The organism is Nioella nitratireducens (assembly GCF_001879715.1).
GTDB lineage: Bacteria > Pseudomonadota > Alphaproteobacteria > Rhodobacterales > Rhodobacteraceae > Nioella > Nioella nitratireducens.
The window spans coordinates 1-55,611 of the sequence record NZ_MNBW01000014.1; the positions used below are offsets into that span (position 1 = coordinate 1).

At 64.8% G+C, this 55,611-nt stretch carries 54 protein-coding genes and 1 tRNA gene (1 of these 55 only partly in view); 20 read left to right on the plus strand and 35 right to left on the minus strand.

From position 1 onward, the window contains the following. Positions 1-186: 186 nt before the first annotated feature. From BKY27_RS14280 to BKY27_RS14300, 5 genes are all read right to left on the minus strand, one after another. Entirely contained in the window at positions 187-1,464 is a 1,278-nt protein-coding gene (locus BKY27_RS14280) for a DEAD/DEAH box helicase (protein WP_071675178.1), read from the minus strand. Positions 1,465-1,739: 275 nt separating this feature from the next. Continuing rightward, a complete protein-coding gene (locus BKY27_RS14285) occupies positions 1,740-2,534 on the minus strand; it encodes a DUF502 domain-containing protein (protein WP_084667982.1) in 795 nt (264 codons plus the stop codon). Between the two features lie 74 nt (positions 2,535-2,608). Further along, positions 2,609-3,529, minus strand: coding sequence for a pseudouridine-5'-phosphate glycosidase (locus BKY27_RS14290; protein WP_071675179.1), 921 nt, complete (start codon positions 3,527-3,529; stop codon positions 2,609-2,611). A gap of 5 nt (positions 3,530-3,534) precedes the next feature. Continuing rightward, complete coding sequence (locus BKY27_RS14295; protein WP_071675180.1) at positions 3,535-4,416, minus strand: PfkB family carbohydrate kinase; 882 nt, start codon at positions 4,414-4,416, stop codon at positions 3,535-3,537. Positions 4,417-4,468: 52 nt separating this feature from the next. After that, a complete protein-coding gene (locus BKY27_RS14300; protein ID WP_071675181.1) occupies positions 4,469-5,635 on the minus strand; it encodes a cytochrome P450 in 1,167 nt (388 codons plus the stop codon). 150 nt (positions 5,636-5,785) lie between these two features. On the opposite strand from BKY27_RS14300, the gene BKY27_RS14305 reads away from it, so the two are divergent. Continuing rightward, positions 5,786-7,009: a DVUA0089 family protein gene (locus BKY27_RS14305; RefSeq protein ID WP_071675182.1), complete on the plus strand. Its 1,224-nt coding sequence runs from the start codon at positions 5,786-5,788 to the stop codon at positions 7,007-7,009. Between the two features lie 55 nt (positions 7,010-7,064). Here the strand turns inward: BKY27_RS14305 and BKY27_RS14310 are convergent, their stop codons facing one another. The 4 genes from BKY27_RS14310 to BKY27_RS14325 form a co-directional block, all read right to left on the minus strand. Further along, positions 7,065-9,533, minus strand: a complete 2,469-nt coding sequence (locus BKY27_RS14310; protein WP_071675183.1) for a penicillin acylase family protein — start codon at positions 9,531-9,533, stop codon at positions 7,065-7,067. Positions 9,534-9,658: 125 nt separating this feature from the next. Then, entirely contained in the window at positions 9,659-10,216 is a 558-nt protein-coding gene (locus tag BKY27_RS14315; protein ID WP_071675184.1) for a lipid-binding SYLF domain-containing protein, read from the minus strand. Between the two features lie 123 nt (positions 10,217-10,339). Then, complete coding sequence (locus BKY27_RS14320; protein ID WP_071675185.1) at positions 10,340-11,263, minus strand: lysophospholipid acyltransferase family protein; 924 nt, start codon at positions 11,261-11,263, stop codon at positions 10,340-10,342. Between the two features lie 96 nt (positions 11,264-11,359). Continuing rightward, complete coding sequence (locus BKY27_RS14325; protein WP_071675186.1) at positions 11,360-11,791, minus strand: TIGR01244 family sulfur transferase; 432 nt, start codon at positions 11,789-11,791, stop codon at positions 11,360-11,362. 189 nt (positions 11,792-11,980) lie between these two features. Between BKY27_RS14325 and BKY27_RS14330 the strand changes: the two genes are divergently transcribed. Both BKY27_RS14330 and BKY27_RS20150 read left to right on the plus strand, forming a co-directional pair. Then, positions 11,981-12,298 carry a TraR/DksA family transcriptional regulator gene (locus BKY27_RS14330; protein WP_071675187.1) on the plus strand — a complete coding sequence of 106 codons (318 nt, stop codon included), beginning with the start codon at positions 11,981-11,983 and terminating at the stop codon, positions 12,296-12,298. Positions 12,299-12,432: 134 nt separating this feature from the next. After that, positions 12,433-12,570, plus strand: a complete 138-nt coding sequence (locus tag BKY27_RS20150) for a hypothetical protein (protein WP_158514985.1) — start codon at positions 12,433-12,435, stop codon at positions 12,568-12,570. An 81-nt stretch (positions 12,571-12,651) separates the two neighbouring features. Here the strand turns inward: BKY27_RS20150 and hemB are convergent, their stop codons facing one another. Beyond that, positions 12,652-13,650: a porphobilinogen synthase gene (gene hemB / locus BKY27_RS14335; protein ID WP_071675188.1), complete on the minus strand. Its 999-nt coding sequence runs from the start codon at positions 13,648-13,650 to the stop codon at positions 12,652-12,654. 125 nt (positions 13,651-13,775) lie between these two features. Between hemB and BKY27_RS14340 the strand changes: the two genes are divergently transcribed. Then, on the plus strand, positions 13,776-14,297 hold the full coding sequence (locus BKY27_RS14340) for a component of SufBCD complex (protein ID WP_071675189.1): 522 nt from the start codon (positions 13,776-13,778) through the stop codon (positions 14,295-14,297). 20 nt (positions 14,298-14,317) lie between these two features. Next, entirely contained in the window at positions 14,318-17,761 is a 3,444-nt protein-coding gene (gene mfd / locus BKY27_RS14345; protein ID WP_071675190.1) for a transcription-repair coupling factor, read from the plus strand. 157 nt (positions 17,762-17,918) lie between these two features. Here mfd and BKY27_RS14350 read toward each other — a convergent pair whose 3' ends face one another. From BKY27_RS14350 to BKY27_RS14365, 4 genes are read right to left on the minus strand one after another with little or no spacing between them, the layout of a single operon-like run. Then, complete coding sequence (locus BKY27_RS14350; protein ID WP_071675191.1) at positions 17,919-19,142, minus strand: multidrug effflux MFS transporter; 1,224 nt, start codon at positions 19,140-19,142, stop codon at positions 17,919-17,921. After that, on the minus strand, positions 19,139-19,693 hold the full coding sequence (locus BKY27_RS14355; RefSeq protein WP_071675192.1) for a methyltransferase family protein: 555 nt from the start codon (positions 19,691-19,693) through the stop codon (positions 19,139-19,141). Before BKY27_RS14355 ends, BKY27_RS14350 begins: the two co-directional genes overlap by 4 nt. Next, the gene (locus tag BKY27_RS14360) at positions 19,690-20,334 is read right to left on the minus strand and encodes a DsbA family oxidoreductase (RefSeq protein ID WP_071675193.1); all 645 of its coding nucleotides are present in this window, start codon (positions 20,332-20,334) and stop codon (positions 19,690-19,692) included. Before BKY27_RS14360 ends, BKY27_RS14355 begins: the two co-directional genes overlap by 4 nt. Continuing rightward, positions 20,331-21,812: a class I adenylate-forming enzyme family protein gene (locus tag BKY27_RS14365; protein WP_233491849.1), complete on the minus strand. Its 1,482-nt coding sequence runs from the start codon at positions 21,810-21,812 to the stop codon at positions 20,331-20,333. Before BKY27_RS14365 ends, BKY27_RS14360 begins: the two co-directional genes overlap by 4 nt. A 64-nt stretch (positions 21,813-21,876) precedes the next feature. Here BKY27_RS14365 and BKY27_RS14370 point away from each other — a divergent pair, with 64 nt between their 5' ends. Next, positions 21,877-22,500 carry a helix-turn-helix domain-containing protein gene (locus BKY27_RS14370; protein ID WP_071675254.1) on the plus strand — a complete coding sequence of 208 codons (624 nt, stop codon included), beginning with the start codon at positions 21,877-21,879 and terminating at the stop codon, positions 22,498-22,500. 6 nt (positions 22,501-22,506) lie between these two features. On the opposite strand, the gene BKY27_RS14375 is transcribed toward BKY27_RS14370, so the two are convergent. The 3 genes from BKY27_RS14375 to BKY27_RS14385 all read right to left on the minus strand — a co-directional run bounded on the left by BKY27_RS14375 (position 22,507) and on the right by BKY27_RS14385 (position 24,742). After that, positions 22,507-22,719 (minus strand): hypothetical protein, encoded by a 213-nt coding sequence (locus BKY27_RS14375; protein ID WP_071675195.1) that lies wholly within the window; start codon positions 22,717-22,719, stop codon positions 22,507-22,509. 87 nt (positions 22,720-22,806) lie between these two features. Continuing rightward, positions 22,807-23,838, minus strand: coding sequence for a patatin-like phospholipase family protein (locus tag BKY27_RS14380; RefSeq protein WP_071675196.1), 1,032 nt, complete (start codon positions 23,836-23,838; stop codon positions 22,807-22,809). Between the two features lie 118 nt (positions 23,839-23,956). After that, positions 23,957-24,742, minus strand: coding sequence for a 3-hydroxybutyrate dehydrogenase (locus tag BKY27_RS14385; protein WP_071675197.1), 786 nt, complete (start codon positions 24,740-24,742; stop codon positions 23,957-23,959). Between the two features lie 272 nt (positions 24,743-25,014). Here BKY27_RS14385 and BKY27_RS14390 point away from each other — a divergent pair, with 272 nt between their 5' ends. Then, complete coding sequence (locus BKY27_RS14390) at positions 25,015-26,826, plus strand: extracellular solute-binding protein (protein WP_071675198.1); 1,812 nt, start codon at positions 25,015-25,017, stop codon at positions 26,824-26,826. 71 nt (positions 26,827-26,897) lie between these two features. Here BKY27_RS14390 and BKY27_RS14395 read toward each other — a convergent pair whose 3' ends face one another. Next, on the minus strand, positions 26,898-29,102 hold the full coding sequence (locus BKY27_RS14395; protein WP_071675199.1) for a fused MFS/spermidine synthase: 2,205 nt from the start codon (positions 29,100-29,102) through the stop codon (positions 26,898-26,900). 185 nt (positions 29,103-29,287) lie between these two features. Between BKY27_RS14395 and BKY27_RS14400 the strand changes: the two genes are divergently transcribed. From BKY27_RS14400 to BKY27_RS14415, 4 genes are all read left to right on the plus strand, one after another. Continuing rightward, entirely contained in the window at positions 29,288-30,247 is a 960-nt protein-coding gene (locus BKY27_RS14400; protein ID WP_071675200.1) for a pirin family protein, read from the plus strand. Positions 30,248-30,396: 149 nt separating this feature from the next. Then, positions 30,397-31,329, plus strand: coding sequence for a DMT family transporter (locus BKY27_RS14405; RefSeq protein WP_324610010.1), 933 nt, complete (start codon positions 30,397-30,399; stop codon positions 31,327-31,329). Between the two features lie 157 nt (positions 31,330-31,486). Continuing rightward, a tRNA-Asp gene (locus tag BKY27_RS14410) sits at positions 31,487-31,563 on the plus strand. A gap of 157 nt (positions 31,564-31,720) precedes the next feature. After that, positions 31,721-31,948 (plus strand): hypothetical protein, encoded by a 228-nt coding sequence (locus tag BKY27_RS14415; RefSeq protein WP_071675202.1) that lies wholly within the window; start codon positions 31,721-31,723, stop codon positions 31,946-31,948. A gap of 72 nt (positions 31,949-32,020) precedes the next feature. Here the strand turns inward: BKY27_RS14415 and BKY27_RS14420 are convergent, their stop codons facing one another. From BKY27_RS14420 to BKY27_RS14460, 9 genes are all read right to left on the minus strand, one after another. Beyond that, positions 32,021-32,638 carry a TetR/AcrR family transcriptional regulator gene (locus tag BKY27_RS14420; protein ID WP_071675203.1) on the minus strand — a complete coding sequence of 206 codons (618 nt, stop codon included), beginning with the start codon at positions 32,636-32,638 and terminating at the stop codon, positions 32,021-32,023. Then, entirely contained in the window at positions 32,631-33,518 is an 888-nt protein-coding gene (ppk2, locus tag BKY27_RS14425; protein WP_071675204.1) for a polyphosphate kinase 2, read from the minus strand. The genes BKY27_RS14420 and ppk2 overlap by 8 nt, the downstream gene beginning before the upstream one ends. Positions 33,519-33,573: 55 nt before the next feature. Continuing rightward, positions 33,574-34,524, minus strand: coding sequence for an alpha/beta fold hydrolase (locus BKY27_RS14430; protein WP_071675205.1), 951 nt, complete (start codon positions 34,522-34,524; stop codon positions 33,574-33,576). A 6-nt stretch (positions 34,525-34,530) separates the two neighbouring features. Next, positions 34,531-35,484, minus strand: coding sequence for a homoserine O-succinyltransferase (locus BKY27_RS14435; RefSeq protein ID WP_071675206.1), 954 nt, complete (start codon positions 35,482-35,484; stop codon positions 34,531-34,533). Positions 35,485-35,516: 32 nt separating this feature from the next. Then, positions 35,517-36,395, minus strand: coding sequence for an ATPase (locus BKY27_RS14440; RefSeq protein ID WP_071675207.1), 879 nt, complete (start codon positions 36,393-36,395; stop codon positions 35,517-35,519). Next, the gene (locus tag BKY27_RS14445; protein WP_084667983.1) at positions 36,379-37,359 is read right to left on the minus strand and encodes a DMT family transporter; all 981 of its coding nucleotides are present in this window, start codon (positions 37,357-37,359) and stop codon (positions 36,379-36,381) included. The genes BKY27_RS14440 and BKY27_RS14445 overlap by 17 nt, the downstream gene beginning before the upstream one ends. 110 nt (positions 37,360-37,469) lie before the next feature. Beyond that, positions 37,470-38,750, minus strand: a complete 1,281-nt coding sequence (locus tag BKY27_RS14450) for a hypothetical protein (protein WP_071675208.1) — start codon at positions 38,748-38,750, stop codon at positions 37,470-37,472. Positions 38,751-38,899: 149 nt separating this feature from the next. After that, positions 38,900-39,796, minus strand: coding sequence for a DMT family transporter (locus BKY27_RS14455; protein WP_071675209.1), 897 nt, complete (start codon positions 39,794-39,796; stop codon positions 38,900-38,902). An 88-nt stretch (positions 39,797-39,884) separates the two neighbouring features. Then, the gene (locus BKY27_RS14460) at positions 39,885-40,166 is read right to left on the minus strand and encodes a putative quinol monooxygenase (protein ID WP_071675210.1); all 282 of its coding nucleotides are present in this window, start codon (positions 40,164-40,166) and stop codon (positions 39,885-39,887) included. Positions 40,167-40,315: 149 nt separating this feature from the next. Between BKY27_RS14460 and msrB the strand changes: the two genes are divergently transcribed. Then, positions 40,316-40,768, plus strand: coding sequence for a peptide-methionine (R)-S-oxide reductase MsrB (gene msrB, locus BKY27_RS14465; RefSeq protein WP_071675211.1), 453 nt, complete (start codon positions 40,316-40,318; stop codon positions 40,766-40,768). Here msrB and BKY27_RS14470 read toward each other — a convergent pair. Further along, positions 40,741-41,574: a hypothetical protein gene (locus BKY27_RS14470; protein ID WP_071675212.1), complete on the minus strand. Its 834-nt coding sequence runs from the start codon at positions 41,572-41,574 to the stop codon at positions 40,741-40,743. The two genes, msrB and BKY27_RS14470, sit on opposite strands and share 28 nt — an antisense overlap. Positions 41,575-41,703: 129 nt before the next feature. On the opposite strand from BKY27_RS14470, the gene BKY27_RS14475 reads away from it, so the two are divergent. Then, on the plus strand, positions 41,704-42,168 hold the full coding sequence (locus BKY27_RS14475; RefSeq protein ID WP_071675213.1) for an MAPEG family protein: 465 nt from the start codon (positions 41,704-41,706) through the stop codon (positions 42,166-42,168). Positions 42,169-42,275: 107 nt separating this feature from the next. On the opposite strand, the gene guaA is transcribed toward BKY27_RS14475, so the two are convergent. Continuing rightward, positions 42,276-43,850, minus strand: a complete 1,575-nt coding sequence (guaA, locus tag BKY27_RS14480; RefSeq protein ID WP_071675214.1) for a glutamine-hydrolyzing GMP synthase — start codon at positions 43,848-43,850, stop codon at positions 42,276-42,278. A gap of 87 nt (positions 43,851-43,937) precedes the next feature. Beyond that, positions 43,938-44,477 carry an NUDIX hydrolase gene (locus tag BKY27_RS14485; protein WP_084667984.1) on the minus strand — a complete coding sequence of 180 codons (540 nt, stop codon included), beginning with the start codon at positions 44,475-44,477 and terminating at the stop codon, positions 43,938-43,940. 252 nt (positions 44,478-44,729) lie between these two features. Here BKY27_RS14485 and BKY27_RS14490 point away from each other — a divergent pair, with 252 nt between their 5' ends. Continuing rightward, the gene (locus BKY27_RS14490) at positions 44,730-46,277 is read left to right on the plus strand and encodes a trimethylamine methyltransferase family protein (RefSeq protein ID WP_071675215.1); all 1,548 of its coding nucleotides are present in this window, start codon (positions 44,730-44,732) and stop codon (positions 46,275-46,277) included. A gap of 93 nt (positions 46,278-46,370) precedes the next feature. On the opposite strand, the gene BKY27_RS20155 is transcribed toward BKY27_RS14490, so the two are convergent. Next, a complete protein-coding gene (locus BKY27_RS20155) occupies positions 46,371-46,535 on the minus strand; it encodes a hypothetical protein (protein WP_158514986.1) in 165 nt (54 codons plus the stop codon). A gap of 222 nt (positions 46,536-46,757) precedes the next feature. On the opposite strand from BKY27_RS20155, the gene BKY27_RS14495 reads away from it, so the two are divergent. Beyond that, positions 46,758-47,900, plus strand: a complete 1,143-nt coding sequence (locus tag BKY27_RS14495) for a DUF6456 domain-containing protein (protein ID WP_146636259.1) — start codon at positions 46,758-46,760, stop codon at positions 47,898-47,900. Positions 47,901-48,007: 107 nt separating this feature from the next. On the opposite strand, the gene BKY27_RS14500 is transcribed toward BKY27_RS14495, so the two are convergent. After that, complete coding sequence (locus BKY27_RS14500; protein ID WP_071675257.1) at positions 48,008-49,231, minus strand: MFS transporter; 1,224 nt, start codon at positions 49,229-49,231, stop codon at positions 48,008-48,010. A gap of 115 nt (positions 49,232-49,346) precedes the next feature. Between BKY27_RS14500 and BKY27_RS14505 the strand changes: the two genes are divergently transcribed. Both BKY27_RS14505 and BKY27_RS14510 read left to right on the plus strand, forming a co-directional pair. Next, positions 49,347-49,976 (plus strand): DNA-3-methyladenine glycosylase family protein, encoded by a 630-nt coding sequence (locus BKY27_RS14505; protein WP_071675216.1) that lies wholly within the window; start codon positions 49,347-49,349, stop codon positions 49,974-49,976. After that, complete coding sequence (locus BKY27_RS14510) at positions 49,973-50,644, plus strand: alpha/beta hydrolase (protein WP_071675217.1); 672 nt, start codon at positions 49,973-49,975, stop codon at positions 50,642-50,644. Before BKY27_RS14505 ends, BKY27_RS14510 begins: the two co-directional genes overlap by 4 nt. Positions 50,645-50,676: 32 nt before the next feature. On the opposite strand, the gene BKY27_RS14515 is transcribed toward BKY27_RS14510, so the two are convergent. Next, entirely contained in the window at positions 50,677-51,102 is a 426-nt protein-coding gene (locus tag BKY27_RS14515; RefSeq protein WP_071675218.1) for a VOC family protein, read from the minus strand. Between the two features lie 238 nt (positions 51,103-51,340). On the opposite strand from BKY27_RS14515, the gene BKY27_RS14520 reads away from it, so the two are divergent. Together BKY27_RS14520 and speB are read left to right on the plus strand one after the other, a co-directional pair. Then, the gene (locus tag BKY27_RS14520; RefSeq protein ID WP_071675219.1) at positions 51,341-51,937 is read left to right on the plus strand and encodes an HNH endonuclease; all 597 of its coding nucleotides are present in this window, start codon (positions 51,341-51,343) and stop codon (positions 51,935-51,937) included. 148 nt (positions 51,938-52,085) lie between these two features. After that, positions 52,086-53,033 (plus strand): agmatinase, encoded by a 948-nt coding sequence (gene speB, locus BKY27_RS14525; RefSeq protein WP_071675220.1) that lies wholly within the window; start codon positions 52,086-52,088, stop codon positions 53,031-53,033. Between the two features lie 38 nt (positions 53,034-53,071). Here speB and mazG read toward each other — a convergent pair whose 3' ends face one another. Beyond that, positions 53,072-53,881, minus strand: a complete 810-nt coding sequence (mazG, locus tag BKY27_RS14530) for a nucleoside triphosphate pyrophosphohydrolase (protein ID WP_071675221.1) — start codon at positions 53,879-53,881, stop codon at positions 53,072-53,074. Between the two features lie 91 nt (positions 53,882-53,972). Next, positions 53,973-54,611, minus strand: a complete 639-nt coding sequence (locus tag BKY27_RS14535; RefSeq protein ID WP_071675222.1) for an outer membrane protein — start codon at positions 54,609-54,611, stop codon at positions 53,973-53,975. A gap of 189 nt (positions 54,612-54,800) precedes the next feature. Here BKY27_RS14535 and BKY27_RS14540 point away from each other — a divergent pair, with 189 nt between their 5' ends. Beyond that, a protein-coding gene (locus tag BKY27_RS14540) for a M20 aminoacylase family protein (protein ID WP_071675223.1) crosses the window boundary here: on the plus strand, positions 54,801-55,611 show its 5' portion. 356 nt of this gene lie beyond the right edge of the window; the window shows 811 of its 1,167 coding nt (coding positions 1-811); it begins with the start codon at positions 54,801-54,803; the stop codon falls past the right edge of the window.

Consider the following 55,611-nt stretch of genomic DNA (forward strand, 5'->3'; position numbering starts at 1 on the left):
GCATAAGAGACGTCATTAGCGACGTCTCTTAGATCATCGCCCCAGCCTCAGGCAGGCGCTGCCAATGGAGCGGTTACGTTCCAACCAAGCGCCTGAGCGTCTTCTTCTTTGTCGAAATTTCCCAAGGGGGTGCGGGGGGGAAGATCCCCCGCCGGTCGCCGCCCGAAGGCGGCGACACGACCCGGATCAGGCAGCCGAGCGGCGACGCGGACGCCGACGCTTCGGTTTGCCGTCGGCACCGCCAGCCATATGCGGCTTCGGTGCCGGTTTCTGGCCCCGCCGACGCGGGCCGCCACGGGTCTTGGCACCCTTGGGAGCACCGGACCGGTCGCCTTCGGGCAGGGTGCCGCTGGCCACCGGAATGTCGATCTTCATGATCTTCTGGATCTGGCGCAGCAGGTCGGCTTCTTCCGGCGAGCAAAGTGCAATCGCCTCACCCTCGCGGCCCGCGCGGGCCGTGCGGCCGATGCGGTGGACGTAGTTGTCGGGTACATCCGGCAATTCGTAGTTCACCACGTAAGCCACGCCGGGAATGTCGATGCCACGGGCGGCCACGTCGGTGGCGACCAGCACGTTGATCTGGCCGTCGCGGAATGCCTTGATGGCGCGGTCGCGTTGGCCCTGGCTCTTGTTGCCGTGGATCGAGGCGGCGTTGAACCCGTCAGCGACCAGCCCCTTCATCAGCTTTTCCGCGCCATGTTTGGTGCGGGCAAAGACCAGCGTCAGAGCGCCCTTGTCGCGGGACAGGATTTCGCGCAGCTTGCCGGGTTTTTGCGGCTTTTCAAGGAAATGCACCGATTGGGTGATCTTGTCGGCAGCCTTGCCCGGAGGCGAGACCTGGACCCGGCGCGGGTTGGTCAGGTAGGCTGCGCTGATTTCTTCCATCTGCTTTGGCATGGTGGCGGAAAACAGCATGGTCTGGCGCGGGGTGCCAAGGCGCGGTGCGATCTTGCGCAGCGCATGGATGAAGCCGAGGTCCAGCATCTGGTCAGCCTCGTCCAGCACCAGATGGCGCACCTGGCCCAGATCCACGGCCCCGCGATCCATCAGGTCGATCAGGCGTCCGGGCGTGGCGACAAGGATGTCGGTGCCGCGCGCAAGGGTGCCGATCTGGCGGTTGATGGACTGGCCGCCCACGACGACGGCCGCTTTCAGATGGGTGCCACGGATCAGAACCCGCAGGCTTTCGGCGATCTGGTTCACCAGTTCGCGGGTCGGCGCAAGGATCAGCGCGCGGGCTGTTTTCGGCGCGGGCTTGCCTTGCACGGACAGCAAGTGGTTGATCAGCGGCAGGCCGAAAGCCAGCGTCTTGCCGGTGCCGGTCTGGGCCAGGCCCATCACGTCATGGCCTTCGAGCGCCAGCGGAATCGCCTGGTTCTGGATCGGGGTGGGCTCGGAGAACCCGGCGGCCTGAATGGCCTTGTTCAGCACCGGTGCGAGGCCGAGCATATCGAAATCGAACAAATCATGTCCTTTCTGCCCGCGCAGCCATTTCGGGCGCGGGGAGGTCGCCGCCGTGATCGGGCGGCACGAGGGTGCGGCGCGACCTCGGACCCGAACGGGCGCTTCCCGTTGGACTGGTCTTGCCGTGCGAACCCTGCGTGAGGGGGAACGGGGAGATTTTTGGCGCTGATGTGCCCCGGCAAGGGGCACGGCATGCTCACGCGGCAGCGCAGCGACAGGGGACACATGGGGCACGCGGCCCCATAAGTCAACGGTTTATCGGGGGCCTGCGGAAATCAGGCGTCTTCGCGGCGGTCGGGGGTGACGGTGTCGTCGTCGGTGCCTTCCACCGCGTGTTCGATCTGCTCGCGCGCGCCTTCGGGCAGGCTGTCCAGCAGGTCTTCGGCCTCTTGCTGTTGCACGCCGGGTGTTCCGGCAGGATAGACAAGACCCGCCGAGATGATCAGCTTGGCCGCGTCTTCCACTGACATGTCGAGGATCTGGACGTCTTCGCGCGGCAGGAACAGCAGAAAGCCCGAGGTGGGGTTCGGCGTCGTCGGAAGAAAGACCGACACCATGTGCTTTTCATGGCTGTCAGCGATTTCGCCCTTGGCATCGGTGGAAATGAAGGCGATGGCCCAGATGCCCTTGCGCGGGTATTCGACCAGACAGGCTTTCTCAAAGGAATTCTTGCCTTGGGCCAGCACCGTCTCGGTGATCTGCTTGAGCCCCGAATAGAGCGAGCGCACACCGGGGATCGACAACACGATGGTTTCCGAGGTGCGGATCAGTGACCGTCCGATCAGCCCTTTCGCCACCCAGCCCACGAGAATCGTGAACACGAGGAACATCACGACGCCGATGCCGCGGATGTTTACCTGAATGTTGAAATAGTGGTCGACCCAGAGCGCCGGATTATAGGCGTCGGGAATAAAGGGCAGGAACCAGGAGTCGATCCACCCGATCACCGACCAGATCAACCAGAGCGTCAGACTGATAGGCGCGATGACGATCAGGCCAGTCAGAAAACTGGCCTGAAGCGACGAAAGCCAGCCACGTTTCGGCGGCGGAGGCGGTTCAGGCAATTCCATGCTCGGATGCGTATCCCAGAGTGTCCGTTGACGTGTACCTATGGGAAGGACTCAGCCCAAACAAGATGTCCGAGTCAATCGCCGCGGGGCCTTTCGGCGCAGGCGATGGCGGCAGCAAGCCGGGCATTGTTCAGAACGAGGGCAATATTAGCGGTCAGAGACCGTCCCCCGGTCAGGTCGAAAATCCGTTGCAGCAGGAAGGGGGTCACGTCCTTGCCGCTGATTCCGCCCGCGTCCGCCTCGGACTGGGCCTGCGCGATGATGGGGGCGAGGGTTTCAGCCGGGATCTCGTCGGCCTCGGGGATCGGGTTCGCCACCAGCTGACCGCCGGACAGGCCAAGCCGCGCCCGCATGGCGGCCGAGGCGGCGATGTCGGCGGGATCGTCCAGCCGCAACGGCGCGCGCAGGTTCGACCCCCGTGACCAGAAGGCGGGGAAGGCGTCTTGTCCAACCGCGATCACCGGCACGCCTTGGGTTTCCAGCACTTCCAGCGTCTTGGGCACGTCGAGGATCGCCTTGGCCCCCGCCGCGACGACCGTGACCGGGGTTTGCGCCAGTTCCAACAGGTCGGCGGATATGTCAAAACTTTCTCCGGCCCCCTTGTGAACGCCGCCAATCCCGCCCGTGGCAAACACGCGGATACCCGCCAGATTCGCTGCAATCATGGTGGCAGCGACCGTGGTGGCCCCGGTGCGCCCGGTGGCCATCGCCACGGCCAGATCGGCGCGGCTGAGCTTCATCACATCGCGCGCTTGCGCCAGCTCTTCCAACTCGTCCGCCGTCAGACCAACGTGCAGCCGCCCTGCCAGAATGGCGATGGTGGCGGGGGTGGCTCCGGCGGCGCGCACCTCGTCCTCGACCTGCCGGGCGGTGTCGAGGTTCTGCGGGTAGGGCATCCCGTGGGTGATGATGGTGCTTTCCAGCGCCACGACGGGCGTGGCATTGGCGAGGGCCTCGGCCACTTCGGGCGAGAAGGTCAACAGGTCGGGGGTCATCTGGGTCATCCGGCTACGTAGGTGGCGGCGGTATCGAGCGCGTGGGACAGCGCCTCTTGGGCCGCAACGCCGCGGGTTTCAGCGGCAATATGTGCCGCCATGAAGGTATCGCCTGCCCCGGTCACCCGGCGCGGCGTGATGGCGGGGGGCGTGCTGCGCAGCAGGCGGTCGGGCGTGGCATCGACGGCACAGCGCCCGCCATCTGTGACCAGCACCCGCCGCGCGCCCTTGGCCAGCAGCGCATTGGCTCCGGTTTCGGCGCAAGCGGTCTCGACCCCGGCGATCAGCCCGGCTTCTTCGGCATTGACGTAAATCGTGGCGCCGGGATGGGTGAGGAAGGGGCGCAGCCGCTCGGCCTTGCCGGGCGAGGCGGGGGCCAGCCGCAGGTCGGCCTGCGCGAAAAGCGGGCTGTTCGCGATCCCCGCCAAAAGCCCATGGGTCAGGTTGCCGTCGATGGCCATCGGGCCAGACCATGGCGCGTCGTGGCTGGCCAATCGCCCATCGGCCAAGGGCGCGAGGATGCGGTCGCCCGCGCGTTCCAGCGAATGGGCATCGGCAATGGCGGCCAGCAAGTCGCCCTGCGATTCAATCGCCATGTATTGATCGGTCGGCAAGTCCGGGTCGACCAGCACATGCGCCGTCATGATTCCCATCTGCCCACACTCCGCCAGCAGCGCGGTTCCCGGCACGTCCTTGCCCACGACACTCAGCAGCGCGGGCCGCATCCCTTGCCCGACCAGCGTCATCGCGATGTTGAGAGCCACGCCGCCGGGCAGGCGGGTGATGCGGCCGGGCTTGTCGTTGCCCGCATTCATCGACAGGTCGGTACGGCCGATGATGTCCCACAGGACAGAGCCGATGCAGAGGATATCGGGGCGGTTCGTCATCGGGCCTCTCTAGGCAAGGGCAGGGGCGGCGTCCATGAGGAACGCGGCGGCATCAGCGGGCCACCATCAGACGATCAAGCCCATGGAAATGGTAGATATCGGCATAGCGCGGCGGTTCGGTCAGATGCAGGTCCGGGCAGCGCTCGAACAGGATCGGCAGGGCGATCTGCAATTCCATCCGTGCGAGCGGCGCGCCGACGCAGAAATGCAGGCCTGCCCCGAAGGCCAGATGCGTGGCCGCCGCGCGGGTTGGATCGAACGCTTCCGGCGTGTCGTTCACGCGCCCGTCATGGCCGACAGACCCAAGCAGCAGCCCCACCTCTTCGCCACGTTCGAAGGTGTGACCGAAGAGCTCGATCTCTTCGTAGGCATAGCGGGTGAACAGGTGCAGCGGCGGGTCATAGCGCATGATCTCTTCGACTACCGCGTCGGGATCATCGGGCCGCATACCGGTTTCCAGCAAGGCCTTCGCCCCGTTGCCAAGCGTGTGCACCGTCGCTTCGTGGCCCGCGTTCAACAGCAGGATGCAGGTGGTGATCAGCTCGTCCGTGGTGAGCCGCTCGCCGTCTTCTTCCGCCGCGATCAGGCTGGTGATCAGGTCATCGCGCGGCTCTTGGCGGCGTTTCTCGACATAGCCGCGCATGAACGCGACGAAGCTTTCCGTCGCCGCGACGGCCTTGTCCTCATCCGCACGGGTGCGGCCTGCCTGATACATCATCACCATCGCGTTGGACCACTCCAGCAGCTTTGGCCCCATCTCCTCGGGCACGCCCAGAAGCCGGGCAATGACGGTGACGGGCAGGGGCCGGGCATAGGCGTCGAGCAGGTCGAAGCCGCCGTCCGGGAAGGCGTCGATCAACTGGTGACAAAGCGACACGATCCCCTCGCGCAGGCCGGCGATCCGGCGCGTGGTAAAGGCGCGCAGCACCAACGAGCGCAAGCGCGGGTGGCGGGGTGGTTCCAGTTCCAGCATGGAATGGGCCTCGACCGCATAGAACGGCCGCAGGTGGTCGGGGACGGGGCGGCGAAATTCCTCGGGCTGTTCACGGCCAAAGCGGCGATCGCGCAGCAGCGCATTGACCGCGTCGTGCGTGGTGGCGCAAACCATCTGGTAGTCTTGCCAGTATACGAGCGGCCCGGCAGACCGGGCGCGGGCATAGAACGGGTAGGGATTTTGCACGAAATCCGGGTCGGTCGGCGATTGGCTGAGGCTCTGCAAGGGGCGCTCCGTCTGTCTTTGTCGCGCCACTTTGGCCGGAAAGCCGGGCCGCTGCAACACGGGGGCGATTTTGCGGGATGGCAAGATCGGCGGGCGCGTCTATGGTGTGCGCAAGGGGTCTGACATGCACCTATTTTTCGGAGGATTCTCATGAGATTTCACGCAACATCGGCCTTGGCCGGGGGGCTTTTTGCCCTGACCGTGATGCCCGCAGCGGCACAGGTTGCCGCCTGTGGGCCAGACGTGCCTGTCGGGCAATGGATCGGCGGGGCCGCGGACACATCCGACATTGCCACGCACGGCGCGGCCTTCGATCTGGCCGGGGCCTCGGTACCGCCGGGCGGTTACGCGGTGTCGAATTTCACCGTGTCCAGCCCCGCGACCGTGCGGGTCGAAGCGCGCGGCCAGTTCGGAGGCGATCCACTGATCCAGCTTTACGACCAGTCCGGCATCCTGATCGTGACCGATGACGATTCGGGCGGGAACTGGAATTCGCGGGCCGAAGTGCAGCTTGACCCCGGCACCTATTGCCTGGCCACCCGATCCTATGGCGGCGGGCCGATCGCGGCCGATATCCGGGTGGGACTGACCGAGCATCCAGCGCTGACGCAGGGCTCTGGCGGGTCCAATATCCTTGCCTGCACCGCCGACACCCCGGCCACGCCGCTTGGCCAAGGGCCGCTCGACCAGATCGCGGGGCAAGAGGCCGAGGCCACGAATTCTGTCAACGAGGCCCCCTATTACCGGTTCACCCTGTCCAGCCAGATGCCGGTCAGCATCCGGGCCGAGAACCCGAGCGCCGATCCCTATATCTACATCTACGACGCCGCCGGGCAGCTTCTGGGCGAAAACGACGACTACAACAGCCTCGATTCCCGCGTCGATTTTCCCGACGGGCTGGCGGCGGGCAGCTATTGCATCGGGATGCGCGCGCTCAACAATCCCGAATTGCCGGTCAGGGTTTCGGTTCAGTCCTATTCCGAGGCCGACATGATGCTGGACCTCTACGCCAATGGCGAGGCCAGCCCGCCGCCCGATGGCAGTGCCTACCCGGTGGTGCCGCTTGGCACCTTGCAGACGCAACTGGTCAACGATGGCGCCGTTGGCCCCGAGGCCCGGTGGCTGCGTTTCGATGTGGCCGAGGCGGGGTTGGTCGTGATCAACGCCGTGGGCATTGGCCAATCCGATCCGATGATCGCGCTGTTTGACACCGTGGGTCGTGAAGTGGCGTTCAACGACGATGCCAACAACTCGCTCGACTCGCAAATCTCGGCGCAGGTCAGCGCGGGTACATACATGCTGGGTGTGATGCAGTATCACGGCCAGAACGGGGCGATCCGGGTAACGTTGCAACGCTACATTCCGGCGCGGTAGCAGGATTGCACAACACAGCGGAAGCCGCCCGTAACGGGGCGGCTTTTTCCGCCGGTCAGGGCCGTGGTGTCAACACCGTTACGCCGATATTGCCGCCCGCCGCAAGCTCGTCGTCCAGCGACATCGGGATGTATTCGCCGCGGCGCCACAGCTCTCCGAGATTGTCATAGTAGCGGCTGAGGGGGTGGCCGGATTGCCCGGTCGAGGTGATGAAAACCGAACTGTCGGGATCGGCGAAATCGTAGACACCGCGATAGCCCGGACCGTGAACGTTCTGGAACGGGTTGGGCAACTCGGCCGAGGTCTGCGCGCGGTTCAGGGTGTTGTCGCCGCCCGAGGTGCTTTGGCGGATATTCACCGCCCATCCAAATAGCGGCGTGTCGCCCAGAACCTGATGCTCATGCACCGCCTCGTGCGCGTCGCCCCATCTCCAGGAGGAAATATTGTTGCCGTAGGTCTCGGTCAGGAATTGCAGCGCGTCATCCAGCGCCATGCGGGCAATGTCGGTGCAGGTCTCCACGATCGACGACGGCTGCACATCGCACCAGTCCGAGGCCCCGTCGATATCGCGGTAGACCCGTTCAATGAAGACCGGCTGCACGCGCTGGAATTCGCTGGCAAGCGGCCCCAGTTCATCGGCGATCAGACGTTGTTGCAAAAAGCGCATCCAGGCCGCGTAAATCAATGGCTCGGGCAAGTGTTCATTCATGTCGCCGTTCCACGCCGCCAGCAGGTCGAGCGCTTCGGCCCGGCGCGCCTCGACCGTGCCGGGGGCCGCGGCCTGACCGGTGAACCAAAGCTCGCGCCCGACCAGCGGCAGCAAGGCGCGCGCGGTCGGCGATACGGTGTCAAGCTGCGCCTCGACGAAACTGTCGCGGGTGTGGACCTGCCGCGACTGCATCAGATGTTCCCACCGGCGGATGCGCTGCGTGTCGCCCCAGCTATGGCTGACATGCAGCGGGAAGGGCCGGTCGATCATCCGGTTGTTGGTATTGCCCAGAATGCCGCCCTCGGGGTCGAGGAAGCGCGGGTTGGCGGAATACTGCGTCACACCCTGCCAGCGGTTCGCGGCCACCCAGCCGGGCGAGGGTACACGGCCCTGGGTTTCGCTTTCCAGCAACCGCCACGGCATATGGCCGATCACCTGCATTCCGATGCGGTCGCGGCTGGCCACCACGAGGTTTTGCGACGGGGCCACGAACCAGCGGCCCGCGTCCATCGCCTCGTCGACCGTGGTCGCGCGCATCAGTTCCAGCCCGGTGCGGAGCGAGGTGTTGTCGTCGGTCAGCGCGGTCCATGCCATCGACATGACATGGCCCGGCGGGGTGACTGTGCCGAAACTCCAATGGGTGCCGGGGATGACGGGGCCGTTTTCAGTGTCGCGCAGGGTAACGGTGACGGGCGGGCTGTCGGCAATCTCGATGATCGAGCGGCGTGTCTCGAACTCGGCCCAGCCATCGGGCGTGCGGTATTCCTCGGGGTTGTCGGGGTTCAGCTCTTCGACGAACAGGTCGATGTCATCCATGTAGGACGATGTCATGCCCCAGCCGACATGTTCGTTCCGGCCAAGCAGAACGATGGGCATGCCGGGGATGGTGGCGCCGATCACGCCGCCAGAGGACAGTTGCAACCGGGCCAGATACCAGATCGTGGGCGCGGTCAGGCCAAGATGCGGGTCATTGGCCAACAGCGCTGCGCCGGTGGCGGACCGAGAGGGCGCGGCGGCCCACGCGTTGGAGGCCCCTGCAAGGCTCGGTGCAGCGGGCCACGGCTGTAACGGGTCGCGGGGCATGTCGGCGCTGGCGATGTAGCGCGGCAAATCGGGGAAGAGTGCGGCATATTCCGGCAGGTCCGCCACAGCATCACCAGGCGGATCGGGCAGGATGTCGGCCAGCCGCGCGGGATCGTTCAGCATCAGTGACGTGCGTGCGCGCAGCACCTCTGTTTCCTGATGGCCCGCCAGTTGCAGCGCCATCATGTTGACGACCGCCAGCGAATCCGCAGGTCGCCACGGCGCGATCTCGGGCGAGAACAGCAACAGTTCCGGCGCCCCGCGTCCAAGCGCCTCGTCCGCGACCAGCCCCAGCCACGCGTTCACCCCATCGGAATAGGCTTGCAGCATCGCCAGTGTTTCGGGGTCTTGCGCCGTGACCGAGCGGCGGGCATGGCCGTAAAGGTCGAGCCGCCGCATCAGTTCATCAATCCGCAAGGTCCGTTGGCCGAACAGTTCCGACAGGCGGCCTTGGGCGGTGCGGCGCATCATCAGCATTTGCCAGAGCCGGTCCTGCGCATGGGCAAAGCCAAGCCCGTAGAACACATCGTGGTCGGTCTCGCCGTAGATATGCGGCACATCGGCATTGCTGCGCACGATATCGACCCGGTCATTCAGGCCCGAGACCTGCCAATCGGCGTCATAATCGGGCAGCGAGCGGGAAAAGACCCAATAGGCAATAGCAAGCCCCAGCACCCCCAACACGAGCGTTGCGGTGACGAGACGGATCATCCAGCGCAGGAAGACGGCCATTGCGGTCCTGTTGGTCGGGAAAGGTCTGTGAGCGCTCGCACCCTAGCGGCACATGACGGGAATTCAAAGCGAGAGACGGCCCGAATTCGGACCGTCCCGCCATGGCAGATCGCCGCGCCCGCCGCTCAGGGCAGGATGCGGGTGTAGCGCTGACCTTCCAGCGTGGCGCCCGCGATCAGGCCCGCCTGGCCGAAGACGATGGCGATCACCGGGCTAAGCAGGCTGTTGGTGTCGGTGCCGATGTTGCCGCCCTGGTTCGAAACGGCATAACGGACATCGCCGCCGACTGCCCACCCCGAGGAATAGCGGAAATCGCGCAACGACTCTTCGGTCATGAAAAACAGGGCATGGGCATATTGTTGCGCGCCGATTTGCAAGCCGAATGTGGCCGAGGCGGAAGAGTAGTAATCCACCGTCGCCCCGTTGATGCGCAACGCGCCGCGGCCATAGCCGCCGCCGATGCCAAAGCCCGCCTCGGTTATCAACGGCATGATCAGAACGCCGTCGGCATTTTGCATCAGGTTCTGCGTGCCGGGGATGTTGGCATACATGAAATCAATGGCGCTATCGACACGGGCGTCGATGCGCTGGCTTGCGTTGCTGGAAAGGCCGTTGCCGCAGGCCGAAACGAGGGGCAGGCTGACTGCCCCCATGATCATGGTTCGCCGGTCGAGAATACTCATGGTGTCAGGTCCGCCTGTCTCTGTCCTCTAGGTGTTGGGGCTTTTACCCCTTGGTGCCGCAAAATACGCATGTTTTGCGCGGAAGTCATCCTGTTTGCGCCTTGTCTTGCGGGATTTCGCCGATCAAGCATCCCTGGCGGCAATCCGCTCGGCCCGCGCTTTCTGGCGCTCGGGCTTCCAGCGGCGATGGACCCAGAACCATTGGCCGGGACGCTCGCGCACCTGCGCGCCAAGGCTGTCCATCAGCGCCTGAGTCATGGTTTCGGGGTCGGTGTGCGGCACGGGGGCCTCTAGCAGCACGTCGAAATCGAGACCGTTGTCCAGCCGTCGCGCATAGATTGGCACCACCAAGGCGTTGTATTTCAGCGCGATATCGCCAACGGATTGCGCCGTCGGGGCGGGCTTTCCCAGAAAATCCACGACCACACCGTCGCCGTAATACTGGTCGATCAACAGCGCACCGTGGCCGCCCTCCTTGACGTGACGCATGAAGCTGGCAAGGCCCCGCCGTCCACGGGCGAAGGCCGGGCCGCCAACGGCTTGAATCGTGCGCACGTAATGCTCGTTGAAATAGGCGTTGTTCATCGGGCGGTAGAGCCCGCCAAGGCTAAAGCCCCGCACGTTCATCGCCGCGCGCGCCGCTTGGTAGTTGCCGAAATGGCCTGACACGAACAGGATCGGCCGCCCTTCGGCCAAGGCCGCCTCTGCCGGGGACAGACCCGGCCCATGGGTGTGCCATGTCTTGGCGCGCGCGATCTGCTCGGCAGTGGCGTAGTTCTCGATCAGCACCCGGCCGACATTGTCCAGCACCGCATCGGCGATGCGCGCCCGCTCGGTCCGGTCCATTTCGGGCCAGACATAGGCAAGGTTTTCCCGTGCCCGGCGGCGATAGCCCGACAGCGGCCCCAGCACCCGCCGCCCCAGCCAGCCCATCACAGCCACCCGCCAGCGATGCGGCAGCCCCAACAGCGCCCCGATCACGGCGCGGCCAAGCCGGTCTGTCAGCCAGTCGGCCCAGGTGCGTGTCTGCTTGTCTTCAACGGCCATGCGCGGGCGCAAATCCTTGGCAAGGGGACCGCCCGATAAGGCGATTGGCCGCCAGACATAGAGGGGGTTTTCGCCAAGCTCAAGACTGCAGCAGGGTCAGCCCTGTGCCTTGGCCAGCGCGTCGATCTGGGGGCGAAGCCCCGCCGCCTGATAGCCTGCCTCTTCACAAGCTTCGATGATCTCGTCAGTAGGGATCTGCCCGGCAGACGCGAAGGCCCACATCACCGCCGACCGCATGCCAGAGGCGCAATAGGCCACCACGCCAGCCTCGGCGGTATCCATCGCGTCGGCCTGTTCCTCGACATTGTCCATGGTCATCGCCGCGCCGTTCACCGGGTTGAAAACGAAGGTCAGGCCCGCGGCCTCGGCGGCCTGTTGCATGGCAGCGGCCTGTTGCGCGGGCGGAACTTCCTGATCGGGGCGGTTACAAATCACGGTCGAGACGCCGATCGCGGCGAGGCGGGCCATGTCCTCGGGGTCGAGCTGGCCGGATACGGACATGGTTTCGGAAAGCGGGCGCAGATCCATTTGGGGCGGCTCCGGGTGTTGGGGTGGGACAGTCCGTCCAACCTGCCGCGCCGGGACATGGAAGAAAAGGCGAAAGCGAAAATTTGCATGAAAACGTAAAACCATCGGGTCGGTTGATCGAAGTCAAGGTCCAGGCGGCCCGCTGCCCCTAGGGTAACGGCACCGCGGACCGAGACAGGAGGCCATTTGATGATCGACATTACGCCGCTGCGCAGCCAGTTGATGCGCCGCCTCGAAACGCTCGATGGCAAGCTGCACGAAATCGAAGCCGAGCTTGAGAGCCATAACGACCCGGATTGGGAAGAAGCCGCGCAGGAACGCGAGGGCGACGAGGTGCTGGAATCGCTCGGCAAGACCGACCAAAGCGAAATTCGCATGATCAAGGCCGCGCTCGAACGCATGGATGCCGGGGAATACGGCTATTGCGCCACCTGCGGCGACAAGATTTCGGAAGACAGGCTGAACGTGCTGCCCTGCACGCCGTTCTGCCGCAAATGCGCCCCTTGACGGGGGTGCCCGTGGAACGGCCCCGGGTGGGGATTTGAGGCCGTTTCGCACGGGTCGGGCCAGCAACGGTCCGACCCCAGATTCCCTGACACGGTGCCAGGCGCCGTGTCCCGTCAGCGAAAGGAGGGCTGACCATGCCCGAGGAAAAGCAGAAAACCCCGGCCGACGAGGCCAAGGACAGCGAGGCGCTCAAGCGCCAGCAGCCGCATTTCCACAAACCCGATCCGAAAGACGATCAGGATGACGAGCTGTTCAACGATATGCCGGTCTGACAGGCCGCACGATCTCTTCCTGTTGGTCGACGCTGACCGACACTTGCGCCCCGCCAAGACTTTCGGCGGGGCCTTTTTTCGTCAGCCGTTCAGGATGCGCGCCACGCGGGGGGCGAAATAGGTCAGCACCCCGTCACATCCGGCGCGGCGGAAACTCATCAGGCTTTCCAGCATCACCTTTTCCCCGTCGATCCAGCCATTGGCGGCCGCGGCCTCGATCATCGCGTATTCGCCCGACACCTGGTAGGCAAAGGTCGGCGCGCCGAACGCATCTTTCACGTCGCGACAGAGGTCCAGATAGGGCAGGCCCGGCTTGACCATCACCATATCGGCGCCCTCAGACAGGTCGCGTTCCACGCAACGAAGCGCCTCCAGCCGGTTGGCCGGGTCGATCTGGTAGGTCTTCTTGTCGCCCTTCAGCGCGCTCGACGCCCCCACGGCATCGCGGAACGGGCCGTAATAGGCGCTGGCGAACTTGGCGGCATAGGACATGATGGTGACATCGGTGAACCCGTCCGATTCCAAGGCCGCCCGCATCGCGCCGATGCGACCGTCCATCATGTCAGAGGGGCCCAGAATATCGGCCCCCGCACGGGCCTGTTCCAAAGCCATTTTCACAAGTGCTTCAACGGTTTCGTCATTGACGATAATGCCGTCCCGCACGATCCCGTCATGGCCGTTTGCATTATAAGGGTCAAGCGCGATATCGGTCATGACCGCCAGTTCCGGCACCGCGTCCTTGACCGCGCGGATGGCCCGGTTGGCGATGTTGTCGGGGTCCCAAGCAATCTCGCAGGTTTCGGTCTTGAGCGAGGGATCGGTATAGGGAAACAGGCAGATCGCCGGAATGCCGAGCGCGTGGGCCTCGCGCGCGGCCTTGACGAGGCAATCGACGGAAAACCGGAAAACGCCGGGCATCGACGCCACGGGTTCCTCCACGCCGGTGCCTTCACGCACGAAAACGGGCCAGATCAGATCATCGACCGAAAGTCGGTTTTCCCGCACAAGCGCCCTGAGCGCCGCGCTTGACCGCGGGCGGCGGAAGCGGGTCCGGGGGAAAGGGGCCTGTGAATTGCGCATGGGTCTGTCCTCACCTTGGGTGTTGCAAAATGGGGTGGCATGTTCGGCCACGTTTCTCAAGGGCTGGAAACCCGCGCGGCACGCGACTAATGTGCCGACAAAATTGATAGCGGGGGCGGGCAGCCTTGAATTTTCTGAACCTTGCGACGGAAGTGATCGACCTCAGGTCTTTCTCGAACCTTTGGTACTGGATCGCGCTGGCCGCGCTGTGGTCGCGTGCCAGCCACTGGGTGGTGGGCGTGCCCTTCGACATGGTGACGCGCGCCGGTCGCGGGCACGAACGTTCGCTGCACGACATGCGGGTTCTGGCCGAAGTCAATGTGAACCGTATCCTGACCCTCGTGGAATTGTCGGGGCCGCTGATGGCGGGGATCGCAGCCTTTGTGCTCACCGGGCTCGTGGTGCTTGGCTGGGGGTACGCAGTCGAGTTCTGTCAGGCGGTTTTTCTGCTGATGGGGCCGATGACGGCGGTCGGCCTGCTGAACATCCACACCGCGCGCAAGCTGCGGCAAACCGGCTATGAAGACCTGCCGCGCAAGTTGCGCAACCACCGGCTCGGGGTGCAAATGCTTGGGGTTGTGTCGATCTTCTGCACCGCTTTCTGGGGCATGTGGACGAACCTGCATCACGGCGCATTGGGACTTTAACCTCGCAAGGCAAAGCATTGATGAAACAGAAAACCCACCTACTGATGGGCGGGGTGCCCGAGGGATTCGACGCCACCCGCGTTCTGGCCGAGCTGGACCGCGACGTTGGTCCCGTGCTGCACATTGCGCGCGATGACAAACGCTTGGCCGCAATGGCCACGGCGTTGGCCTTTTTCGACCCGACGGTGCCGGTGCTGACCTTTCCCGGTTGGGACTGCCTGCCGTTCGACCGGGTGTCGCCCAATGCCGACATCTCGGCCACGCGCATGGCGACGCTGGCGGCGCTTGCCGCCGGGATCGAGGGGCGATTCATTTTGCTGACCACGCTCAACGCAGCGACCCAGTACGTGCCGCCGCGCGATCTGTTGCGCTCCTCGGCCTTCGTGGCCCGCGTGGGGTATCAGATCAATGAAGGCGAATTGCGCAACTTTTTGATTCGCATGGGATATTCACAATCCCCCACGGTTATGGAACCAGGCGATCATGCCATTCGCGGCGGCATCATCGACGTCTGGCCGCCGGGTGAAGAGATGCCCGTGCGGCTGGATTTGTTCGGCGACGTTCTGGACGGCGCGCGGCGGTTCGATCCGGCGACGCAGCGCACCACCGAGAAACTGACGCGGATCGAACTGGCGCCGGTATCCGAGGTCATTCTGGATGACGCCGCGATCACACGGTTCCGGCAGAATTACCGGATCGAATTCGGCGCGGGCGGCACCGATGATCCGCTGTACGAGGCGGTCAGTGCAGGGCGAAAGCATCAGGGGGTGGAACATTGGCTGCCCTTCTTCCACGAGCGGCTGGAAACCCTGTTCGACTACTTGCCGCAGGCCACGATCACGTTGGACGATCAAAGCATGCCGCAGCGGATTTCCCGCTGGGAAACCATTGAAGATCAATATGATACGCGTAAGACTGCAATGACGCAAAAGGGCCGGATGGACACGGTTTACAAGCCTTGTCCGCCGGGTCTGCTCTACCTCGACGAGGCCGCTTGGGATGGGGCTGTTTCGGGGCATCGGGTGGTGCAGTTTTCGCCTTTGCCGCAGGCGTCGGGGCCCGGCGTGGTGGATGCAGGCGGGCGGATCGGGCGCAGTTTCGCGCCGGAACGCCAACAGGAAAATATCAGCCTTTTCGAGGCTTTGGCCGATCATGTTCGTGCAGAACTGAACCAGCGTGCGGTGGTTATCGCCTCTTGGTCCGAGGGCGCACGCGAGCGGCTGAAGGGCCTGTTGGAAGATCAGGATCTGACACAGGTGTCGGAAATTTCCGACGGTCGTGTCGGGTTACAGAAAGGAAGCCTTAACCTTGCGGTCTGGCCGCTGGAGCAGGGCTTTACCGGCAATGGCCTGACGGTGATCTCGGAACAGGACGTGTTGGGCGACCGTCTGATCCGGCCCAAGCGCAAGACCAAGCGGGCCGAGAACTACCTGACCGAAGCCCAAAGCCTGTCCCCCGGCGATCTGGTGGTGCATGTCGATCACGGCGTGGGCCGCTACAAGGGGCTTGAGACGGTCACCGCCATGGGCGCGCCGCATGAGTGCATCGCGCTGGAATATGCGGGCGGCGACCGGTTGTTCCTGCCTGTGGAAAACATCGAACTGCTCAGCCGCTATGGCCATGAGGAAGGGCTGCTAGACAAGCTGGGCGGCGGCGCGTGGCAGGCGAAGAAGGCGAGGCTCAAGGAGCGTATCCGCCAGATCGCCGACAAGCTCATTCGCATCGCTGCCGAGCGCGAATTGCGGCGCGCGCCGGTTCTGGAACCGCCGGGCGACATGTGGGAGGCGTTCTGCGCGCGGTTTCCCTACGAGGAAACCGACGACCAGTTGTCGGCCATTGCCGATGTGATGGACGATCTCGAACGCGGGCGGCCGATGGATCGGCTGGTGGTGGGCGATGTGGGCTTTGGCAAGACCGAGGTCGCCATGCGCGCGGCCTTTGTTGCGGCGGCCAGCGGGCAACAGGTGGCTGTGATCGCGCCGACCACGCTGCTGGCACGTCAGCACGCCCAGACCTTTGCCGAGCGGTTTCGGGGATTTCCAATATCTGTCAGGCAGTTGTCCCGCTTCGTTCCGGCAAAACAGGCCAGCGACACCCGCAAGGGCCTGTCTGACGGCAGCGTCGATATCTGCATCGGCACCCATGCGTTGTTGGCAAAAAACATCCGGTTTCACAACCTTGGCCTGCTGGTGATCGACGAGGAACAGCGCTTTGGTGTCAGCCACAAGGAACGGCTGAAGGAAATGCGCAGCGATGTGCATGTGCTGACGCTGTCGGCCACGCCGATTCCGCGCACGCTGCAAATGTCCTTGTCGGGGGTGCGTGATCTGTCGATGATCGGCACGCCGCCGGTCGACCGGTTGGCCATTCGCACCTATGTGTCGGAATTCGACGCGGTGACGATCCGCGAGGCGTTGCTGCGGGAACATTATCGGGGCGGGCAGAGTTTTTACGTTGTGCCGCGCATCGAACATCTGCCGGAAATCGAAGCCTTCCTGCGCGAACAAGTGCCGGAAGTGACCTTCGTCATCGCCCATGGCCAGATGGCGGCAGGCGAGTTGGATGACCGGATGAACGCCTTTTACGACGGAAAATACGATGTTCTGCTGGCCACCACGATCATTGAATCCGGCATCGACATTCCGACAGCGAACACCATGGTGATTCACCGGGCCGATATGTATGGGCTGGCGCAGCTTTACCAGATTCGGGGCCGCGTGGGCCGGGCCAAGACCCGTGCCTATGCTTATCTGACCACCAAACCGCGTTTGAAACTGACACCGGCGGCGGAAAAGCGGCTGCGGGTTCTGGGCAGTCTCGACAGCCTTGGGGCCGGGTTCACCATTGCGTCTCAGGATCTCGATATTCGCGGCGCGGGCAACATCGTCGGCGAGGAACAGTCGGGCCATGTGCGCGAGGTGGGGTTCGAGCTGTATCAATCCATGCTGGAAGAGGCGATTTCCAAGATACGCTCGGGGCAGATGGAGGGGTTGAGCGACGACGACGGCCAATGGGCGCCGCAGATCAACCTTGGCGTGCCGGTCCTGATTCCGGCCGATTACGTGCCCGATCTGGATGTGCGGCTGGGGCTGTATCGGCGGCTGAGCCAGTTGACCACCAAGGTCGAGCTGGAAGGGTTTGCCGCCGAGTTGATCGACCGGTTCGGCAAGTTGCCCAAGGAGGTCAACACGCTGCTTCTGGTCGTGCGCATCAAGGCGATGTGCAAGCGGGCGGGGATTGCAAAGCTGGATGGCGGGCCCAAGGGGGCGACGATCCAGTTCCACAACGACAAGTTCGCCAATCCCGCGGGGCTGGTAGAGTTCGTGCAGGCACAGAACGGCCTGGCCAAGGTGCGCGATACCAAGATCGTGGTGCGCCGCGATTGGGCCAAGGACAGCGACAAGATCAAGGGCGCCTTCGCGATTGCCCGCGATCTGGCCGAAAAGGTGAAGGCGGCAAGATAGGGATCGGCGCATGCCGGGATCGCCGCCGTTGGCGTCGACCCGGGGGCGGTCCGCCTCCCCCCCCCCTTGAAGGGGGGGCTCGCCGGACCGCTTGGGGCCAGCCCCAAACCCCGGAGTATTTTTACAAAGAAGAAGGCAGGGGTGCGGTCCTCGGGGGCTATTTGCCTTCCCGCGGGAGTCGGGTTGCGATGGCAAAGCCAATCGCCGCGCAGACCAGCACCGACAGCACAAGCGGCACCGGCGTGCCGTTGTAGAACTGGCCGATGATGGCCCCCAGGACCGCGCCGCCAAGCGTCGCCACCGCCCCCATCACCGATGCCGTCATGCCCGCAAGGTGGCCCATCGGTTCCAGCGCCAGCGCGTTGAGGTTGCCGATCGTGAAGCCGGTGGCGGCGAATTGCCCGGCGGTCCAGATCAGGAAGACCCAGAACATCGCCGGGGCGTCGCTGCCGAGGCTGAGGAAGATCACGCCCGCCGTGGCCGAGACCGCAAGCTGGGCCAGCAGCGCGGTGCGGATCAGTGGGCGCATCCCCAGCCTGACGACCAGGCTGGCGTTGACCAGCGGCGGCAAGGCCGAGCACACGGCGATGCCTGCGAACCAGAGGGGAAAGCCTTGGCCCCGGCCATAGGTCAGGTCGAAGACCTGTTGCACCGAGCTGATGGTGCCGAAGAGCACGCCGAAGATCAGGATCTGGGTGATGGTCGACAGGAAGACCTGCGGGTGGCGCAGCACCTCTTTCAGACCGGCCCAGAGGCTGGCCACCTGCATCGGGCGGCGGCGCGCGGCAGGCAGGGTTTCGGACTGGCGCAGGCCGAGCCAGCCGATGGAGATGGCCGAGAACAGCACGAAGGCGAGGAAGATCGCGCGCCAGCCGAAGAGGTGGATGATGCCCGCGCCGATCAGTGGCGCGATGGCGGGGAAGATCATGAAGACCAGCATGGCGAAGGAGACGATCCGCGCCATCTGGCGGCCGGAATAGAGATCGCGCACCATCGCCATCGAGGCGATGCGCGGCCCGGCTGCGCCCAGACCTTGCAGCACGCGGGCAGCGAGGATCAGCTCCAATGACGGGGCGAGATAGGCCAGCAGCGCCCCGGTGACATAGAGCGTCGCGCCGCCGAAGATGATGGTGCGCCGTCCGAACGCATCGGACAGCGGCCCGGTGAAGAGGGTGCCGACGCCCATGCCGACCACGAACGAGGTCAGCACAAGCTGCGCAAGGTTTGGGGCGTCCGGTGTCAGCGCGCCTGCGATCTGGGGCAGGGCGGGCAGCATCGAGTCGATGGAAAAGGCGATGGTGGCGAACATCATGCCCATCAGCGCGATGAATTCGCCCTGGCTCAGGCGGCGGTCTGCGGGGGCGGTGGAAACATGGGTCATGGGCGGCTCGGAATCGGCAAGAGAAAGGGGATATGCGCGGAAATGGCGGCAAACCGGGCAGGGTGGCGCGCTGCGAGCGCGCGATCCTCGACCCGGGCGGCGTATAGCAGGGCGATGGTGGCGGCAAGGCCGATGGCAAGCGCAGGGCCGGTGGCTATGATCAGGACGAGGCCCCAGAGGCTGACGATCTGGCCCAGGTATTGCGGATGCCGGCTCAGGCCATAGGGGCCGCTGATGACCACCCCGAAATCCCAACCGCTGGTGGCCTTGAGGCCGAGCGCGGCGGTGGCCCATCCATGCAGCACGCTGCCCAGAACGGCGAGGGGCAGGCCGAGACCAAGGCGGACCGCGTCGGGCAGAAGGGGCGGGCCGATCCAAATGCGCAGCAGTCCGACATAGATCAGCGCCGTCAGGCCCCAGGCCCAGATCGCGGTGAGGAGGTTGCCCTGGCGCGGCGGCCACGGGCCATGGCCCGGCTGACGGTCGGACATGGCCAGTATTCCCACCCACAGGGCCGGGGCCCCGAGGCCGAGGATCAGGCCAAGGGTCACTCGGCCTCTCGCAGCTTGGCAGTGACGTCGTCGATCACCTGCGCCCACAGCTCGGGCGGTTGCGCGCCGGTCAGGACGTGCTGGTTGGCGAGGATGAAGGTCGGCACACCGGTCACGCCACGCTCGCGGGCATGGGCGTCGCGGGCGCGAATGTCGTCGGTGTCGGATGTGCCCTTGAGCAGCTCCGCCGTCATCGCGGCATCAAGCCCGACCTCTCCGGCGATGGTGGCCAGCGTTTCGGGGTCGCCGATGTCGCGGCCATCGACGAAATACGCCTTGAAGAGCGCCGAGACCATTGGTGTCTGGCGCTGCTCGATCCCGGCCCAGTGGATCAACCGATGCGCGTCGAGCGTGTTGGGCGTCCTTTGGATGCCCTCGAAATTGATCTTGAGGCCCGCCTGTTCGGCGTGCTCCACCACGGGGGCATAGGCCTGCACCGCGCCCTCCTTGCCGCCGAACTTGGCCTCGAGATAGGCGCGGCGATCCATGCCCTCGGCGGGCATGTCGGGGTTCAATTGGAAGGGGTGCCATTCGATCAGGAAGGGGTGATCGCCCGCCGCGGCGAGGGCGCGGTCGAGATAGGATTTGCCGATATAGCACCACGGGCAGATCGGGTCGGAGAGGATGTCGAGCTTGATCATGAGGCGGTCCTTATGATGTCAGGCAGCGCCTTGCGGTTCAGCTTGCCGTTCGCGCCACGAGGCAGCGCGTCGATCCGGGCATAAAGCCTTGGCTGCTTGTACCGCGCAAGGCAGGTTTCTGCGTGCTCACGCAGGGTTGTCTCTGCAACATCGCTGGAATGGGCGAGGGCGATGACATGGGTGTCCCGCCTGACCTCGACCGAGACGGCGGCGCAATCGCCCACCAGTGCCGCGAAGGCGCGTTCGATTTCCTGCGGCGACACCCGAAAGCCGCCCGCGTTCAGCATGTCGTCCGAGCGGCCATGATAGACCAGCGATCCATCGGCTTGTGCGTGAACCATGTCGCCGGTCACGAACCACTCGCCCCGCAGGGGCAGGGCAAAGCCGGTTTTGGTCAGGTAGCCCAGCATCAGCCCCGGATCGTTGCGCTGGATGGCGAGCGCGCCGGTCTCGGCCACTGGCACCGGTTGGCCTGCGTCATCAAGGATGGCGATGCGTCGGCCCGGTTGCGGGAAGCCGAGCGTGTGGTGCGGGGCGGGGCGGGCAGGACTGCCGGAGATGAAGGTAGAGCATTCGGACATGCCAAGCGCCTCGTGAATGGGGGTTCCGGTCGCCTGCTGCCAATGCTCGCGCAGAGGTTCGGGCAGTTTTTCCCCGGCAGACAGGCCGTGGCGCAGGTGCGGCATTGCCGGAAGGGCGGTGCGCAGAATCTGGCGGTAGACGCCAGGAGCGGCGGCAAAGATCGACGCGTCATGGCGTTTGAGCAGGAGCGGCAAGGTCTTGGGATCGAGCCCGTCTGCGGGGATGAGCGCAGTCGCCCCGACCGACCATGGATCGAGCAGGCCGGTGCCGAGGGTGAAGGTCCAGTTGAAGGCGCCTGCGTGTAGCAGCCGGTCGGCAGAGGTCAGGCCATACCAGCCCTGATGCATCATCCGCCGCGCCCAGATCGCCCGGTGGGCATGGGCCACGGCGCGGGGGTGGCCCGAGGTGCCGGAGGTAAAGACAAGATAGGCCAGGTCGTCGGGGTCGCCCATACGGTATGGGGCGGGCGGGTGATCGGCCAGCGTGTCGAAATCGGTCAGAACCGGGCAGGGGGCCGGATCGGGCAGGGCAATGCCATCATGGGCAAGGATCAGCCGGGGCGCGATCTGTGGTATCAGGCGGCTGATTTCCGGCGTGGTCAGTTGGGCCGAGGTCGGTACCGGCACCAGCCCCACGGCAATCGCGGCCAGATACGCCACCGGGAAATCGGGGGTGTTGCCAAGCCTGAGCAGCACCCGGTCGCCGGGCTGCCCCCCTTGCGCCAGAAGGCCCGAGGCAGTAGCGCGCACGCGGGCCTCAAGGCGGGCATAGCTCCACCGGTCGGACCGGGTGGGCGACAGCACCGCCAGCGCGATCTTGTCGGGGTGGCGCGCGGCCCCGGCCAGCACATGGGCGGCGAGGTTGAACGGCGTGGGGCAGGGGCGATCGGCGGGCATGGCCATGGGGTAGGGCCTGCGCCGAACGCTTGCAAGACCCCCCGCCCGCCGTTACATGCTGTCCATGGATTTCTCTGACGAGCCAAGCCTGATCCGCCTCGCCCGCGAGAGTGGCAATCAAGACCGTCCCCGTCCGGTCGATCTGGCCATTCGTGTGCGCGAGTTGCGCAAACAGCGCGACTGGACGCTGGAACAGGCCGCGCAAAAGGCCGGGCTGGCCCGGTCGACCCTGTCCAAGATCGAGAACGGGCAAATGTCGCCCACCTATGATGCCCTGAAGAAACTGGCCGACGGGCTGGATATCTCGGTGCCGCAGCTGTTCACGCCGACCAGCAACCCCAAGGTCAACGGGCGTCTCGCGGTGACCAAGACGGGCGATGGCGAACCGCATCCGACCGCCACCTACGAGCATGAGATGCTGGCGCCGCAACTGACGCAAAAAGCGATGCTGCCCTACCGGGCCCGCATTCGCGCGCGCAGTTTTGACGAGTTCGATGGCTGGGTACGCCACGCGGGCGAGGAATTTCTTTACGTTTTGACCGGGGAAATCCAGTTGATCACCGAATTCTATGCCCCCGTCGATATGCGCCGGGGCGACAGCGCCTATTACGACGCCACGATGGGCCATAACGTGATTTCGACCAGCCCCGAGGATGCGACGATCCTGTGGGTCACCTGTCTGGCGTGATCGGGTTCAGGCCGTGTTTCGGTCGACATGTCGGGCCAGACCGTTCAGCCAATGGGCGATTTCTTCCTGCGCTTCGCGCAAGGTAAGATCGTGCGCCCGCGCCAAATTCTGCGCGAAGAGGCCGATATCCGGCGGAAGCGGATCGGTCATCAGCCGAAACCTGTCGCGTACCAGATGATGCGCCGTCTCTCCCTGTGCGAGCAGTTTTTCCCATGTCATGAATAAATCCTCCTCCCTGATTTATTTTGGTAGCACAGGGAAACCGATTTTTCGACGATTTATTGCGGACGCGCGCGAGCGCTCGGGTCAGGAGAACATGGCGACAAGATCGGCGCTGCTTTCACGGCCGAGCTTGTCGCCGTGGTCGTCGAGGAAATCCTTGCAGCTTTGCGCTCCGGCCTCGTAAAGCTGGTGCAGCACCTGCGGCACCGGCACGACCTTGGTGGCGACGGACAACTGCTGCATCAGATCGTCGTCTGAAATCATGTGGACCAGCACGTTTTTCATGCTGCCCGGTTCCAGCTGTCCCTCGCTCAGAAGCCGCTGGACAAAGGAAATCGCCCGCAGATCGCGCAGCAGCGACGCGTTGAAGCTGATCTCGTTGACGCGGTTCTGGATCTCGCGCGCGGTGTTGGGCACGTCTTCGCGGTGCAGCGGGTTGATGTTCACGATCACCACATCGTCGGGCAGGGACCGGTCATAAAGCGGGAACAGCGCGGGGTTGCCGGTATAGCCGCCGTCCCAATAGGCCTCGGCGCGGCCGGTCTTGGGGTCGTCGATCTCGACCGCCTGAAACAGTGTCGGCAGGCAGGCCGAGGCGAGGATCGCCTTGACGCTGATGTCATCGCGGCCAAAGACCCGGACCTTGCCGGTGCGCACGTTGGTGGCGCAGATGAAGAAGGCCGGGCCATCGGCGCAACAGATGTTTTCGAACTGGAATTCTTCAAGCACCGGTTTCAGCGGATTGGCGTAGAACGACCCGAATATATAGGGGCTGACCATGCGGTTGATCGCGTCGGACATGGCGAAGGGCAGCGAGCGTTCGATCATGTGGCTGATGGCATGGGGCGAGACAGCGCCAAGCCAGGCCGAGAACCGGTCATCCGTGATCGCGCCCATCCGTTCCCAGAGCCATGCGAGGTTTTCGCGGGCCAGCTCGCGGCTGCCGCGGCTGAGCCCCGATTTGAGCGCCGCCCCGTTCAGGGCCCCGGCGGAGGTGCCGGAAATGCCCGCGATCTCGATCTCGGGGTGTTGCAGCAGGTGGTCGAGCACGCCCCAAGTGTAGGCCCCGTGGGCGCCGCCGCCTTGCAGCGCGATGTTGATGCGGGTGGGCGTCATGGTCGACCGATCCTTTTGTGCCCGTGCGGCGGATGCCTCCGGCGGGGGGGAATTGAGCAAAGGAGAAGGGCAGGGCGCGCGTTAACGTCAACGGCGGGTGAACGCGGCCCCGGTCCTGTTACATTGCGGTCCAGCCGCCATCGACGCTGATGGTGGTGCCGGTGATCTGTGTGGCGGCGTCGGAACACAGGAAGACGGTGGTGCCACCGATCTGCTCGACCGTGGCAAACTCGCGCGAGGGTTGGCGGTCCAGCATCACTTCGCGCACCACTGTGTCGCGGTCCATGTCATGGGCTTTCATCTGGTCGGGGATCTGCGCCTCGACCAGCGGGGTCAGAACGTAGCCCGGACAGATCGCGTTGGCGGTGATGTCTTCCTCGGCGGTTTCCAGCGCAGTGGTCTTGGTCAGGCCGACGATGCCGTGCTTGGCGGCGATATAGGCCGATTTGAAGGGGCTGGCGGTCAGGCCATGCGCCGAGGCGATGTTGACGATCCGGCCCCAGCCGGCGGCACGCATTTTCGGCAGCGCGGCGGCGGTGGTGTGGAAGCTGGACGACAGGTTGATGGCGATGATTGCATCCCACTTCTCGACCGGGAACTTGTCGATCGCCTCGACATACTGGATGCCCGCGTTGTTCACGAGAATGTCGCAGGCCCCGGCCTGTTCGATCAGCGCGCGGCATTCTTCGCCCTTGGACATGTCGGCCTTGATATAGCGCGCCTCTACCCCGTGTTCCTTGGCAATCTCGGCGGCCAGCGCGTGATCTTCCTCGCGGTCGGTAAAGGAATTGAGCACCACGTTGGCCCCGGCGCGGGCCATTTCATGGGCGATTCCGAGGCCGATGCCGGAGGTCGATCCAGTGATGACGGCGGTCTTGCCTTCGAGCGAGGTGATGATGGGCATGGGGGGCCTCCTGCAGCATTGCTATCGAAATCAAGGTAATGCTGCACGTGCACGATAAACAGGGGATAGCCTGCCGCAGCCCAAAAAAAACGCCGGCACAAGGCCGGCGTTCAGTTATTGAGGCAGGTTTCATACAGGCAAGAAACCTATCGAGCAGTAACAATGTTATAAGCAATTCAGCGCTCTGAGTCCAACCGAAAAGTTTGAAACCCGGGCGGGCAGGGTTTAGCCTTGCTGACAAGGATACAAGGGATTCAGAGGATTGTGCACAGATGGGCAGGAATTGTTTCAGGCAGGCGTTGGCGGCTTTCGGGGTGCTGGCGATTCTCTCGGGCGGGGCGGTGGCAGAGCCTTCATATGGTATTGCGATGTACGGCGCGCCCGCCTTGCCCCCAGATTTTGCGCATCTGCCCTATGCCAATCCGGACGCGCCGACAGGCGGGCGGATCGTCACCGGAGAGGTCGGCAGCTTTGACAGCCTGAACCCCCATATCCGGCAGGGCAGCACCCCTTGGCAGTTGCGGTTCCTGGCCTATGAAAGCCTGATGGGGCGGAGTTGGGATGAGCCGTTCACGTTGTATGGGCTGCTCGCCGAATCGGTCGAGGTGGGCGACGGCGGGGCCTGGGTCGAGTTTCACCTGCGCCCCGAGGCGCGTTTCTCGGATGGCAGCCCGGTCACGGTCGAGGATGTGATCTGGTCCTACGAGACCTTGGGGACCGAGGGCCACCCGCGCTACCTCAACGCGTGGAACCGGGTCGAATCGATCACGGCCGTGGGCGACGATGGCGTGCGCATCACTTTTTCCGAACCGGACCGCGAACTGGCGCTGATCATGGGGCTACGCCCGATCCTGAAGGCCGGCCAGTGGCAGGATCACGACTTTACCGAAAGCGGGCTGGACGTGATCCCGATTTCCAGCGCGCCCTACGTGATCGACGATTTCGACGCTGGGCGGTTCGTTTCGCTGCGGCGCAACCCCGATTACTGGGGCCGCGATCTGCCGTTCCGGCGCGGGACCAACAATATCGACGAGATCCGGCTGGAATTCTTCGGCGATGGCACCGCCATGTGGGAAGCCTTCGTGGCGGGCGAGATCACCACGCTGCGCGAGACCAACGCCAACGACTGGGCCACCCAATACGATTTCCCGCGCGTGCAGTCGGGCGAGGTGGTGCTGTCGGAAATCCCGCATCAGCGGCCGACGGGCATGTTCGGCTTCGTCATGAACAGCCGCTCGCCGCAGTTCGCCGACTGGCGGGTGCGCGAGGCGATGATTCAGGCCTTCAACTATGAATTCATCAACCAGACCCAGAATGGCGGGCTGGCGCCGCGAATCACTTCGTATTTCTCGAACTCGATCCTTGGGATGAGCCACGATCCTGCCGCGGGCCGGGTGCGCGAGTTGTTGGCCCCCTTTGCAGAGGATCTGTTGCCCGGCACGCTGGAAGGCTACAGCTTTCCGGTGTCGGATGGGCGCGAGGCGAACCGGGCGGGCATTCGCGCGGCGATGGGGCTGATGGAAGAGGCGGGCTACACCGTGCAGGACGGGGTGATGACGGGGCCGGATGGCGCGCCCTTCACCTTCGACATCGTGTTGCAACAGGGCTCGGCCGAGAACCAGGCAATCATCAACATCTATACCGAGGCCCTGGCGCGGCTGGGAATCACGCCCATGGTCACGACCATCGACAGCGCGCAGTATCGGGAGCGGACAGATGCGTTCGATTTCGACATGACCTATTTCGAGCGCGGCGTGTCGCTGAGCCCGGGCAATGAGCAGTATCTCTACTGGGGCTGCGACATGGCCGAGACGCCGGGCAGCCGCAACCTGATGGGGGTCTGCAATCCGGCGATCGAGGAGATGATCCACGTGATGCTGAATTCCGAGAGCCAGGATGATTATCGCGCGGCGGTGCATGCGCTGGACCGGGTGCTGACGGCGGGGCGTTATGTGATCCCGGTCTGGTATTCGCCGATCAGCCGGATCGCCCATGACCGGGCGTTGCACTACCCCGAGACGCTGCCGATCTATGGCGACTGGCTGGGGTTCCAGCCCGATGTCTGGTGGTACGAAGAAGACTGAGCGGCCCCGCCGCCTGCGGATAGCGCGCCCAGGTTGATCGGGCTTGGCCCCCGCTTCGGCGGGGCGGGCGTTTACCGGTGCAGGATGGCCAGCGGATTGGCGTAGTCATCGGTCCAGAGCGGCCCCAGATCGGGGCTGAGCGCTTGCCAGGGGGGGGCGGTGCCAAGGGCGGTATCCAGGGTGGCCGCGTCTTCGGCCATGATCACGACGAGGGACGGCGTGTCGCCGGGGGCGAGCGCCCGGTGCTGGCCGTAGGTCTGTATCCGGGCGGCAAGGCCAAGCGCACCGGCGGCGCGGCCAAGCGGGCGGTCGATGGCATAATAGCGGTTCGAGATGTGAAACAGCAGCAGCCCGCCGGGGGCAAGCCGGTCGCGGTAGAGCTGCAATGCCTCGACCGTCGTCAGGTGCACGGGCACGGCGTCAGAGGAATAGGCATCGATCACAAGGATATCGAAACGCGCGTCGGTCTGGGCGTCCAGCACCACCCGCGCATCGCCCAGATGTGTGGGCGCGTCCGGCGCGCAGGTGCTGAGGAAGGTAAAGAGCGACGGGTCGCGCGCGATGCGGTCGACCATGGCGTCAATCTCGTAGAACTGCCAGTCTTGACCCGGTCGGCGATAGCAGGCGAGCGAGCCGACCCCGAGACCGACGATGCCGACCGAGCGCGCGCGCCGGCCGTAGGGCGCCGTCAGAACCTGCGCCATCGGCCCATCAGGGTAGTAGTAGTACAGAGGGGTCGGGCGTTGGCCGGGGCCGAAATCCGACAGGCGTTGCGCCCCGTGGACAGTGGTGCCGTTGGCATACAGGCGCAGCCCGTCTTCCTCGGCCACCCGGTGGGTGCCGAAAAAGCTGCGGTCGCGGAAAAGGGTCGGCCCCTTGGCAATATGCGCCCCGGCCAGCACCACGATGCCGGTAACGATCATGGCCGACAATGCGCTGCGCCGGGCGAGGATCAGCGCGACAAGGAAGAGTGCGGCGGTGGCGGCCAGCATCACGGAAAGCGGCAGCAGGCCCGGACGTTGGGCGGCGAGAATCACCGGCGAGAGCGCGAAAAGACCGAGAATCATGCCCTTGAAGCCGTCCTTGGGCTGCGGGGGCCTGCCGGTCACGAAGACGAGCCCCGCCGCGAGGATGACGGCCAGCCGCCCTTCGACAAGATCGTTGAACAGAGCCGGGGCCAACACGGAATTGACCAGCCCGCCTAGCGCGCCGCCGACCGACAGGGTGATATAGAACAGGGTCAGATGCTCGGCCCCCGGACGGGTGTCGTAAAGCATCTGGTGCGCCTTGAGCGCCACGCAGAAGAACCCCGCCACAAGCGCGGCCATCATCGGCAGGGTCAGGGTGGTCAGCGGCAGGTCCGACAGGATCAGGCCGAGGGTAAAGACCCCCGCGATCAGCAGCCCCCCTTGCACGGCGCGCGGAAAGCGCGGGCGGCGCGAAAAGGTCAGCACGAAGCTGAGCAGGTAGAGCGCCAAGGGCCCCACCCAGACCAGCGGCACCGCGCCGACATCGGTCGAAATCTTGGTGGTCACCGACAGCATCAGAGACGACGGCAGGAACGCGAGGCCGAGCCAGAGCGCGATCCGGCCCGGTGGGGGCAGGGCGGTGCGGCGCGGCATGGCGCGGGCGGGTGGCCCACGCCCTGCGATCAGGCCAGTGGCCAGCAGGCCCGCGCCGAGCAGGGTGAATCCGGCAGCCCAGCCAATGCCGATGGCGTGGGCTCCGAAAAGAGGCGCGGCCACCAGCGGGAAGGCGAGCAGCGCAAGGAGCGACCCGAGATTGGAAGCGCCATAAAGGAAATAGGGGTCTGCCGCACGCGGGCCACTGGCGCGGGCATACCAGCTTTGGATCAAGGGGGCGTTGGCCGAGAGGACGGCGAAGGGCAGCCCCACGCCGCGCGCGAACAGGCCAAGGGTTTGCAGTACGGTCGCGCCTTCGGGGTCATAACGCCAGAGCGGCGGGATCGACAGGGGTAGCATCAGCAGCGCCGCCGCCCAGAGCGCCATGTGCAGGCCGACCTGCGCGCGGACCGGCAGGAAGCGGGTAGACAGGTGGGCATAAAGATAGCCCGCGATCAGCACGCTTTGAAAGAACAGCATCGCCGTGGTCCAGACCGCCGCCGCACCGCCAATCTGCGGCAGCACGATGCGGGTAAAGAGCGGCTGCACGAAAAAGAGCAGCCCCGCCGACAGAAAAATGGTCACGGTGAAGAGGACCGCCACCCATCGGGGGGCCGTGCCACGCGGGGCCTGTGCAATGCTGATCATGGCCATGGGGCATCCTGTCTTGCGCCGCCTTTGTGGCACGCCAAGCGTTAAGAAACTGTGGTTGATCCGCGGCGATTGCCGGGCAGGGCAGGAAGATATGTGCATTCACGCGCGATGCCTGTGATCTGGGCGGCGTTTATGTGCGCGTATGGGTGGTTATGTTGCGGTTACCATCACACAGGAGACAGGCCATGAGCTGGAACCCCGCCATCGCCCCGCAATGCCCGACCGGCGACGCCGTTGACGCCATCGACACGCTGATCATTCCCCGTGCCCGCGACCTTGGCGGGTTCGAAGTGCGCCGCGCGCTGCCCGCCCCAAAGCGGCAGATGGTGGGGCCGTTCATCTTCTTCGACCAGATGGGCCCGGCCGAATTGCTGCCGACCAAGGGGCTGGATGTGCGCCCGCATCCGCATATCGGGCTGGCGACGATTTCCTACCTGCATCGCGGGCGTATGCATCACCGCGACAGTCTGGGCACCGATGCCTGGATCGAGCCGGGCGAAGTCAACCTGATGATCGCGGGGCGCGGGATCACCCATTCCGAACGCACCGACGATGCCACGCAGACCTTGCCGATGCCGTTTTTCGGCCTGCAAACATGGATCGCCCTGCCCGAAGAGCTGGAGGACAGTGCCCCCGATTTCCGCCATGCCGGGGCGGCGGCGCTGCCGCTGCTCAAGGCCGAGGGCAAGGAGGTGCGGCTGATCCTTGGGCAAGCTTATGGCGAAACCGCGCCGGTGCCTGTGCCGTCCGAGATGTTCTACGCCGACGCGGTGTTGCAGGCCGGGGCCGTGCTGCCCCTGCCTGACAATCACGAGGATCGGGCGGTCTATGTCACCGATGGGGCGCTGGAGATGGCGGGCGAGACCTATGGCGCGGGCCAGATGCTGGTGTTCCGGCCCGGCGACCACCTGAGCGTGACGGCGGGCCCGGCCGGGGCCCGGCTGGTGTTGCTGGGCGGTGCCACGCTGAGTGGGCCGCGCCATATCTGGTGGAATTTCGTGGCCTCCAGCCGCGAGCGGATCGACGCGGCCAAGGAGGCATGGCGCAAGGCCGATTGGGCCTCGGGGCCGTTCCACCTGCCGCCGCACGACGATGCCGAGTTCATTCCCCTGCCGGGGCAGCCGAACGGTTCCGGACGGGGGTGACAAGACAGGCTTCCCCACTCGGGCATTCCGCGCTAGGGATTTGGGGTCCGGGTCGGCCTCGTGTGGCCTTCGGTCCCCCTTTCGCAGGAATTTTCCCGATGTCCGGCCCGCCGAGACCAACAGAGGAGACGCCCCCGCGCGCGATTGGATTGATCGTGCTGGGAATGGTCTTCATCACCGTGAACGACTCGCTGATCAAGGCGCTTGGCGGCGACTATCCCTTGCACCAGATGGTTTTTATTCGCTCGGCAATCGGGATCTGCTTTTCGCTGGTGATCCTGCAATTCGAGGGCGGGTTCGGTGCATTGCGCACGGCCACGCCGGGGCTGCACCTGTTGCGGGGGCTGTTGGTGGTGATCTCGAACATGCTCTATTTCGCGGCGCTTGCAGTGATGCCGCTGGCCGATGCGGTGGCGACGTTCTTCGTCGCACCGCTGATCATCACGGTGTTTTCCGTGGTGCTGCTGGGGGAAAGGGTCGGGCTGCACCGCGTCGGCGCCATCGTGGTGGGGTTTCTCGGGGTGCTGGTCATGACCCGGCCCGGCACCGGCGGCGACGCTGTGGCGCGTGGCACAATCCTGCTGCCGATCCTCGCGGCCACGGCCTATGCCGGGATGCAGGTGATGACCCGCAAGCTGGGGGTCTACTCCAAGGCCTCGGCGCTGGCCGTCTATATTCAGGCGGTGTTTTTATGCGTGAGCGTCGGTTTCTTCCTGGTGGCGGGCGACGGGCGCTATGCCGAAGGGGTGGAGTCCGACAGCCTTGTCTTTCTGTTGCGCGCATGGGTCTGGCCCGCGCCCGAGGACTGGCCGCTGTTCATCGCGCTCGGAGTGGTGTCGGGGGCGGTCGGGTACCTGCTGTCGGCCTCTTACAAGATGGGCAATGCCGCCACCGTATCCTCGTTTGAATATACCGCGCTGCCGATGGCGATCCTGTCGGGCTGGCTGGTGTTCGGCGAGGTGCCGGACCTGTGGGTCTTGGCGGGCACGACCCTGATCGCGGGTGCGGGCATTCATGTTTTCATGCGCGAACGCCGCCGTCGCTCGCCGGTGGCGCCGCGCCGTCCGCTCAGGCGGGTATAGGCCTGCGCGTGGGGCGCTTTCCGGGGCGGTCGAAGCGCCGTCGGAAAAAAACGCGAGCAGGGACATTTATGGTCGAAACCCCGCTTGACGGGGGGCGAGAGGGGGCCTAGAACGCCCCTCACGCCACGGGGGCCACGCCCCTGCGGCTACGCAGCGGGCGGTTGTAGCTCAGTTGGTTAGAGTGCCGGCCTGTCACGCCGGAGGTCGCGGGTTCGAGCCCCGTCAACCGCGCCACTTTCCCCTCGATGAACATCGGTTTTCAAGGCCCGCGGGCCCGCCCCTGCGCGGGGTGCGGCGTTCTGGCCTGTCACAAGCCTGTGAAGCCCTCTTCACCGGGCCTGTCGGCGTCCCACATCGGCAGCACCGGACAATCGAGAGGGAGTTCCTTGCCATGAAATCAACCATCCTTTCCGCTGTTCTTCTGCTTGCCGCAGCCCCTTTGGCGTCTGCGGCCACGATAGCCGGGGCACCGGATGCCGGTGCGCCGACCAAGCTGGCGGCGGCGGGAGAGACGGTCGAGACCGGGGTCAAGCCGCTGGTCGAGACCGGAGCGTCGGCCCGGATGCTGGTGGACGATTCCGCCACCGGCGACCTGCTGCCGTCGTCGAGCAAGAAGTAACCCTGACGCACACGCGCGGAAGAGCGGGCCGTCCCTTTGCGGGGGCGGCCTTTTTGCTTGTTGCTTGCCGGGTCACTCGTCCGGGGCGATCAGCCCAAGGCCGCGCAGGTAGATGCCGATCCCGGCCTCAAGCAGATCCTCGGGCGGGAAGGGCGCGTTGCCACCGGGTTTGCCGCGCGCGAACAGCTCCACCACGCCGTGGCTCATCGCCCAGATATGGGCCGAGAACATGCTGGCGGGCGGGCGCTTTTCCGGCGGGATATGGTCGGACAGAACCTCTGCCGCATGTTCCAGGACCTGCCGCGATTTTGCAGATGCCGCAGCAAGGCCGGGGGTGGCATTGGCGGGAATGCCGCTTTCGAACATCGCCATGTAATGGCCGGGATATTTGCGGGCAAAGGCCAGATAGGCGCGGCCCGTCGCCTCGAAGGCGGCCAAGGCTGAGGGGCCGCCGGTCTTGAACGCATAGTCCATCACGTCGGCGAAAATCTCGTGCCCCTGCCGCGCGCCTTCGGCGATCAACGCCTCGCGCCCCTCGAAATGGCGGTAGACGGCAGCGGGCGTGACCCCGGCCAGCTTGGCCGCTTCGGAGAGGGTAAAGCCGGTCGGCCCCTTTTCCTCGATCAGGCGCAACGCGGCATCGACAAGGGCTTGCCTGAGATTGCCGTGATGATAGCCGCGTTTAGCCATGGTTGGCGTTGTCCGTCCACATGTCCGGCCCGCCGCAGATGCGCGGGTCGGGCGTTCCTACCAGATCGTGGTTCTTGGCGTCATAGTCCAGACCCGACAGGATCTGGCGGATCACCGCGATGCGCGCGCGGCGCTTGTCATCGGCGCGGATCACCGTCCATGGCGCGGCAAAGCTGTGGCCGATCGACAGGGTTTCCCCGATGGCATCGGAATAGGCGTCCCATTTCTTGAGCCCTTCCACGTCGATGGTCGAAAGTTTCCATTGCTTGAGGGGGTCGCCCTCGCGGTCGAGGAAGCGGCGCAATTGTTCCGCCCGCCCGACATTGAGCCAGAGCTTCACCAGATGAATGCCATCCTCGACCAGCATATGCTCGAACTCGGGCAGTTGCCGGAAAAAGCAATTGCGCTGTTCGGGGGTGCAAAAGCCAAAGACATGCTCGACCACGCCCCGGTTATACCAGCTGCGGTCAAAGAGCTTGATCTCACCACCTGCGGGCAGATGCTGGATATAGCGCTGAAAATACCATTGCCGGGCCTCGTGGTCGGTCGGAGTCGAGAGCGCCACGACCGAGGCGGCGCGGGGGTTGAGGTTTTCCCGCACCCGCTTGATCGAGCCGCCTTTGCCCGCCGCATCGCGGCCTTCGAAGACCACGGCCACCCGCTGTCCGGTCTGGCGCACCCATGACAGGCATTTGACCAGTTCGATCTGCAACGCCTCCAGCGTGTCCTTGTAGTCGTCCTTGTCCATGCGATGGCGATAGGGATAGGAGGGGTCGAGCACGCTGTCTTTCTTGGCGGATTTGATCGCCTTGCGGACAGGCTCTGGCGCCTCGTCCTCGAAAAACCGGGTGATCGCACCGTCGAAGGGCAGGTCGCTCATACAGGGCCTCGTCTTTTCTTGGTCTGCTCGACTCCACTATGGGGCGCGGGCTGGATCAGCGCAATCCGGCGCGGCCTGCTGCGCGGTCGATCGCGGCGATGACCGCGTCAGGGTCGGTGTGATGCGGCATGTGGCTGGAACCGGGCAGGGTGGTCAGAACCGCGCCGGGGATCGTGTCGGCCAGCGGCACCGAGTGAATGTCATGGCTGACGGTGCGGTCGGCCTCGGCATGGAGGATCTCGGTCGGCACGGCGATCTCGGGGTAATGCGGCACCAGTTCCTCGACCCAGCCCAACAGGTGGCGGCGTTGCAGCGCGTTGGCGCGCATCGCGGCGCGGCGCAGGGTCAGGCGCGGGCCGATATGGTCGGCATAGCCGTCCGGCGCATCCGCGGGGGCAAAAACGCTGTCGATCTGCTGCCCGATCCGTGCATCCGTGACGAAAGCGGTGAGCAGCGGGATCACCAGCCACCGGCCCAATCGGCTGGACAGCACGGAATAGTACGTGCCAAGCCCGGTGTCCCACGGGTGCGACACGCCCGAGACCGTGACAAGGGCCGACAGGCGGTCAGGGTGGTAGACGGCCCATGCCAGCGCCACCGCTCCGCCAAGGCTTTGACCCAGAACGATGGGGTGTTCGGCCCCAAGCTGGCGCGCGGCCTCGACAAGGATATCGGCCTGCGCCCGCAACGGGGTGCCGTCCGGGGACAGCGGTTGCGAATAGCCCAGACCGGGCCGGTCGAGGGCGATCACGCGATAATCGGTGGCCAGCCGGTCGGCGAGGTGAAAGGTGAAATCGCGCAAGTTTCCGGACGAGCCGTGGATCAGCACCAGATCGGGGCCTTCGCCGGTGACATAGGCGTGCACGTCGACCCCGTTCACGGTCAGGATGCGGCCAATCGGGGGATACTCGGCCTCGGCCCGCGCCTCGTTCCGGGCGGCGCGCCACTGGGTCCAGAGCGTCAGCGCCACGACCGCCAGGGCAAGGAAAAACAGCAGACGGAGCATCGCGGCTCAGCCCCTCAGGTCGGTGCGGTCAAAGCCGATGCGGCCCATGTCGTAAGGCGTGGTCTGGTAGATCTCGGAGATCCAGTTGCCGTAGAGAAGATGCGCATGGCTGCGCCAGCGGTTCTGCGGTTTCCTGGACGGGTCATCGTCGGGGAAATAGTTGACCGGCATCTGGATTTCGGCACCCGCGATCTGCACGTTGTCCAGATCGCGGCGGTATTCCTCGTTCAGGGTGCCGCTGTCATATTCGAGATGGTTGAAGATATAGAGGGCGCGATGCGCAGGGTCTTCCACCAGCGCCGGGCCGACCTCGGTCGAGTCCAGCAGGATCGGCAGGCCGGCGGCCTCGATCTCGTCGCGGCGCATTTCCGTCCAACGGCTGACGGGCATCACCAGATCGTCGGAATAGCCCCGCAGGAAGGGGCTTTCGGGGTGCAGGTTGGCGTGCCGGTAGCAGCCGAACAACTTGCGACCCAGAACGTGTTTCGTGACGCCGTGAAAATGGTTGATCATCGCCATCCCGCCCCAGCAGACGCCGAAGGTGGAATGCACGTTGGTCTGGGTCCATTCGAAGATGCGCGACAGCTCGTCCCAGTAGGTGACATCGGAAAATTCCAGATGTTCGATAGGCGCGCCGGTGATGATCAGCCCGTCGAATTTCTCGCCCGTCTCCGCGACCTCGCTGAATGGGCGATAGAATTCTTCCATATGCGCGGGCGCAGCGTTTCGGGCCTGATGTTCGCTCATGCGGATGAGACTTAGCTCGATTTGCAACGGTGTCGCGCCGATCAGCCGGGCGAACTGGTTTTCGGTCTGGATTTTCTTGGGCATCAGGTTGAGCAGCCCGATGCGCAGGGGCCGGATATCCTGCCGCGCTGCCATGTCCTCTGGCATGACCATCACGCCCTCTTTCGAGAGAACGTCATAGGCAGGCAGGGTGGAGGGCAGCTTGATCGGCATATCCGGGGTCCCAAATGGTTGAAATTGAGGAATTAGGCGCTTTCCCGACGCCCCTCAAGGGCCGCTGCGACAAGCGCGATCACGTCCTTTGCATCGCGCACCGTGGCCACATCCTCGGCCTTGACAGTGACGCCCCAGTTGCGGGCCATCGCGGCATAGAGCGGCACCCGGTGCCGGATCGCGCGGGCATAGGCGAAGCGGATGAAATCGTCGGGCACCACGTCGGTGGCGGCAACCCCGCGCTCTCGTTTGAAGTCGTCCCAGAGCTGGCGCATGATGCGCGGCTGGTAATACATCGGCTTGGGCGCGCGGTCGAAGCGGCGGATCAGGTTCTCGGTGTGATCCTCGCTGCCCTCGATCCACACCATCAGGGTCTGGGTGTTCAGCGTCTTCAGCACCTCGTCGCGCGGATCGTCGGGGGTCACCACCTCGCAGATCGAGCCACCGGTGTCGCAGACGAAATTGGAATAACCATAAAGGTCATGCGCGCGGGTGATGAATTGCGGCGTGTCCAGCAGCGCGTTGATTTCGGCGCGGCGGTGCAGATCCTGCCGACGCATGTATTCGGCAAAGCTGAGCCCGCCCAGGTCGGGGTTGCCGGGCTTGCCCAGATAGGTCGAGAGCGGCGCCAGATTGTCAAAGGTGATGTTCGAGCCGATATAGATCGAGTCCGACAGCAGCAGCTTTGCCAGAAACGGCACCTGCATGGCCTGCCGCTTCAGGTTGTCGGCAATATGCTCGCCCATATAGGCGGTGCCGATGCGGTAGTCGACAGAGTAGTGAAACCAACTGCCCTCGTCGCGCAGCAGGTTGGCGAGATGGGTTTTTCCCAGCCCGGACATGCCGAAAAACGTCAGGCGCTTGTCCTGCGCGGCGGTCAGTGCCCGTGCGTTTTCATAGAGGAGGCTCATGGGGCCGCTCGTCCTTCCCTTGCGACAGCCCGTGAGGGATAGCGCGCGGCGCGGGCCGGGTCCACACCGAAAGGGCGCGAAACAGTCGGCCGTCGAGGATCAGCAAGCCAAGTGCCAGCAGGGCAAAGCCAAGGAACGCGGTGGGGGCCAGCCGTTCGCCAAGAACCAGAGCGCCAAGGCCGATGGCCACCGGCGGGATCGTCAGCGTCACCAGCATCGCGTTGGCGCTGCCCGCCGCCTGCACGATCCGGTAGTAAAGCAGATAGGCCAGCGCCGTGCCGATCACCGCGAAATAACCGATGGCGGCATAGGTCTGCGGCAGGTGGGGCAGGGAGGGCGTGCCCTCCAGCCACAGGGCGAGCGGCAGCATGATCAGGGTCGAGCCGGTCAGCATCCCGGCAGCCGCCACCTGCGGCGGCAAGTGCGACAGCTTTGCCCGCGCCCACGCGGCGGCACAGGCGTAGGACAGCGTCCCCGTCAGCACCGCCAATTGCGCCAGCGAACGGATGTCGAATTGCTGCAACGCATCCAGCCCGATCGCCACCGCCACGCCGACAAAGGCCACGGACACGCCCGCCACACGGCGCAGCGTCATACGTTCATCCGCGAAACAGGCGGCGGCGACCGGAACCGCAAAGACGGCAGTCGCGGCATTGAAGATCGAGGTCAGACCGGTTTCGATATGCAACTGCCCCCACGCCATCAGAGAAAACGGGATGACATTGTTCAACAGCCCCATGATCAGGAACGCCCCCCAGACCTTGGGCGCACGCGGCAGGGGCAGACGGCGCAGGGCGACATAAACCCAGAGGATCAGCATCGCCCACCCGACCCGGTGCGCGACAAGGGTGAATACCCCAACCTCGTCCAGCGCCACCCGGATCGACAGAAAGGACGCGCCCCAGATGAGGCCAAGCAGGGCGATGTCGCCCCATGCGCGGGAAGAAATGGTTTTGCCGGTCATGCCTGCCCTTTAGCCCGCGCGCGGGTCTGGGCGCGACCCGGAACCTGCGCAAAGAAAACGCCCCGGGGCCGGGTGGCCGCGGGGCGTTTGCCGTTAGCGATGGCGCTTGCTCAGAACGTGAACTGCGCCTGGAACCCGACCCCAACGGCGGAGTTGCCGGTGAAGTTTGCGGCGGCAACGCCCCCCACTTCCGGCAGGGCATCGCCGAGCCACGAGTAGTTGATCCCACCCGACAGGTTCATGTTGCCTTCGGTGTATCGCATCCCGAGCGTCACCCCGAACATCCCGTTGGTCGGCCCCAGCGGCGACACCAGCGGGTCGCCTTCGGGTTCGTAGATCAGCGTCAGCGACCCGGACAGCGCATCGCTGAAGCGACGACCGACGCCGAGCGTGTAGCGTTCGCTGTCATCAAGGTTCACGAGGTCGGAACCAAGCAGCAAAGGCACCACGTCCACGGACGAGAATTCGGTCCAGCGGTAGCTGGCGGTCAGCAAGGTGTCTTCGGCAATCCCGGTCTGGAAGTCGATGTTCAGCGAGCGCGGGGTCACGTAATTGACGGTTCCCGCTTGGGTCAGGCCGAACATGTTTTCCGTGGTGCTGGCGCTGTGGTCCGTCTCGAAACGGTAGGTGACGGCCAGACGCAGGGCGATATCGGGAATCTCGTAGGCGCCCCCGATCAGGTAGGTCGGCTGCGCGTCATCCTGCATGTTGAAGCGATACCCGCCATTGGTGGCAAAATTGGTCGCCTGCGTCCCGACGCCCCCGGCGAGCGCCGCGAAGGTGCCCGCGCCATAGGCCGTGTCAATGGCCGCCTGCGCCGTTGCATTGCCCGCGACAGCGGCGCCAAGGGTCGCAGAACTCAGTTGCGTGGCCCCTGCGGGCAGACCTGCGTTGAACGTCCGGGCCACGGCCGAGGTCGCGATGGCATTGCGATAGGCGATACCGTTCAGGGCAACGTCAGCCTGCACGGTTTCGACACCGATCCCGCCGAAGACAGAGAAGCCGCCGCCAACCTCGTACCGGCCCACGAAGGTGGCTGCCGTGCTGCTGAGGTCGGCCATGGTGCCGCCGAGTGTGCTGGTCAGCGGGCTGTTGCCATATGTGATATTGGCGCCATAGGGCTGGTCAAGGATCACCGCGTAGCTGAACGCGTCGTTGATCCGGTTGGTGTAGCTGAACCCAAATTGAGTATAGGTATCGCCCACGTCATAGCTGTTGCCGAGCGCGTCGGTGCCGCTCACCGACGGCATGACAACGCCGAACGACAGGCTGGTTGCCCCGTCATCGGCGAAGATGGCGCTGGTGCTCTGCCCCGAGCGGTCAAGACCACCGGCCTGTACGATGGCGGTCGAGGCCAACAGGGCGCTTGCGGCCAAAGCGAACTTGTTCATTATATTGTCCCTCCATGCAGCCCGATGGCTGTCTCCTAGGCAATATTTTGCCGAGGCGGTGGAACGCGTCAAATGTTCCCTTGCGTAAGCGACCAGAAGGCAGCGCTTAGCCAAAAAGACAGGCGCAAACTGTGACGGATATGCGACAGTCAGCGCGCCGCAACGGGGCGGCGGTCGGAAATGACATTCACGTAATTGGCTCCGAAAATCAGCGCGGCGCCAATAAAGACCGACAGGCTGAGCGGCTCGCCATAGACCAGCATGCCCACCATCGCGATCACCGGCAGGCGCCCGAAGTCGATCGGCAGCACGACGGTGGCCGGGGCCAGCGTCATCGCCGTGGTGATGCAGTAATGCGCCGCCAACCCGCCAAGGCCGATCACCATGATCCACGGCAAGGTTTCCATCCGGGGCAGCGCCATGTCGCCATCGTATCCTGCGCAGATCAGCCCGAAAACCAGTTGCATCGTGGTCAGGTAAAACAGGATGCAGGTGACGCTGGCAGTGCGGGTCAGTTGCTTGGTGAAAATCCCGGTCAGCGCGAAACAGATCGCCGCGCCCGCCGCCGTGAACGTGCCAAGGGACACTGGCGTCACGCCGGGTTGCGCCACGATCAGGATGCCGAGGAATCCGCAGAGCACCACGCCAAGCTTGCGCAGGGTGAAGCGTTCTCCAAGCAGGAAGGGCGCCAGCAGGATCACCCAGAGCGGGTTGGTGAATTCCAGCGCAAAGACCTGCGCCAGCGGGATCAGCGTCAGCGAATACAGCCACAGGTTCTGACCGGTGAAATGGGCAATGTTTCGCACCAAATGGCGGGAAAATCCGCGCGTCGTGACCTCACCCAGCTTGCCGCGCAGGAGCGCGATGATAACCACGATCACCACGCCGATGATCGACCGATAGGTCATCATCTCGAAGGTATCGAGATCCGATGCCAGTTCGCGCCCCGCGACGGCCATGCCGGAAAACGAGACAATGGCGCCGATCATCCAGACGGCGGCCTTGCCGTTCTGCGACGGCTCGATGGTGACGGTGGACCTGGTCATGGGGCGGACGTCCTGCAAGAGCGGCGGCCCTTGCGGGGGCCATGCCCCAGACCTGCCAGCAAGTCGCGGGATTGGCAAGCGGTCCCGGTCAGCCCGGCATCCCGGTCACGGTGTAGTTGCGCGGAACGCCTGCGCTGATCCGGCCCCAATCCGAGGCGGCGGCGCGTGCCTGATGGGCACGAAAGGCATCTGGGTCGGCAAATTCCTCGGCCACCAGGAACCGGCCCGGCGCGGCGGGATCTTCCGACACCTCGAACGACAGGCAGCCCGGTTCGGCCCGTGTGGCGCGGATATGGTCGGGCAAGGCGGCACGGATTGCCGCCAGCCGGTCGGCGGGCACGTCGATCTGGCCGGTTAGGGTGACGGTCATGGGCGGCTCCTGTCCTATCGCTGGCCCGAGGTAGCACCGATGTGGGCCGAACCACCAGCCCATGCACCCGAAAGCGCCGAAAGACTGGCCAAACCCCGTGGGCCGCCCCACATTAAGGGCAGCACAGGACAATCAAGGACAGCAGCGCCATGACCTACCAAAAAACCCCCGAGGCCCTGTCGCGCCTCAGCCCCGAACAACACCGCGTCACGCAGGAAAACGGAACCGAGCGGCCCTTTAGCGGCGTGTATGACAGCCATTTCGAGGCCGGGATCTACGTCGACATCGTGTCTGGCGAGCCGCTTTTCGCGTCCAGCCAAAAGTTTCAGTCCGGCTGTGGCTGGCCGTCCTTTGCCAAACCGCTGGAGACCGCCAACGTGGTGGAACGGCGCGACGACAGCCTCGGCATGGTCCGCACCGAAGTGCGCTCGACCCATGGCGACAGCCATCTGGGCCACGTCTTTCCCGACGGGCCGCTGGATATGGGCGGGTTGAGATACTGCATCAACTCTGCCGCGTTGCGCTTTGTTCCGAAAGCGGAAATGGAGGCCGAGGGTTATGGCGCCTATCTGGATCAGGTGGAGGAGGCGGCGGGCCAGTAGCGCCGCGTCTCTGGCACCAGCTTGGCGCAGTCTTCGTAAACCGCGCTGTAGCGGTCGCGCATTTCACGCTCAAGCCTCGGGCAATCGACCTGCGGACCCATGGTCTGGTTGATGCGGGTCGCCGCCAGATCGGGCCGGGGCGGCACGCCCAGGAACTCTGACAGGGCGGAGATGGACGGTGCGGTAAAGAGCGCCTCAAAGACACCGATATAAAGCTGCTCGGGGCCGAACACAGCGCGCAGATTGCGCAGGGTTGGGCCGTAGGTCGAGCGCAGCCGGGCGTGATCGGATCGGGAATAGGCGGCCAAGGCCGCGCAGAACCCGGTCACGCCGGGCGGAATACCTTCGCGGTGATTGCCCCGCGCGAGGTTGAAGCGCACCGCGCTCTTGTCCCGCTCCACCGGGTCGCGGATCAGGAAGATCGCCTTGCAGGTCAGCCCCGTGGCTTCGATCCCGGCCTTGATCTGCGCCAGCCGCGCCCGGCCAAGCCCGGCATAGGCCGGGGTGATATCGGCGGTCAGGGTTGCACCGTCGCGGCACAGCGCCCTGAAATAGCCGAAATAAGCCCCGTCTTCGGTCTGCATCCGGCGGCGCAGCGCTTGCAGGCAATCGCGATTGTGCCCGTCCGGGTTTGGCGCCGCCCGCTGGCCGCGCATCAGGGGCAGGTCGAGAGCATCCCAGACGTGGTATTCCTTGGTCATCCCGCCGTCGAAGCCGGGAGACCGGGACAGGTAGTGGTGCAGCCAGGATGTGCCGCATTTCTGCGCGCCGACGCCCAGTAGAAAGGTTCCAGAGGTGTTTTTCATTGCCCTGCGCTCATGTCCTGTCCCCAGCCTTCCATGCCCGCGCCGCGGCTGTCGATGCCCCGTGGAGACGCCCCGTTGAAATTTTTGGCAGCGCGCCTAGGCTGAACGACACGGAGTGGGAGAAAGATCATGGGCGCATTCACCTTGGAGAACCCTGTGGCCGTCACTTACATCGTCGCCGCTGCGCTGATGGTGCTCAAGGTGATGGGGCAGGGATGGATGACGGTCTATCGGCTGACGACGGCCGGCGCGGGCCTAGCCAGCCCCGAGGATCTACGCCCGGGGCCGCTGAACAGGGCGCCGCACCCGTCGCAACTGGCGGCCAACGACTATGTAGACCGCGCCCGCCGGATGCATCGCAACGATCTGGAAAACATCCCGGCCTTCTGGATGGCGGGGGCGCTGTTTGTGGCGGTCGCGCCGCCGCTGTGGCTGGCGCAGGTCATGTTATATGGGTTTGTCGCCGCCCGGCTGGCCCATGCGCTGGCCTATGCCACCAAGCAGAGCCATGAGTTGCGCGCGACGTTCTACACGATAGGCTCGCTCATCGTGATCGCGATGGCGGTCTATGTGTTGGCGATCGTGATCGGGTAAGGGGGCGTTGCCCCCGCCGCCTTGCGGCGTCTTCCCCCCGGGTATTTCGACAAAGAAGAAGGGGGCAGCGGCGCGTTAGCCTTAATGGAGTGTGACGAGGAGCGTGGTTACTCCCATTCGATCGTCCCCGGCGGTTTCGAGGTCACGTCATAGGTGACGCGGTTGATGCCCTTGACCTCGTTGATGATCCGGGTGGCGGTTTCGCCAAGGAAATCATGGCTGAACGGATAGTAATCCGCGGTCATGCCGTCAACGCTGGTCACCGCGCGCAAGGCGCAGGCATAATCATAGGTGCGCCCGTCACCCATCACGCCGACGGTTCGGACGGGCAGGATGGCGACGAAGGCCTGCCAGATCTCGTCATACAGCCCGTGCTTGCGGATCTGGTCGATATAGACCGCATCGGCCTTGCGCAGGATGTCGAGCTTTTCGCGCGTGATCTCGCCGGGGCAGCGGATGGCAAGGCCCGGTCCGGGGAACGGGTGGCGGCCGATGAAGCTGGCGGGCAGGCCCAGTTCGTGGCCAAGCGCGCGCACCTCGTCCTTGAACAGTTCGCGCAGCGGTTCGACCAGCTTCAGGCCCATCTTCTCGGGCAGGCCGCCGACGTTGTGGTGGCTCTTGATCGTGACGGACGGCCCGCCGGAGAAGCTGACCGATTCAATGACATCGGGGTAGAGCGTGCCCTGAGCGAGGAATTCCGCCCCCTCGATGTCATTGGCATGTTTCTGGAACACGTCGATGAAGAGCCGCCCGATGATCTTGCGCTTGGTTTCGGGGTCGGACTGGCCGTCCAGTTCCCCAAGGAAGAGCTCTGACTCGTCGGCATGAATGAGCGGGATGTTGTAGTGATCGCGGAACATCGAGACCACTTCGTCGGCCTCGTTCTGCCGCAGCAGGCCGTGGTCGACGAAGACGCAGGTCAATTGATCGCCTATGGCCTCGTGGATCAGCACCGCCGCGACAGAGGAATCCACCCCGCCCGACAGCCCGCAGATAACGCGCTTGTCGCCCACCTGTTCGCGGATCTTGCGGATCGCTTCTTCACGGTAGGCGCCCATGGTCCAGTCACCGGCAAAGCCCGCGTCGCGCACGAAGTTCTCGTAGAGCGTCTTGCCGTTCGGGGTATGGTGCACCTCGGGGTGGAACTGCACGGCGTAGAACCGGCGGGTGAGGTCGGCGGTGATGGCGAAGGGGGCACCCGGCGAGGTGCCGAGCACTTCGAACCCGGGGGCGATTTCGCTGACATGGTCGCCGTGGCTCATCCACACCTGTTCGCGGCCCGAGCCATCCATGAACCAGCCATTCAGGAAATCGGGGCGGGTGCCCTCGGACGGTGTGACGTAAGCGCGGCCGAATTCGGCGGTCGCGTGTTCGCCTGCTTCCACCTTGCCGCCCAGGTCATGCATCATCACCTGCTGGCCGTAGCAGATGCCAAGGATCGGCACGCCGAGCGCGTAGACCGATTGCGGGGGGCGCGGGCTGCCCTCGCGCATCACGCTGTCGGGTCCGCCCGAGAAGATCACCGCCTTGGGCGCGAAGTCGCGCAGGAAGGCATCGGTGACGTTCTGGTAGGGGTGGATTTCGCAATAGACGTTCAGCTCGCGCAGGCGGCGCGCAATCAGCTGCGTCACCTGGCTGCCGAAGTCGATGATCAGAAGGCGGTCATGAGAGGTGCTGGTCATGCGCCAGCCAATAGGCGGGGGCGACGATTTGTGCAAGCGCGATTGCGTGCCCACCAGCCGGGAAAGGGGGCGACTGCAGCACCGTGCCTAGCGGGGCAGCAGATCGAGCAGCCCATCGGGGAAAATCCGCACCCGTCCGGCACGGGCCTTGGCCAGTGGAATCCATTTCGCCGTGAACTCTCCGCCGTCGCTTTGGGTCAGGGCAAGCTGGTCAGCCTCGTAGATCGTGGGGTTGGCGAAGCGGGCGCGGTACACGAAAACCACCTCGTGCCCGGCGGCGCCTTCGTGGGTGAAGAGGTTTTCCAGAACGCCGAGCGGGGTGATCTCGCCAATCTCCTGCCCGGTGGTTTCGCGGACCTCTCGGGCAAGGGCGTCGGCGGCGCGTTCGCCAAAGGCGATGGCCCCGCCAAGCGGACGCCAGCCGGTGACCTGCCCCGCATCGGAATGGACCGGACCGCAGAGGATCTGATCGGCACGGGTAAAGACACCGATGCTGATCGCACGCAGCCGGTCCTCGGGCCGCCACGGGCGTGGCGCTTCGGCCACCGGGGGGCGTGGGCCGAAGTCCTGGGTGTGAGTGTGGCCGCAGCCGCAGGCCGGATCGGGACAGGCGTGATCGTGGGGCATCGCGGTCTCCTTTTGGGTCGTGGTGCTACCTGCCCGCCGTCGTCGGAACAAGGCCCGCAGGGTTCCCCCGTTCTAGGTCGGTGGCCGTCGGTGGGTTTCAAACGCCGTAAAACGGCCTCGCGGGGCGTGGCAAGGGCCAGTCTTGGCGCTTCATGTCGCTTTTTCCCCGCAATCGCCGCAAATCGGCGGCGGCAGGCGCGCGTGGCTTTGTATCACGTCAGCCAATATCCCCCCTGCGAGAGGACAAGAGCGATGAGTGATGCAGCAACGGCCCGGCGGCGGGCACGCGGTGGTGGCGGGGCGGCCCGGCGCGCCGAGCGCACCGCCGTCCGCATCGAAACCGCCAAATACATCGAGCGCAACATCCCCAATTTCGAGGTGTTGTCCGAAGAGGCGCTGGAGATCATCGAAACCAACGCGGAAACCGTGCTGGAAGAAATCGGCGTCAATTTCGTCGAGAATCCGGCCGCGCTGGAACGCTGGCGGCAGGCAGGGGCGACGGTGGTTGGCGAGCGTGTTCACATTCCGCGCGGTCTGGCCCGCAAGCTGTGTTCGACCGCCCCGTCACGCTTTACCCAGCACGCCCGCAACCCCGAAAAATCCGTGGAAATCGGGGGCCGCAACCTGGTGCTGGCGCCCGTCTATGGCCCGCCCTTCGTGCTCGACCTCAACGGGGTGCGCCGCTACGCCACCATGGAGGATTTCAATAGTTTCGTGAAACTGGGCTACATGTCCAAGTGGCTGCACCATTCGGGCGGCACCGTGTGCGAGCCGACCGATGTTCCGGTCAGCAAGCGCCACCTCGACATGCTTTATTCGCATATGTCGCTGTCGGACAAACCCTTCATGGGGTCGGTGACGGAACCGTCGCGCGCGCTCGATTCGATCAACATGGCCAAGGTGCTGTTCGGCGATGATTTCGTCGAAAACAACACCGTCATGACCTCGCTGATCAACATCAACTCGCCGCTCACCTTCGACTCGATCATGATGGGCGCGCTGGAGCATTTCGCCGAGCACAATCAGGCCGCGATCATCTCGCCCTTTATCGTGGGCGGTGCGATGGCGCCGGTCTCGGTTGTCGGCACGCTGACGCAAGTGCTGGCCGAGGTGATGGCGGGCGTGGCCTATAGCCAGATGATCCGCCCCGGTGCGCCGGTCATCTTCGGGGCCTTCGTGACCTCGATCGACATGAACTCGGGCGCGCCGACCTTTGGCACGCCGGAAGCCGCGCAGATCACCGCCGGGGCCGGGCAACTGGCCCGGCGCATGGGGCTGCCCTACCGGTCGGCCGGGTCATTCAACGGCTCGAAGCTGCCCGACGCGCAAGCGGCCTACGAGACCGCGAACTCGCTCAACTCGGGGCTGCTGTCGGGCGTGAATTTCATGCTGCATTCCTGCGGCTGGCTAGAGGGCGGCCTGGTGGCGTCCTTCGAGAAATTCGTGATGGATGCCGACCAGCTTGGGATTCTGCACAAATTCGCCCAAGGCGTGCCCTATGACGAGAACGCGCAGGCGATGGACGCAATCCGCGAGGTCGGCCCGGGCGGCCACTACCTGGGCTGTGCCCACACCCAGGCCAATTTCAAATCCGGGTTCTGGCGGACCGACCTGCTGGATTACAAACCCTACGAAACATGGGCCGATGAAGGCAGCCGCGACACGCGCCAGCTGGCCAACATGCGGGTGCAGAAACTGCTGAACGATTACCAGCAGCCGCCCCTCGACCCCGCGATCGACGAGGCGCTGAAAGAGTACGTGGCCAAGCGCAAGGAAGAGCTGCCCGACAGCTTTACCTGAGCCGGGTCACGCCGCCCCGGCGGCGGCGGACACCGCAAGCACGGCGATCAACAGATCGAGATGACGGCGAGGCGAGTAATCCGCTTCGCCGTTTTAGCGTTTGCGGTTCATGTCCCATTCCTCGGACAACAGCCGCGACAGCGCCGTCCGGGTCGGCCGCCGCCCGGCGCGGGCAAGGGCATCGGCCCCGATCCGGGCGGCCTCGACCAACAGGCGCGGGCGGCTGAGAACGGGCAGGGCAGGGGGGTGACAAGTCATGGCAAGCCTCCGGGTAGTGGGATCAATCTGGGTGAGTCGCCCTTCATTCTGCCCCGCCGAACGGCCCTGTTGCGCCCTGCCGGACCGCGCCGTTCGGTGTTCCGCATTTGTTTACACTTTGGAAACAATTTAGCTCGTTTTCCACAGATATTAACGAAACAGTAATCAATCCCACCAAAGGCTTACGGGGCTTATCCACAGCGGACGGCGCCCGGAGGGCCGATGATGACAGGGGATGTCAGGAACACGACCGAGGCGGGGCTTTACCCCGCATGGCTGCCCGAAGGGGCAAGAAATTACCTCGATCACGTCGGTCGCGGGGCATCGCTGCGCGACATTGCCCGCGACAGCCGGTGCCATCCGTCCACGATCACCCGCCGCGTGCGCGCCATCGAGGCGCGCCGCGATGACCCGCTGGTCGACGAGGCGCTGTCGGCGCTGCAAGCGGCCTGCGTTTCCAAATCAGCAACAATACCCCCGTGCGAGGAGCATAATCTGATGACAGCCCCCCTGCGTCCGCCCTTGGTGTCCGACGAGACCACGCTCAACCGAGAGGCCCGCCGCATTCTGCGCCGCTTGTGCGAAAAGGGCGCGGCGCTGGTGTTGGCGCAGGATATGGACAAGGCCATCGTGCTGCGCACAGGATCGGACGGCAGCCAGACCCGCACCGCGGTGCTGGATCGCAAGGTCGCGCACGCCTTTGCGCTCAAGGACTGGATTCAGACGGCACAGCAGGGGCGCGTCAGCCTTTACACCATCACCGAGGCCGGAAAGTCCGCGCTCAAGCGGTTGATCGAGGAAGACCGCAAGCGCCGCCGCGCCCCGATGGAGATGGCCGAGGCCGCGACGCCCTTCCTCGCGCAGCATCAGATCTGGGGGGAAAAACCGGTCGAGCAGGACGACGGCTCGATCCGTAAAATGCGGGTCAACTTGTCGGAATCGCCGCTGACATCGTTGGCCCGGCGCAAGGGGGCGGACGGCAAACCCTTCCTGACGCTCGATTTGGTGCAGGCCGGCGAAAAGCTGCGCGAGGATTTCGAGCGGGCGCAAATGGGGCCGCGTGTAGCCCAGAATTGGGAAAAGTTCCTGACCGGCGGGAACCGGGGCGCAGGCTTTTCCGATGGTGGTATGGCCGAGGGGCCGCGCGCGGCGCGCGACCGGGTCTCTCGCGCGCTGGACGATCTGGGGCCGGGGCTGGCCGATGTGGTGCTGCGGGTGTGCTGTTTTCTGGAAGGGCTGGAGTCAGCGGAAAAACGGCTGGGATGGTCGGCGCGCTCGGGCAAGATCGTGCTCAAGATCGGATTGCAACGGTTACTGAAACATTACGCGGAAACGCAGGGTTTCGTTCCGGCCCGGATAGATTGATGCTAGTCTAGAAACAATGCTGCGGATTATGGGGCCCTCTCCCGTCCCCGCCGCAGTCCAACCGCCTGGTCGGGATCGCTCCTGCCCGGGCGGTTTCTATCTCGGGATCACTCTTCGGCAGGCCGCAGGGCCAGCCAGATCAGGGCCCCGCCCGCCAGCGCAAGGAAGGGGATCATTGCCATGTTGACGGCGGCCCAACCGGCGGTGACCGACCCGCCCGAGCAGTTCATCAGCCCGCCCGAAGCCAGCGACGCGACCGTCACGCAGCCAAAGACCAGCGCGTCGTTCAGCCCCTGCACCCGGCCGCGTTCGGCAAGAGAGTGGGCGCTTTGCAGCATCGCCGTGGCACCGATAAAGCCAAAGTTCCAGCCGAGCCCCAGCAGGATGAGGGCGATGAAGAAGTTTTGCAGATCAACACCCATCAACGCGACAATGCCAGCCCCCGCCAGGATGAACAGGCCGAGCGCCACGATCCGCGTGGTGCCGAACCGCGCGATCAGGTGGCCCGTAAAGAAGGACGGAATGAACATCGCCAGAACGTGGGCCGAAACGATGTCGGCGGCGGTGTCCTGCTCGTACCCGCAGCCGACCACGGCCAGCGGCGTCGAGGTCATCACAAGGTTCATCAGCGCGTAAGAGACCATGGCGCAGATGATCGCCACGACGATCTTGGGGTCTTTCAGCAACTCGCCCCGGCTGCGCCCCTCGGGCAAGGTGCCATGGGCCACGCGTTCGGGCCGGGGAATGTCGAGAAACAGGAACAGCGCGGCACCCAGCACGTTGATCGCCACAACCGTCGCATAAAGCCCGACGAAGGGCACCACTGTCAGGTCATTGGTCAGCTTGACCAGTTGCGGACCGATCAGGGCCGAGGCCAGACCGCCCGCCATGACGTAGGAAATCGCCTTGGGCCGGAACGATTCGGACGCCGTATCGGCGGCTGCGAACCGGTAGAACCCCTGCGCCGACATGTAGATGCCGGTCAGATACGACCCCACGAGGAAGATCAGAAACGAATCGACCCACAGCCCGTAGGCCGCCGTTGCCGCCCCAAGCGACCCGCCAAGCGTTCCGGCAAAGAACCCCACCCGGCGACCATAGCGCTGCATCACCGTCGATAGCCACGGGGCGGTGGTCATCGAGCCGAAAACGATCAGTGAAATCGGCAGAGTCGCAAGGCAGGCATTGGGCGCAAGCATCTGTCCCGCCAGACCGCCAACGACGAAAATCATCGGCATCTGGCTGCCCAGAATGGCCTGCGCGGCCACCAGCACCATCACGTTGCGCCATGCGCTCGGGCTCTCAGCGGGATCTTGAACAGTGTCAACCATGGCGAAATCGCTAAACCTGTTCAGCAGAAAAGGGAAGGGGGTATGCCCCATCTCGGGGCGCGGTCCGTGCGCGCTGGCGCTTGGCAAAGGAAACCGGCTCTGCGAGGGTCGCGCCATGGTGGGGCGGATCATCGAAACAACCGAGTGCGTGGCCGAAGGCGCGGCATGGCTGGCCAAGGCCGAGCCGCGCTTTGCCCATGTGATGACGCAGACCGGTCCCTTGCCGCTGCGCCGCCGCGGCGACGGGTTCGAACAGGTGCTGAGCGCGATCGTCAGCCAGCAGGTTTCGGTCGCTGCCGCCGATGCGATCTGGCGGCGCCTCAAGCAGGCACGGTTGACCGGCCCGCGCAAGATCATGTGGGCCAGCGACGACGACCTGCACGCCTGCGGCCTCAGCCGCCAGAAGATCCGCTATGCCCGCGCGCTGTCCGAGGCGCGGATCGACTTTCCGGCGCTGCGCACGGTTCCGAATGAAGAGGTCATCGCCACGCTGACGCAGGTGCCCGGAATCGGGCGCTGGACGGCCGAAATCTATGCCATGTTCTCGCTTGGACGGGCCGATGTCTTTGCGCCGGCGGATCTGGCCTTGCAGGAATCGGCGCGCCTGCTGTTCGACCTGCCCGATCGCCCCACGGAACGGGCGCTGCGCCAGATGTCCGAGCCGTGGTCCCCGTGGCGCGCGGTTGCCGCGCGGGCGCTTTGGGCCTACTACCACCTGGCGAAAAACAGGGAAGGCATCCGATGACACGCACGCTCGACTACGCACAGCGCCCCGCCGCCTCGGGCCGCGCCGACAGCCTCGTGATTTTCCTCCACGGCTATGGCGCCGATGGCAACGACCTGTTGGGGCTGGCCGATCCACTGTCGGATCATCTGCCCGACACCGCTTTCGTCGCGCCGGACGCGCCTGAACGCTGCGGCGTCAACCCGATGGGCTACCAGTGGTTCCCGATCCCGTGGATCGACGGATCGTCCGAAGAGGTGGCGGCACAGGGCATGGCGCGCGCGGTGGATGATCTGAATGCGTTTCTCGATCAGGTGATGGACGAGCAGGGCGTGCCCGCCGACCGCACGGTGCTGGTGGGCTTTTCCCAAGGCACGATGATGGCCCTGCATGTCGCCCCGCGCCGCGCGCAGCCCTTTGCCGGGGTTGTCGGGTTCTCGGGCCGTCTGCTGGAGCCGGAACTGCTGACGGATGAAATCGTCTCGCGCGCGCCGGTGCTGCTGATCCATGGCGATCAGGATGACGTGGTGCCGCCCGAAAGCCTGCCGCAAGCCGCGGAAGCGCTGCAAGAGGCCGGGGTTGACGTTTATGCCCATATCATGCGCGGCACCGGCCATGGCATCGCGCCCGACGGGCTGAGCGTGGCGCTGGCCTTCATCCGCCAGTGTCTGGGTCTGGAAGAGGGCTGAGCAGTCGGGGAAAATCGGTCTCGTCGCGGCCCTCACCCCTCCCACAAGCGCCGTTCGGCCATTTCCAGCGAGTTGCCGGACGGATCGCGGAAATAGATTGACCGCGCGCCATTGGGCCAGCGGAAATCCGATTCCACAGGATGCCCGGCCTCGGCCAGCCGCGCGACCCATGCGGTCATCTCGTCATCCGTTGCGGCTAAACACAGATGCCCCGGCCCCTCTGCACCGTGGGGCGGGACGGGAAACATCGCCTCGGGGGAAATCTGCACCGAGGCGCGCGGATCGAAGACCAGCAGGATGGTGGCGCCGACCCGGAAGAAGACGTGCCGCCCCGGTTTGCGGATCACCACGTCAAAGCCCAACACCCCGGCATAGAAGGCTTCGGCCGCGGCAAGGTCTTGGCAATACAGGGTGGCTTCGAGAACGGCGGCGGGGGGCGGGGGGCTGTCGTCTGTCATGGGGCCAGTCTAGCGGCAGGCGTCCGACCTGTCAGGGGGGGCGCAGCAAGGTGATGGCGTGTCGGCCAAATCCCGATGTCACACCGCCGTTACGGACTCGGATTATTCAAATCGCGAGTAGCTCTAAATGTGGAGCTTGTCAGGCGAATTTTGCCAGATATAGTATATTCATGGCAGGAGCGGGGGCTCCCGCTCTGATGCCAGAGATCGGGCAGGCAGGGCGGTGAAGGAGTCACCCATGGACGGCGGTAGCGACGGCAGTTTCAGAACCCATTTCGTGCGTGAACCGGGCGCGCTCAAGCAGCATCCGGCATTGGTGTTGAACGCGGATTACCGCCCCTTGTCCTATTATCCCCTGTCCCTCTGGCCGTGGCAGGATGCGATCAAGGCGGTGTTCCTTGACCGGGTCGATATCGTGGCCGAGTACGACGACTACGTCCATTCGCCCACGATGCGCATCCGCATTCCGTCAGTCGTGGTGCTCAAGGATTATGTCAAACCGCAAAAACGTGTGGCCTTTACCCGGTTCAACCTGTTCCTGCGCGACGAATTTTCCTGCCAGTATTGCGGTGACCGGGGTGATCTGACCTTCGACCATGTGGTGCCGCGCGCCAGCGGCGGGATCACCTCTTGGGAAAACGTGGTGGCGGCCTGCTCGCGCTGCAATCTCAGGAAAGGGTCCAAGAGCTTGCGCCGCTCGGGTCTGACCCTGCGCAAACCGCCGCGCCAGCCGGGCGCGGAGGAGCTGCGCAACATGGGCCGGAAATTCCCGCCGGGGCACCTGCATGATAGCTGGCTCGATTTCCTGTACTGGGACGCCGAACTGGAAGCCTGAGCACGGGGCGGGGGATACCCCGGAAAAGCCCGATGCTCGCATGGCGAGATCAAGCGCCGTCAAGGCGCCGCGCCCCGGTCAGCCGCGCTTGAACCCCGGTCGTGCTTGCGGCACTCTGCCCGAACATCACATGGCAGGGAGCTTTCATATGGCCGATCCGTTCTTCACCCCGATTTCCGGTTTCGACCTTCCGCGCTTTGCCGGTGTGCCCAGTTTCATGCGGCTGCCGCAAGTGGGGCTGGATCACCCGCGGATCGACGAGGTCGAGATCGGCCTGATCGGTGTGCCATGGGATGCGGGCACGACCAACCGTCCCGGCCCCCGGCATGGACCACGCCAGATCCGCGATATGTCGACGATGATCCGCGCCCAGAACGACGCCACCGGAATCCGCCCGTTCGAAGCACGCAATTGCGCCGACCTGGGCGATGTGGGGCCGAACCCCGCCGATCTGGATGACAGCCTTGCGCGGATCACGGCCTTTTTTCACCTGGTGAAAGCCAAGGGCATCAAGCCGCTGACCGCCGGGGGCGACCACCTGTCATCGCTGCCGATCCTGCGGGCGATGGCCAAGGACGGGCCGCTTGGCATGGTGCATTTCGACAGCCACACCGACTTGTTCCACAGCTATTTCGGCGGGCGCCTCTATACCCACGGCACGCCCTTCCGCCGGGCAATCGAAGAGGGGCTGCTGGACCCGAAACGCGTGGTCCAGATCGGCATTCGCGGCACAATGTATGACAGCGAAGACCGGGATTTCGCCGACAGCGTCGGCATCCGGGTGATCCCGATCGGCGAATTTCACGACCGTGGCGTCAAGGATGTCATGGCCGAGGCGCGTGACATCGTCGGTGAGGGCGAAACCTATGTGAGCTATGATATCGACTTCGTTGACCCCGCCTTTGCCCCCGGCACGGGCACCCCGGAAGTGGGCGGCCCGAACAGTTGGCAAGCGTTGCAGGTGGTGCGGGAACTGGCTGGTGTGACCATCGTCGGCGCGGATATGGTGGAGGTATCCCCGCCCTTCGATCCGTCGGGCGGAACCGCCTATCTCGGCGCGTCTATCCTGTTCGAATTGCTCTGCGTGATGGTCTGAGGCGATCGTGGCGGCAACGCACTGGCCGGGCGCCGCCCTCAAAGCCCCTTGGTCTTGGCCTCGTTCCATAGGGCGTCCATTTCCACCAAGTCGCTGTCTTCTGGTGTTTTTTCTCTCTTTTCAAGGGCTTGTTCTATGTAGTGAAAGCGGCGGGTGAACTTGGAATTCGCTTTTCTAAGGGCGGTTTCCGCGTCGACCTTCAAGTGACGCGCAAGATTGGCCATGACGAAGAGAAGATCGCCCATCTCTTCCTCGATCTTCTCTTGCGGCAGGGAGTCGCGCGCCTCGGCCAGTTCTGTGGCCTCTTCGGCGATCTTGTCGATGACCTCGCCGATATTGGGCCAGTCGAACCCGACCCGCGCGGCCCGCTTTTGCAATTTCTGCCCGCGCATCAGGGCCGGCAGGTTCAGCGCCACGTCGTCCAACACGCCGCCCCGTTTCCTGGCCGCCCGCTCGGTCGCCTTGATCGTTTCCCAATCCTGCGTCTGCTGGTCGGCCGACTTGTCGCGACTCTCGTCTCCGAACACGTGGGGATGGCGGCCCACCATCTTGTCCGACATCGTGTCGGCCACCTGCTGAAATGTGAAAAATCCCTTCTCTTCCGCCATTTGCGCGTGAAAGACGGATTGGAACAATAGGTCGCCCAGTTCTCCCTTCAACTCGTCCCAGGCTTCGCGTTCAATGGCGTCGCCAACCTCGTAGGCTTCTTCGATCGTGTAGGGCGCGATGGTTGCGAAATCCTGCTCTACATCCCACGGGCACCCGGTCTGGGGGTCGCGCAGGCGGCGCATGATTTCCAGAAGGCGGGGCATTCCACCTTGGGGGTCGTGAATCAGGTCATCTGTCATGGCCCGAGCCTAGGCCCGAAGCATGGCCAAGCACCACCGCAAAAAGGCCCACCCCTGGGGCGGGCCTTTCCTTGCGGTGTCGGGGTCGGCGTCAGAACCGGAACCCGGCCCGCAGGCTGACCGTATCGACATTGCTGTCGATCGAGAACGTATTGAGATCATTGTCCCCTTCGAGGAACCGGCGGGTATAGTCGAGGCCCAGGAAGACGTTGTCCGTCACCATGTAATCGACGCCGATCCCAAGGCTGGGGCCGGTCAGGCTGGCGCCATCGGCGCCGCCATTGATGCTCATATCGGCCCAGCTATAGCCCGCGGCACCGTAGATCAGCGACCGCCCGACCGCATACCCGACCCGGCCGCGCAGATCGACGGCCGTGTCGATGGTGTCATCGTTGCCGACACCGGGCACGACGTAGGTGTCGTTGAAGCTGTGAAGGCCAAGTTCGCCACCATAGACGAGGGCCCCGTTCTGGTAGTTGTAGCCGAGAATACCGCCAATCGCGGTGCCGTCGTTCAGATCGTTGCCGGGGCTTGGCGGGGTTGTGCTCATATCCCCGCCGGTCATTCCGAAGGTCAGCCCGGCATAGGGGCCGCTCCAGTCGGTTATCTGCATGGTCGGAACGACAGCCGGTTGCACCGCCGGCATTCGCGGCGCGGGGGTCATGCCGTCGGCCAAGAGCGGACTCGCCGACGCTATCAGGGCAGCGGTTGCGAGAAGATGAGGTTTCATCGCGTCAGTCCTTTCTTGCGTGCCATTTGGGTCGCGCCCCGCAAGCGGGCACTGGTCCAGCGGGGCTGCCCAAGACATGGGGGCGCATGGCTGACGTGTCGACCGGGGGGCGGTCACATGCGCGGGATCTTGCTTTTGGGCGGGTCTACAGGTCATCTGGCGGCAAGCGTCATCACAGGAAATTGCCCCATGCCCGTTCTCAATCGTATCGCCGGTTTCGCCGAGGAAATGGCCCAATGGCGCCAGCATCTCCATCGTCATCCGGAATTGGGGTTCGATTGCCAGCAGACAGCGGCATTCGTGGTCGATCGGCTGAAAGCGTTCGGGATCACGCAAATTCACGAAGGGCTGGCAACCTCGGGGGTGGTGGCGATCGTCGAGGGGCAGGGTGCGGGGCCGACCATCGGCTTGCGCGCCGATATGGACGCGCTGCCCATCGAAGAGGCCACCGGGTCGCCCTATGCGTCGACCGTCCCCGGCCGGATGCATGCCTGCGGGCATGACGGCCATACCTCGATGCTGCTGGGGGCGGCCAAATACCTTGCCGAGACCCGGAATTTCCGGGGCCGGGTGGCGCTGATCTTTCAGCCCGCGGAAGAGGATGGCGGCGGCGCGGGAGTGATGTGCGAAGAAGGGATCATGGAGCGGTTTGACATCTCCGAGGTCTACGCGCTGCACACCTCGCCCGGTTTGGACCTTGGCCAATTCAGCACAACGTCGGGGGCGATCATGGCGGCGGTCGATTCCTTTGATGTCCACATCAAGGGGCAGGGGGGCCACGGTGCCTTTCCGCATGACTGCCGCGATCCGGTTATCGCCGCGGTTGGCATCGCACAGGCCTTGCAGAGCATCGTGTCGCGCAATCACTACGCTTTGCAGGATCTCGTGGTGTCGGTCACCATGATCCACACCGGAACCGCCGAGAACATTATCCCCGACACCGCCTATCTGGGGGGGACGGTGCGCACCTTCGACGCGGACGTGCGCGATATGGTCGAGC

Bases quoted from the DNA above. Each gene is read 5' to 3' on its own strand.
- BKY27_RS20155 (WP_158514986.1), bottom strand. From the start codon at position 46,535: ATGACTTGTCACCCCCCTGCCCTGCCCGTTCTCAGCCGCCCGCGCCTG.
- BKY27_RS14460 (WP_071675210.1), bottom strand. From the start codon at position 40,166: ATGACCGTCACCCTAACCGGCCAGATCGACGTGCCCGCCGACCGGCTG.
- BKY27_RS14430 (WP_071675205.1), bottom strand. From the start codon at position 34,524: ATGCTCCGTCTGCTGTTTTTCCTTGCCCTGGCGGTCGTGGCGCTGACG.
- BKY27_RS14490 (WP_071675215.1), top strand. From the start codon at position 44,730: ATGAGTGATGCAGCAACGGCCCGGCGGCGGGCACGCGGTGGTGGCGGG.
- BKY27_RS14440 (WP_071675207.1), bottom strand. From the start codon at position 36,395: ATGAGCCTCCTCTATGAAAACGCACGGGCACTGACCGCCGCGCAGGAC.
- BKY27_RS14505 (WP_071675216.1), top strand. From the start codon at position 49,347: ATGGTGGGGCGGATCATCGAAACAACCGAGTGCGTGGCCGAAGGCGCG.
- BKY27_RS14375 (WP_071675195.1), bottom strand. From the start codon at position 22,719: ATGACATGGGAAAAACTGCTCGCACAGGGAGAGACGGCGCATCATCTG.
- BKY27_RS14310 (WP_071675183.1), bottom strand. From the start codon at position 9,533: ATGGCCGTCTTCCTGCGCTGGATGATCCGTCTCGTCACCGCAACGCTC.
- BKY27_RS14385 (WP_071675197.1), bottom strand. From the start codon at position 24,742: ATGCCCATCATCACCTCGCTCGAAGGCAAGACCGCCGTCATCACTGGA.
- BKY27_RS14285 (WP_084667982.1), bottom strand. From the start codon at position 2,534: ATGGAATTGCCTGAACCGCCTCCGCCGCCGAAACGTGGCTGGCTTTCG.
- hemB (WP_071675188.1), bottom strand. From the start codon at position 13,650: ATGCGCAATTCACAGGCCCCTTTCCCCCGGACCCGCTTCCGCCGCCCG.
- BKY27_RS14485 (WP_084667984.1), bottom strand. From the start codon at position 44,477: ATGCCCCACGATCACGCCTGTCCCGATCCGGCCTGCGGCTGCGGCCAC.
- BKY27_RS14315 (WP_071675184.1), bottom strand. From the start codon at position 10,216: ATGAGTATTCTCGACCGGCGAACCATGATCATGGGGGCAGTCAGCCTG.
- BKY27_RS14390 (WP_071675198.1), top strand. From the start codon at position 25,015: ATGGGCAGGAATTGTTTCAGGCAGGCGTTGGCGGCTTTCGGGGTGCTG.
- BKY27_RS14500 (WP_071675257.1), bottom strand. From the start codon at position 49,231: ATGGTTGACACTGTTCAAGATCCCGCTGAGAGCCCGAGCGCATGGCGC.
- BKY27_RS14470 (WP_071675212.1), bottom strand. From the start codon at position 41,574: ATGAAAAACACCTCTGGAACCTTTCTACTGGGCGTCGGCGCGCAGAAA.
- BKY27_RS14475 (WP_071675213.1), top strand. From the start codon at position 41,704: ATGGGCGCATTCACCTTGGAGAACCCTGTGGCCGTCACTTACATCGTC.
- BKY27_RS14320 (WP_071675185.1), bottom strand. From the start codon at position 11,263: ATGGCCGTTGAAGACAAGCAGACACGCACCTGGGCCGACTGGCTGACA.
- guaA (WP_071675214.1), bottom strand. From the start codon at position 43,850: ATGACCAGCACCTCTCATGACCGCCTTCTGATCATCGACTTCGGCAGC.
- BKY27_RS14325 (WP_071675186.1), bottom strand. From the start codon at position 11,791: ATGGATCTGCGCCCGCTTTCCGAAACCATGTCCGTATCCGGCCAGCTC.
- BKY27_RS14365 (WP_233491849.1), bottom strand. From the start codon at position 21,812: ATGCCCGCCGATCGCCCCTGCCCCACGCCGTTCAACCTCGCCGCCCAT.
- BKY27_RS20150 (WP_158514985.1), top strand. From the start codon at position 12,433: ATGCCCGAGGAAAAGCAGAAAACCCCGGCCGACGAGGCCAAGGACAGC.
- BKY27_RS14415 (WP_071675202.1), top strand. From the start codon at position 31,721: ATGAAATCAACCATCCTTTCCGCTGTTCTTCTGCTTGCCGCAGCCCCT.
- BKY27_RS14420 (WP_071675203.1), bottom strand. From the start codon at position 32,638: ATGGCTAAACGCGGCTATCATCACGGCAATCTCAGGCAAGCCCTTGTC.
- BKY27_RS14510 (WP_071675217.1), top strand. From the start codon at position 49,973: ATGACACGCACGCTCGACTACGCACAGCGCCCCGCCGCCTCGGGCCGC.
- BKY27_RS14535 (WP_071675222.1), bottom strand. From the start codon at position 54,611: ATGAAACCTCATCTTCTCGCAACCGCTGCCCTGATAGCGTCGGCGAGT.
- BKY27_RS14515 (WP_071675218.1), bottom strand. From the start codon at position 51,102: ATGACAGACGACAGCCCCCCGCCCCCCGCCGCCGTTCTCGAAGCCACC.
- mazG (WP_071675221.1), bottom strand. From the start codon at position 53,881: ATGACAGATGACCTGATTCACGACCCCCAAGGTGGAATGCCCCGCCTT.
- BKY27_RS14400 (WP_071675200.1), top strand. From the start codon at position 29,288: ATGAGCTGGAACCCCGCCATCGCCCCGCAATGCCCGACCGGCGACGCC.
- BKY27_RS14290 (WP_071675179.1), bottom strand. From the start codon at position 3,529: ATGACCCCCGACCTGTTGACCTTCTCGCCCGAAGTGGCCGAGGCCCTC.
- BKY27_RS14295 (WP_071675180.1), bottom strand. From the start codon at position 4,416: ATGACGAACCGCCCCGATATCCTCTGCATCGGCTCTGTCCTGTGGGAC.
- BKY27_RS14495 (WP_146636259.1), top strand. From the start codon at position 46,758: ATGATGACAGGGGATGTCAGGAACACGACCGAGGCGGGGCTTTACCCC.
- BKY27_RS14305 (WP_071675182.1), top strand. From the start codon at position 5,786: ATGAGATTTCACGCAACATCGGCCTTGGCCGGGGGGCTTTTTGCCCTG.
- ppk2 (WP_071675204.1), bottom strand. From the start codon at position 33,518: ATGAGCGACCTGCCCTTCGACGGTGCGATCACCCGGTTTTTCGAGGAC.
- BKY27_RS14370 (WP_071675254.1), top strand. From the start codon at position 21,877: ATGGATTTCTCTGACGAGCCAAGCCTGATCCGCCTCGCCCGCGAGAGT.
- BKY27_RS14395 (WP_071675199.1), bottom strand. From the start codon at position 29,102: ATGGCCATGATCAGCATTGCACAGGCCCCGCGTGGCACGGCCCCCCGA.
- BKY27_RS14455 (WP_071675209.1), bottom strand. From the start codon at position 39,796: ATGACCAGGTCCACCGTCACCATCGAGCCGTCGCAGAACGGCAAGGCC.
- BKY27_RS14520 (WP_071675219.1), top strand. From the start codon at position 51,341: ATGGACGGCGGTAGCGACGGCAGTTTCAGAACCCATTTCGTGCGTGAA.
- BKY27_RS14380 (WP_071675196.1), bottom strand. From the start codon at position 23,838: ATGACGCCCACCCGCATCAACATCGCGCTGCAAGGCGGCGGCGCCCAC.
- speB (WP_071675220.1), top strand. From the start codon at position 52,086: ATGGCCGATCCGTTCTTCACCCCGATTTCCGGTTTCGACCTTCCGCGC.
- BKY27_RS14330 (WP_071675187.1), top strand. From the start codon at position 11,981: ATGATCGACATTACGCCGCTGCGCAGCCAGTTGATGCGCCGCCTCGAA.
- BKY27_RS14360 (WP_071675193.1), bottom strand. From the start codon at position 20,334: ATGATCAAGCTCGACATCCTCTCCGACCCGATCTGCCCGTGGTGCTAT.
- BKY27_RS14450 (WP_071675208.1), bottom strand. From the start codon at position 38,750: ATGAACAAGTTCGCTTTGGCCGCAAGCGCCCTGTTGGCCTCGACCGCC.
- mfd (WP_071675190.1), top strand. From the start codon at position 14,318: ATGAAACAGAAAACCCACCTACTGATGGGCGGGGTGCCCGAGGGATTC.
- BKY27_RS14350 (WP_071675191.1), bottom strand. From the start codon at position 19,142: ATGACCCATGTTTCCACCGCCCCCGCAGACCGCCGCCTGAGCCAGGGC.
- BKY27_RS14445 (WP_084667983.1), bottom strand. From the start codon at position 37,359: ATGACCGGCAAAACCATTTCTTCCCGCGCATGGGGCGACATCGCCCTG.
- msrB (WP_071675211.1), top strand. From the start codon at position 40,316: ATGACCTACCAAAAAACCCCCGAGGCCCTGTCGCGCCTCAGCCCCGAA.
- BKY27_RS14435 (WP_071675206.1), bottom strand. From the start codon at position 35,484: ATGCCGATCAAGCTGCCCTCCACCCTGCCTGCCTATGACGTTCTCTCG.